This window comes from Bacteroides intestinalis DSM 17393 (assembly GCF_000172175.1).
GTDB classification, from domain to species: domain Bacteria; phylum Bacteroidota; class Bacteroidia; order Bacteroidales; family Bacteroidaceae; genus Bacteroides; species Bacteroides intestinalis.
Map to the genome: position 1 here is coordinate 461,371 of NZ_ABJL02000007.1, position 57,671 is coordinate 519,041.

General features: G+C 41.8%; 31 protein-coding genes and 1 pseudogene (1 of these 32 running past the window's edge). 29 read left to right on the forward strand and 3 right to left on the reverse strand.

The window, feature by feature from the left end; translation table 11 throughout:
* From BACINT_RS05775 to BACINT_RS05880, 22 genes and pseudogenes are all read left to right on the forward strand, one after another.
* Positions 1-851 carry the final stretch of a glutaminase domain-containing protein gene (locus BACINT_RS05775; protein ID WP_007661306.1) on the forward strand. 1,627 nt of this gene lie to the left of the window's left edge, so 851 of the gene's 2,478 nt are visible here — the last part of the coding sequence; the start codon falls outside the window, past its left edge; its stop codon occupies positions 849-851.
* A 325-nt stretch (positions 852-1,176) separates the two neighbouring features.
* Positions 1,177-4,425, forward strand: a complete 3,249-nt coding sequence (locus BACINT_RS05780; protein ID WP_007661307.1) for a SusC/RagA family TonB-linked outer membrane protein — start codon at positions 1,177-1,179, stop codon at positions 4,423-4,425.
* A gap of 22 nt (positions 4,426-4,447) precedes the next feature.
* Positions 4,448-6,499, forward strand: coding sequence for a RagB/SusD family nutrient uptake outer membrane protein (locus tag BACINT_RS05785; RefSeq protein ID WP_007661311.1), 2,052 nt, complete (start codon positions 4,448-4,450; stop codon positions 6,497-6,499).
* Between the two features lie 121 nt (positions 6,500-6,620).
* Positions 6,621-7,624: pseudogene (locus tag BACINT_RS05790) on the forward strand (family 43 glycosylhydrolase).
* A gap of 22 nt (positions 7,625-7,646) precedes the next feature.
* Entirely contained in the window at positions 7,647-9,677 is a 2,031-nt protein-coding gene (locus BACINT_RS05795) for a hypothetical protein (protein ID WP_007661316.1), read from the forward strand.
* Between the two features lie 22 nt (positions 9,678-9,699).
* Positions 9,700-10,836 carry an aldose epimerase family protein gene (locus tag BACINT_RS05800; protein ID WP_007661318.1) on the forward strand — a complete coding sequence of 379 codons (1,137 nt, stop codon included), beginning with the start codon at positions 9,700-9,702 and terminating at the stop codon, positions 10,834-10,836.
* 47 nt (positions 10,837-10,883) lie between these two features.
* The gene (locus tag BACINT_RS05805) at positions 10,884-11,999 is read left to right on the forward strand and encodes a glycoside hydrolase family 88/105 protein (protein ID WP_044154798.1); all 1,116 of its coding nucleotides are present in this window, start codon (positions 10,884-10,886) and stop codon (positions 11,997-11,999) included.
* Between the two features lie 181 nt (positions 12,000-12,180).
* The gene (locus tag BACINT_RS05810; RefSeq protein WP_007661322.1) at positions 12,181-13,731 is read left to right on the forward strand and encodes a sulfatase family protein; all 1,551 of its coding nucleotides are present in this window, start codon (positions 12,181-12,183) and stop codon (positions 13,729-13,731) included.
* A 450-nt stretch (positions 13,732-14,181) separates the two neighbouring features.
* Positions 14,182-18,207, forward strand: a complete 4,026-nt coding sequence (locus BACINT_RS05815) for a hybrid sensor histidine kinase/response regulator transcription factor (RefSeq protein WP_007661323.1) — start codon at positions 14,182-14,184, stop codon at positions 18,205-18,207.
* Positions 18,208-18,399: 192 nt separating this feature from the next.
* The gene (locus BACINT_RS05820; RefSeq protein WP_007661325.1) at positions 18,400-19,503 is read left to right on the forward strand and encodes a glycoside hydrolase family 88/105 protein; all 1,104 of its coding nucleotides are present in this window, start codon (positions 18,400-18,402) and stop codon (positions 19,501-19,503) included.
* 50 nt (positions 19,504-19,553) lie between these two features.
* Entirely contained in the window at positions 19,554-22,274 is a 2,721-nt protein-coding gene (locus BACINT_RS05825) for a glycoside hydrolase family 2 protein (protein WP_007661326.1), read from the forward strand.
* Between the two features lie 9 nt (positions 22,275-22,283).
* Positions 22,284-24,146 (forward strand): FAD-dependent oxidoreductase, encoded by a 1,863-nt coding sequence (locus BACINT_RS05830; RefSeq protein WP_007661327.1) that lies wholly within the window; start codon positions 22,284-22,286, stop codon positions 24,144-24,146.
* 36 nt (positions 24,147-24,182) lie between these two features.
* Entirely contained in the window at positions 24,183-25,331 is a 1,149-nt protein-coding gene (locus BACINT_RS05835) for a glycoside hydrolase family 130 protein (RefSeq protein WP_007661330.1), read from the forward strand.
* 62 nt (positions 25,332-25,393) lie between these two features.
* Positions 25,394-26,500, forward strand: a complete 1,107-nt coding sequence (locus BACINT_RS05840) for a glycoside hydrolase family 88/105 protein (RefSeq protein ID WP_007661334.1) — start codon at positions 25,394-25,396, stop codon at positions 26,498-26,500.
* 20 nt (positions 26,501-26,520) lie between these two features.
* Complete coding sequence (locus tag BACINT_RS05845; RefSeq protein ID WP_007661336.1) at positions 26,521-29,478, forward strand: glycosyl hydrolase 115 family protein; 2,958 nt, start codon at positions 26,521-26,523, stop codon at positions 29,476-29,478.
* 372 nt (positions 29,479-29,850) lie between these two features.
* Complete coding sequence (locus BACINT_RS05850) at positions 29,851-32,397, forward strand: glycoside hydrolase family 31 protein (protein WP_007661337.1); 2,547 nt, start codon at positions 29,851-29,853, stop codon at positions 32,395-32,397.
* Between the two features lie 11 nt (positions 32,398-32,408).
* Positions 32,409-35,144, forward strand: coding sequence for an MGH1-like glycoside hydrolase domain-containing protein (locus BACINT_RS05855; RefSeq protein WP_007661338.1), 2,736 nt, complete (start codon positions 32,409-32,411; stop codon positions 35,142-35,144).
* A 334-nt stretch (positions 35,145-35,478) separates the two neighbouring features.
* A complete protein-coding gene (locus BACINT_RS05860; RefSeq protein ID WP_007661339.1) occupies positions 35,479-38,601 on the forward strand; it encodes a SusC/RagA family TonB-linked outer membrane protein in 3,123 nt (1,040 codons plus the stop codon).
* Positions 38,602-38,635: 34 nt separating this feature from the next.
* Positions 38,636-40,459 (forward strand): RagB/SusD family nutrient uptake outer membrane protein, encoded by a 1,824-nt coding sequence (locus BACINT_RS05865; protein WP_007661340.1) that lies wholly within the window; start codon positions 38,636-38,638, stop codon positions 40,457-40,459.
* A gap of 2 nt (positions 40,460-40,461) precedes the next feature.
* Positions 40,462-41,493 carry a family 43 glycosylhydrolase gene (locus BACINT_RS05870; RefSeq protein WP_007661341.1) on the forward strand — a complete coding sequence of 344 codons (1,032 nt, stop codon included), beginning with the start codon at positions 40,462-40,464 and terminating at the stop codon, positions 41,491-41,493.
* Between the two features lie 64 nt (positions 41,494-41,557).
* Positions 41,558-42,484, forward strand: a complete 927-nt coding sequence (locus tag BACINT_RS05875) for a family 43 glycosylhydrolase (RefSeq protein WP_310591115.1) — start codon at positions 41,558-41,560, stop codon at positions 42,482-42,484.
* 22 nt (positions 42,485-42,506) lie between these two features.
* Positions 42,507-44,528: a hypothetical protein gene (locus BACINT_RS05880; RefSeq protein ID WP_007661343.1), complete on the forward strand. Its 2,022-nt coding sequence runs from the start codon at positions 42,507-42,509 to the stop codon at positions 44,526-44,528.
* Positions 44,529-44,638: 110 nt separating this feature from the next.
* On the opposite strand, the gene ybeY is transcribed toward BACINT_RS05880, so the two are convergent.
* Together ybeY and BACINT_RS05890 are read right to left on the reverse strand one after the other, a co-directional pair.
* Positions 44,639-45,049 carry an rRNA maturation RNase YbeY gene (gene ybeY, locus BACINT_RS05885; RefSeq protein ID WP_007661345.1) on the reverse strand — a complete coding sequence of 137 codons (411 nt, stop codon included), beginning with the start codon at positions 45,047-45,049 and terminating at the stop codon, positions 44,639-44,641.
* Between the two features lie 26 nt (positions 45,050-45,075).
* Positions 45,076-46,308, reverse strand: coding sequence for a nucleoside recognition domain-containing protein (locus BACINT_RS05890; RefSeq protein ID WP_007661349.1), 1,233 nt, complete (start codon positions 46,306-46,308; stop codon positions 45,076-45,078).
* Between the two features lie 202 nt (positions 46,309-46,510).
* Here BACINT_RS05890 and BACINT_RS05895 point away from each other — a divergent pair, with 202 nt between their 5' ends.
* The 3 genes from BACINT_RS05895 to BACINT_RS05905 all read left to right on the forward strand — a co-directional run bounded on the left by BACINT_RS05895 (position 46,511) and on the right by BACINT_RS05905 (position 51,484).
* Positions 46,511-48,469 (forward strand): sialate O-acetylesterase, encoded by a 1,959-nt coding sequence (locus tag BACINT_RS05895; RefSeq protein ID WP_007661350.1) that lies wholly within the window; start codon positions 46,511-46,513, stop codon positions 48,467-48,469.
* Positions 48,470-48,739: 270 nt separating this feature from the next.
* Positions 48,740-50,734 carry a tetratricopeptide repeat-containing sensor histidine kinase gene (locus BACINT_RS05900; protein WP_007661355.1) on the forward strand — a complete coding sequence of 665 codons (1,995 nt, stop codon included), beginning with the start codon at positions 48,740-48,742 and terminating at the stop codon, positions 50,732-50,734.
* Between the two features lie 48 nt (positions 50,735-50,782).
* Positions 50,783-51,484 carry a DNA alkylation repair protein gene (locus tag BACINT_RS05905; RefSeq protein WP_007661356.1) on the forward strand — a complete coding sequence of 234 codons (702 nt, stop codon included), beginning with the start codon at positions 50,783-50,785 and terminating at the stop codon, positions 51,482-51,484.
* Here BACINT_RS05905 and BACINT_RS05910 read toward each other — a convergent pair.
* Positions 51,471-52,106, reverse strand: coding sequence for a DUF6266 family protein (locus tag BACINT_RS05910; RefSeq protein ID WP_007661357.1), 636 nt, complete (start codon positions 52,104-52,106; stop codon positions 51,471-51,473). The genes BACINT_RS05905 and BACINT_RS05910 overlap by 14 nt on opposite strands.
* A gap of 777 nt (positions 52,107-52,883) precedes the next feature.
* On the opposite strand from BACINT_RS05910, the gene BACINT_RS05915 reads away from it, so the two are divergent.
* The 4 genes from BACINT_RS05915 to BACINT_RS05930 all read left to right on the forward strand — a co-directional run bounded on the left by BACINT_RS05915 (position 52,884) and on the right by BACINT_RS05930 (position 57,660).
* The gene (locus BACINT_RS05915; protein ID WP_007661358.1) at positions 52,884-54,686 is read left to right on the forward strand and encodes an Ig-like domain-containing protein; all 1,803 of its coding nucleotides are present in this window, start codon (positions 52,884-52,886) and stop codon (positions 54,684-54,686) included.
* A gap of 142 nt (positions 54,687-54,828) precedes the next feature.
* Positions 54,829-56,430, forward strand: coding sequence for a radical SAM peptide maturase, CXXX-repeat target family (locus BACINT_RS05920; protein ID WP_007661359.1), 1,602 nt, complete (start codon positions 54,829-54,831; stop codon positions 56,428-56,430).
* Positions 56,424-57,365, forward strand: coding sequence for a CXXX repeat peptide maturase (locus tag BACINT_RS05925; protein WP_007661360.1), 942 nt, complete (start codon positions 56,424-56,426; stop codon positions 57,363-57,365). Before BACINT_RS05920 ends, BACINT_RS05925 begins: the two co-directional genes overlap by 7 nt.
* A 19-nt stretch (positions 57,366-57,384) precedes the next feature.
* The gene (locus BACINT_RS05930) at positions 57,385-57,660 is read left to right on the forward strand and encodes a CXXX repeat peptide modification system protein (RefSeq protein ID WP_044154899.1); all 276 of its coding nucleotides are present in this window, start codon (positions 57,385-57,387) and stop codon (positions 57,658-57,660) included.
* The last annotated feature ends 11 nt before the right edge of the window (positions 57,661-57,671 follow it).

Here is a 57,671-nt window from a genome sequence, read left to right on the forward strand (position 1 = left end):
AAGGGTTGCTTAATCATATTTTCTACTACAGTGAAAGTGGTAAGTGGACTAAACCGTTTGCTGCCCATGATGTCGGTACTTATCCACTGGCTAACGGACAGACATACGGTGGTGATATGCCTCTGGAAGAGAGCGGTAATATGTTGCTGGTGACTGCTGCCATTGCTGCCATAGAGGGAAATGCGGACTATGCAAACCGTCACTGGGCTACATTGACCACTTGGACTGATTATCTGGTGGAATATGGTCAAGACCCGGGAAACCAACTCTGTACAGATGATTTTGCAGGACACTTTGCTCACAATGCGAATCTTTCTATAAAAGCTATATTGGGTATTGCTGCTTATGGTTATTTGGCCAATATGCTGGGAAAGACTGAAGTCGCTGAGAAATATACAGATAAAGCAAAAGAAATGGCTACCCAATGGGTAGAGATGGCCGATGATGGCGACCACTACCGTTTGACATTTGATAAGGCAGGCACTTGGAGTCAAAAGTATAATTTGGTATGGGATAAATTGATGAATTGGCAGATATTCCCGGAAAAAGTAGCTGAAACGGAAATTGCATACTATCTGACCAAGCAAAATCGCTATGGTTTGCCACTTGACAGTCGTGAAACATATACCAAGACTGACTGGATTATCTGGACAGCCACTATGGCTAAGGATAAGACTACTTTTGAAAGTTTTGTTGATCCGGTTTATAGCTTTATGAATGAGACTGTTGACCGCATTCCAATGTCTGATTGGGTCTTTACAGATAGTCCGAAACAACGAGGCTTCCAAGCTCGTTCGGTGGTAGGCGGATATTTCATTAAGATGTTTGAAGAGAAACTGCATACTAAATAGTATGCAGTTTTATCAAAAGTTTCGCTATTTAGAAAATAGATATTATAGTCTTGTCGAGAAATGTCTGTAGGGGCATATTTTGGTTTTATAATTGTATTTCTTGAAAAGATCGTTCTATTGTTTTTTCTTATAAAGAGATAATTTTGCTTCGTGAAAACAGAAATTTCGTTTAATGTTAAATCTAATAATAAGCCTATGGTATAAAGAGAGACAATTTTTAATTAATCTAATTTGCTGGCTAAAAATTTGCTTGCAATACACTGTATTAATAAAAAGTACGGAATATTCATCTTCCGTAATATTTCTAATCTAATATCTATAAAACATGTCTAAGAAAATCTTATTTTTATTTTTTTGCGTGTTTGCACTTGCAGCACATTCTCAGAATGTTGTAATAAAAGGTTCTGTAACGGATGTTAATAAGGAACCTTTGTTGGGTGTGAATATTAAGGTAAAGGGAACTACTACAGGTACCATTACCGACATCGATGGTAACTTCTCGATAAATGGGCCAAAGGGTGCTACACTTGTAATTTCTTATATTGGTATGGTGACCCAAGAAGTGGAATATAAAGGACAACCTTTGAATGTTGTATTGAAAGACGATTCCCAGGCTCTGGAGGAAGTGGTAGTTGTAGGTTATGGTTCGATGCGTAAGAAAGACCTTACGGGGTCTGTAGTACAAGTACGTCCGGACAAGATAGCTAATGATAATCCCAAGACAGTACAAGATGTCTTACGTGGTACACCAGGTTTGACGGTAGGATACGGTGAAAGTGATGCCGGTGCTAAAGGTGGTGGCTCAATGAAGATCCGTGGTCAGCGTTCAGTTTATACCGATGGTGGGCACAATGACCCGTTGCTTATTCTTGATGGAATGTTCTTTTATGGTGAGCTTTCTGAAATTAATCCGGATGACATAGCACAGATTGACGTGTTGAAGGATGCTTCTGCTGCTGCTGTTTATGGTGCACGTGCTGCGAATGGTGTTATCATTATTTCTACTAAAAAGGGTAAGCAGGGTAAACCGACAATCAATTTTACAGCTAGCATCGGATTGACTCAAAAAGCTGCTTATCGCGACAGGTGGCAGAGCCCGGAAGCATATCTGCAACATTATGTAGACTGGAAGGAAAAAAATACGTATGGTGTAAATGCTGAAACCGGTGAATATGCCGCTTACTCAAGACCGGGTAATGAATATACTTCAAAACCGGGTTACTTCCGCAATCCTAATAACCTTGACGATGTGTCTTTGGAAGCATGGAGAGGTTATACTACCAATGATGAAGGGGAATCAGACCTGAGTATTTGGGCAAGACGTTTGGGATTTAGACCTAATACAGCTTTGATGGATAATCTTTTGTCCGGTAAGGTTATGGACTGGCAGGACAAAGCATTCCGTCTGGGATTCAACCAAGATTATAATGCTAGTATCAGTGGTGCAGGTGAGAAGATTGACTATTATATGTCATTAGGTTACTTGCGTAATGAAGGTGCTTTTGTAGATGATACTTATCGTGCTATTCGTGGTAATTTCAAATTGAATGCAAAAGTGACTGATTGGTTTGAAATAGGTGCTAACATCAATTTCCAGGATCGTTCAGATGGTGAAATCGGTATGGATAAAGGTGGTTTCATGGAAAACAGTCCTTATGCAGTATTTAAGGATGATGAGGGTAATTATGTACAAGACCCTTTGATGTTCCAGTATGACCGTAATAATCTGACAAACTGGTATTACGAAAAACAGTTTTTGGAATTACAGAAAGGATATACCACATTCAATACGATTTTTAATGCGAAATTGAAATTACCGTTTGGTATTACTTATACATTCAATGCTGCTCCGCGTCTCCAGTATTTCCATGATCGTTACTTCATGTCTGCTGAACGGCCGAATTCTAAACCAACTGACCGTGGAGTGAATCGTGAACAAGCTAAACGTTTCGACTGGTCTTTGAATAATACCATTACTTGGGATCATACTTTTGCTGATAAACATCATGTTATTTTGACACTGGCACAAGAAGCTGAAGAACGTCAGTATTGGTCAGACCGTATTGAAGCCCGTAACATTTTGCCATCTGATGTACTTGGATTCCACAATACACAAAATGGTGATAAGTCGGCAAGTTCGTTTAGAAGTGATGACTCACATCAGACTGCTGATGGTTTAATGGGGCGTGTGTTCTATTCTTATGATGATCGTTATATGGCTACTTTCACTATGCGTCGCGATGGTTATTCGGCTTTCGGTTCTTCTAATCCTTACGCTTACTTCCCCTCCGGTGGTTTGGCATGGACTTTCTCTAATGAAAAGTTTTTCCAGCCGTACACTCACATCATGAGTACAGGTAAATTGCGTGTATCTTTCGGTAAGAATGGTAACCGTTCGCTGGCTAATCCTTATGAAGCCCTTGCTAACCTCTATCCGGGTGGTGGAAAGATGCAGGGCTATATTACATCTTCTGGCGATTTATACTTGATGCGTTACTTAATGGCTCAACGTATGGAGAATCCGGGTTTACAGTGGGAGAAGACACAGTCTTGGAATTTTGCTTTAGATTTTGGTTTCTTGAATGATCGCATAACCGGTACATTGGAATACTACCGTATGAGTACCAAAGATATGATTATGGGACAGCGCTTGCCTAACTTTACAGGTTTTGAAAGTATCACGACCAATTTGGGACAAGTTGATAACAATGGTTTGGAAATTGCTTTGAACACGTTGAATATTGATAATAAGAATTTCCAATGGAGCACAACATTCAGCCTCTCATACAATAAGAACCGTATTAAACATCTATATGGTGATTATGAAGATATATTGGATGCTTCAGGCAATGTGATTGGTAAAAAAGAAGCTGATTACGTGGGTAATGGTTGGTTTATTGACAGACCTATCAGTGCCATTTGGGACTATAAAGTGACCGGTATTTGGCAGAAAGATGAAGTAGAGGAAGCAAAGAAATATGGTCAGGTTCCGGGTGATCCAAAAGTATGGAACAATCCGGCTAACGATGAATATGATGCTGATGGAAATCTGAAGAAGGTTATTTATAATAATGATGATAAAGTATTCCAAGGACAAACGGCAGCTCCCGTAACTTGGGCATTACGTAATGACTTTACTTTGTGGAAAGATTTGACATTATCCATCAACATTTATTCTCGTATGGGTCATAAGAGTTTGGAAAGTATGTATCTGAACAATGACGATGATGGTGGTGGTATGACTTACCGTTTAGTGAATAAACCAGCAAAAGAGTATTGGACAGTAGATAATCCAAGCAATAAATATGCGCGTATTGAAGCACAAGGTCCTGAAGGCGCTAGAGGAGCCCGCAGACTTTATAACCGTTCTTTTGTCCGTTTAGAAAATATTTCAATAGGTTATACATTGCCCAGACAATGGACAAAAAGAGTAGATATTGAACGTGCTAAGGTATATGCCACAGTTCGGAATGCTGCTGTATGGGGCTCTAAGGACTGGGAATATTATGGTGACCCGGAAACAGGCAATTATGCTTCTCGTATTTGGACACTGGGACTTAACTTAACATTCTAAATCTTTTAACTCAAGAATAAATATGAAAAACTATATTCAAAAATTTATTTGCAAGGGATTTATCCTGATGGCCGGAGCTTCAATGGTGCTGACCGGTTGTAAAGAAAGCTTTCTGGAACCTGATCCGCAAACCATGTTCAAACCTAGTGAAGTGTTTACTACAGAAGATGGTATTAGGTCTGTATTGGCTATCTGCGATCGTCAATTGAAGAGAAACTATGTGAGTGAAGATTCTCGTGAAATGATGGCGTTGGCTACAGAATACACCTTCTCTGATTTGATGGTACCTGCTGCGACTGATAAATCAGGATTCCTTGATAATGTAGATAATATGTTACGTTCGAATAGCGATCAGAGTACAGAAAAAAACTTAGGTCGTACAAACAGCATCTATTTCTTTTGGCGACAAGGATATGAAGGTGTTCGAAATGCCAATACAATACTTTCATTTATAGATGGTGTCCCTATGGATGAGACGTTAAAGAAAGAATATATTGGTCGTGCCTATTTCCATCGTGCTTATCGATATTATGCATTGGTATTCCAGTATGGGCATGTGCCTTTACTTACTAAATTGACATCATCTCCTAAATTGAGTTACCATTCTACTCACAGGGATGCAATTCTGGAGAAGATGGCGCTTGATATGGAGTTTGCCGTTCAGTGGGTACCTGAACAAAAGGATATGCAATATATTGGTATGGTGAATAAGGGAGCTTGCCGTATGTTACTGTCTAAATTATATCTGGCTCTTGGCAGATATGAGGATGCTAAGAAGCAGTTAGATATTCTGATTGACCAGTCCGGTTATTCATTGATGACAAATAACTTCGGTACCTTCTTTGAAGGTGGTGAACCTACTTCTTGGCCTATTACACGCAACGTGATTTGGGATTTGCACCGTCCGGAGAACAAACTGATTAGCGCTAACAAGGAAGTTATTATGGGTATGCCTAATCGTGGAGCGGCGGCTGAATCGTTTATTCCGATGCTGAGTATGCGTATCATGTATCCTTTCTTCTTTGATGGTAGAATCAAGATGCCCGATGGTAAACAGGCGTTGTACAACCTTGACCGTACTAACAGCAAATACCGTGTGGAATATGACTATATGCGTGGGCTAGGACGTGGTATTGCAACTTTCCGTACCAGTACTTTCTATCAGGATGGATTGTGGGCTGTAAATGGCAAGATGGACGAAACGGACTTGCGCCATAGTTCAGAAACCGGAAACTGGATGCACATGGAAAATTTGCGTTGTAACAATGTAGACTCCGAATTCTATGGACAGAACATTATGCTTCATTCCGATAGAGATTTTTGGGGTGTAAAAGACGGAGAACCTGTGCTGATTACCGCAAAGGGACAATTGTTGTGTTCCGATACAATTCGACGCTGGTTTGATGTGCCTCATTACATTTTCTGTCTGGATGATGTGGTCAACCAAAATTTGATTAAAAATAATGGTCTTGAAGGAGCTACTGAGGGCAGTGTTGCCGACTGGTATCTCTATCGTTTGGCAGAAGCCTATTTACTTCGTGCTGAAGCTAAATTCTACATTAATCCGAGTGATCCGACTATCAAAGATGACCTGAATATCATCAGAAAACGTGCACAATGTTCTGAACTCTATACTGGCAATGTGACTATCGGTGATATCATGGACGAACGTGCACGTGAACTTTTCTATGAAGAGTGGCGTAATGTAGAGTTGACTCGTGTATCTCTCTGTCTGGCTCGCAGTGGAAGACCTGATGAATGGGGCAATACCTATAATGTGGAAACTTTTGACAAACAAACCGGTACAGATCTGGATGGCGGTAGCTATTGGTATCAACGTTGTGTACGCAAAGGTATGTACAACAAGGGCGTAACGATTCGTGTTGATGCCACTAAGACAGACATTAACTTCATTATGGGTAAACATAATATTTATTGGCCGATTCCTTATAATGCTATCGAGGCTAATAAAAATGCCAAGCTGTGGCAGAATGTAGGTTATACAGAATACGACCCTGCTACTCCTATATGGAATACTTGGGAAGAAGCCGTAGCTGATGAAGATAAAATTTAATCAATCACTTTCGCTATAGTGCGGAAAGAATATTGGAGGTATATAGATCGGCAAAGTCAGAATGGTGAATCGCTGTGAGAAATATACCTCCATTTTCTTTTTATCATAAATATTTGTTCTGATGAAAAAGTTCTTTATAATATCGGCATTATGTTGCCTGACGGCATGTTCTTCATCATCGTCAAAAGCGGAAGATGATCCGGTAGATCAACCGAAGAATGTATATTATAATCCGGTTATAAACTATAGTTTGCCTGATCCTTCTGTTATCAAAGGAGAGGATGGCTATTTTTACTTATATGCTACCGAAAATATTCGTAATCTGCCTATTCATCGTTCCAAAAATTTAGTAGATTGGGAATATGTAGGTACGGCTTTTACAAATGATACTCGCCCGGACTTTGAACCAAAAGGAGGATTATGGGCGCCTGATATTAATAAAATAGGCGATAAATACGTGCTTTATTACTCCATGTCCGTTTGGGGAGGCGAGTGGACCTGTGGCATCGGATGTGCTACTGCCGATAAGCCCGAAGGCCCTTTTAAGGATCATGGAAAAATGTTTCGTAGCAATGAAATCAATGTGCAGAATTCTATTGATCCTTTCTATATAGAGGAAGGAGGACAAAAATATCTGTTTTGGGGCAGTTTCCGGGGCATTTATGCTATCGAACTATCAGATGATGGACTTTCCCTTAAAGAAGGTGCTACACCCCAAAAAGTGGCAGGAACTGCCTATGAAGGCACTTATATTCATAAGAAGGATGGTTATTACTACTTTTTTGCTTCAATAGGTACTTGCTGTGAAGGATTGAACAGCACATATACAACAGTAGTAGGACGTTCAGAAAATCTTTTCGGCCCTTATGTTGATAAAAAGGGCGGGAATATGCTCGACAATAAACATGAAATCCTGATTCATAAGAATAGTGCTTTTGTAGGCACCGGCCATAATTCTGAGATTGTGACGGATAATGCCGGTAATGATTGGTTTTTCTATCATGCGGTAAGCGTAAAAAATCCCGAGGACGTATGTTGCTGATGGATAAGATTGAGTGGAAAGATGGATGGCCATCTGTAAAGGGTACTTCTCCATCAATAGAGGCAGAAAAACCTGTATTCTAACAACTATAAAACAAATGCGATTATGAGACTAAAGAGATTGTTTTTTGGAGTAATGCTTTTAGCGGGCATTACAAATGTAGGGGCTATGGAGCATTCTCTGGGAGATGTTTCGACCTCTATTTCTTTAAAAGTTCCGGGTAATGACGCCCAACACTATTCACTGACACTTCAGAAGCAGCAGGACGGTGTGTATACCTGCCAGTCTTCCGAGCAGTTACCATTGGTTATTACCCGTCAGGTAGTTGATAAAGATGGCAAGCAGCGTATTAACGTTGTCATCATGGCCTTGGATACTGTTTATTTCAATTATGGCGAGCAAATAAACACCGGATACCGTCATTCCGATTGCCAGTTCTACATGCCCGGCTTCTGGTACCGCCAGAATCTTCGTTCTCCCGAAAAGGCGCCTTCTTTCCATACCTCGGATAGCTGGCTGGTACGCGAAGACCGTCTGAGTAGTCCTCTGACTGCCGCCTTCAATTCAAGTAAAGGCAAGTCCATGTCAGTCATCCGTATTGACAAGTTTGACAAGGAGGCTTTGGCTACTCACAAAGAAGGCGAGGTCATAGTCTCCGGTGAGACTTCCATCGGCTATACCGGCTTCGAGAACATAGGTGGCATGACTGTCCTTTCCTATGGTTTCCCTTATAAGGAAGCTCCCAAGACTTATATCCGTAAACTGACTCTTGCCCCTTCGGTTGAGGCTTTCCAGCTGCTTCGCAAGGGTGATAGCATAACTCTGACCTGGGAACTGTCCGAGACTGATGCTTCCGACTTCTCTGAGTGCGTACAACGTACCTGGGAGTACTGCTATGACACGAACCGTCCCCAACCGGTCAATACCCCTTATACGGTGGACCGTATGAAAGATGTACTGAGCAACTTCTTTGTAGAGAGTTATGTGAATACTACTCCTACCCATTACTATTCGGGCGTTGAGCTGAAGACAGCCACTTGTGCCAGTACTGATGTTGCCGAAGTCGGCTTTGTGGGCCGTACATTGCTAAATGCCTTCAATGCATTGGAATACGGTTTCCAACAGAACCGTCCTGAACTTGTGAACAGTGCTAACAGTATCTTTGATACTTATCTTTCAAACGGTTTCTCTCCTGCCGGTTTTTTCAATGAGGTTGTCCATTATAACCGTGACTTTAAAGAGTCTAATCTCAGTATCCGCCGCCAATCGGAAGGTGTGTATGCCATTCTTAATTATCTGGCTTACGAGAAGCAATACAAGCGTAAACATCCCGAATGGGAGAACCGTCTGAAGGTAATTCTGGACAGTTTCCTCCGTCTTCAGAATGCCGACGGTAGCTTCCCCCGCAAGTTCAAGGATGATTTCTCTATCGTAGACGGTACCGGTGGCAGTACTCCTTCGGCTACTTTGCCTCTGGTAATGGCCTACAAGTATTTCAAGGACAAACGTTACCTGGAGAGTGCCAAGCGTACTGTAAATTATCTGGAGAATGAGCTTATCTCTAAATCCGATTATTTCTCTTCCACTTTGGATGCTAATTGTGAGGATAAGGAAGCTTCCCTTTATGCTGCTACTGCCACTTATTACCTTGCTCTGGTTACTAAAGGTGCGGAGCGTGCTCATTATGCCGAACTTTGCAGGAAGGCCGCTTATTTCGCCTTATCCTGGTATTACACCTGGGATGTTCCCTTTGCCGAGGGTCAGATGTTGGGTGATATCGGTTTGAAGACTCGTGGCTGGGGTAATGTGTCTGTTGAGAATAACCATATTGATGTGTTTATTTTCGAGTTTGCTGATGTGTTACATTGGCTTTCCAAGGAGTTCAATGAGGCTCGTTTCTCAGACTTTGCTGAGGTTATTTCCACTTCCATGCGTCAATTGCTTCCCTATGAGGGTCATATGTGTGGTGTTTCCAAAGTAGGTTATTACCCTGAGGTTGTCCAACACACGAACTGGGATTACGGTCGTAATGGTAAGGGATATTACAATGATATCTTTGCTCCGGGCTGGACGGTTGCTTCGCTGTGGGAACTATTTTCACCAGGACGTGCAGAACAATTTTTCTCTAAAAAATAAAGCATAAACATTATAAGCGAGTATGAATAAAATTATGATTATTTTAGCAGGATATGTGCTATTAGCATCAGCCTGTACAAGTAAGCAGGTCACTGAAAAGACTGCTTCAGGGTTGAATCCGGCTGATTTCCGTATGGAAGTGGATGGTAAACAGACAGACCTGTTTGTACTAAAGAATAAAAATGGTATGGAAGTTTGTATTACAAACTTTGGTGGACGTATTGTATCAGTAATGGTACCGGATAAAGATGGAGTTATGCGTGATGTTGTATTAGGACTCGATTCTATTCAAGACTACGTGAAACTTCCTACGAATTTTGGTGCTACCATCGGACGTTATGGTAATCGCATTAACCAGGGTAAGATTACCATAGACGGTGTAGAATATCAATTGCCACGGAATAACTATGGCCACTGCCTACATGGTGGTTCTAAAGGCTTTGACTTCCGGGTTTTCAATGCACATCAGCTGAGTGATCAGGTTTTGGAATTGAGCTATTTATCAAAAGATGGGGAAGAGGGATTTCCGGGTAATTTGACCTGTAAGGTCACTTTCTCACTGACAGATGATAATGCCATCGATATTCGTTATAGTGCCGAAACGGATCGTACTACGGTTGTTAATCTGACTAATCATTCATATTTCAACCTGGATGGTGATCCTTCCAAAGACAACTCGGATTATCTACTGACCATTAATGCTGATGCATATACTCCTGTGGACAGTACTTTTATGACTACCGGTGAGATTGCTCCTGTAGAAAATACAGACATGGATTTCCGTCAACCTACGGCCATCGGAGCACGCATTAATAATGATTTTATTCAATTGAAGTATGGTAAAGGTTACGATCATAACTGGGTACTCAATACAAAAGGGGATATTTCTCAGAAATGTGCTACTCTCGAATCTCCTAAAACTGGTATCGTACTTGATGTTTACACGAACGAACCGGGAATTCAGATTTATGCCGGCAACTTCCTTGATGGTACGGTAAAGGGAAAGAAAGGCATCGTATATGGTCATCGTGCTTCCGTTTGTTTGGAAACTCAGAAATATCCCGATACTCCTAATAAACCGGAATGGCCGTCAGCATTATTGAAACCGGGAGAGAAATATGATAGCCATTGCATATATAAATTTTCCGTAAGAAAATGATAAGACAACTGAGCAAATTAATTATTCATTTAAAGACTATAAGAATTATGAAGAGAGATTATCGTTTCATTTATCTATTTGTTGTGGCTGTATTTGTAATGACAAGTACCATCACCGCACAAGATTATTTCAGTAATTTCCCTGTAAGAGCAAATCCAAAAATCGTAGGGAAAAAGGTAAGTAGCCGCCTGATGGAGACCAAACACCAACTTTATGGAGATAGAGGTATACATTATGCTGAAGTCTGCACCTGGTATGGAGCGCTCCGGTTCGCTGAAATGACGAATGACAAGGAACTTACCAAGAAACTGAGAGAGCGTTTTGAGCTGTTGTTCCATCTGGAGAAAGACTTGCTTCCTCCTCCGATTCATGTAGACCAGAATATGTTCGGTTGTCTGCCTCTGAAACTGTATCGCATGACGAAGGACGAGCGCTATAAAGAACTGGGATTACCGTATGCCGATACGCAGTGGATTCTTCCTGAGAAGGCAAACGATGAAGAACGTAAATGGCATAAGAAAGGATATTCCTGGCAGACCCGCCTTTGGATTGATGATATGTATATGATTACCATTGTGCAAGCCGAAGCCTATCACGTAACGGGAGATAAAAAATACATCAACCGCGCTGCCAAGGAAATGGTGCTTTATCTGGATGAGATTCAGCGTGAGAACGGTCTCTTTTATCATGCGCCCGATGTGCCCTTCTATTGGGGACGTGGCGATGGCTGGATGGCTGTTGGTATGACGGAATTGCTTTTCAACCTTCCTGAAAACGATCCTAACCGTCAACGCATCCTCAAAGGATATCGCTTGATGATGGAGAACCTGAAGAAATATGTGAATGAAGATGGACTCTGGAACCAGTTGATTGACGAAAAGGACTGCTGGACGGAAACTTCCGGTTCGGCAATGTTTACGTATGCCATGATTTTGGGGGTGAAGAACGGATGGCTGGACAAGGATGAATATGGACCGATTGCCCGTCGTGCATGGTTGGGACTTTGCAACTATCTTGATGATAACAATGACTTGATGGAAGTTTGCATCGGTACAGGCAAGAAGAACAGCCACCAGTATTATCTGGATCGTCCCCGCATTACAGGTGATTATCATGGGCAAGCTCCCATTATTTGGTGTGCTTATGCGTTGCTGAGCGAATAAAATATTCTATTCTTCATAGTTGGCTGAAAAAGCCACTTTAATTTATATACTTCATAATCTCTTTATTGGGATTATGAAGTATATGTGTTATTTTAATAAAAGACTTATTTTCGCATACGTTTAAAGTGATGTGAAAGAGGAAATTATTCGTTTGTGGAACTTATACTTAAAATAGATAGTTATGGATTTAAGAAAGTATCTCTTTTCAGGAGTTATTCTCCAGGGGGTAGGCTTGTCCTTGTACGCTCAGACAGGTAAGCCCAATATTGTGGTGATAATGACAGATCAGCAGCGCGCGGATTTGTGTGGGCGTGAAGGTTTTCCGATGGAAATCACTCCGTACGTCGATGAATTGGCGCACCAAAATGCCTGGTTTGATAAAGCGTATACGGTTATGCCTGCCAGCAGTCCAGCACGTTGTTCTATGTTTACAGGCCGTTTTCCCAGTGCTACTCATGTGCGTACGAATCACAATGTACGTGATGTACACTATGCAAAAGATTTGGTAACTGTTTTGAAGGAGAACCATTATAAGACTGCTTTAGTGGGTAAGAATCATGGCTATTTGAGTTCGAAAGATATGGATTTCTGGTCTGAATATTCTCACTGGGGAAAGAATAAGCCGGTGACGGAGGGAGAACGTGCCGTTTCCGAATTCTTTAAAGAGTCTGTCGGACAGTGTCTGGAACCTTCGCCTATACCTGTCAAGGACCAACAGCCCGCAAGAATAGTGGATGAAGCTATAGAATGGATCGACAGCCAGAAGGATAATCCGTTCTTTGTCTGGGTTTCATTTCCCGAACCACATAATCCCTATCAAGTCTGTGAACCTTATTACTCGATGTTTGCACCGGATAAGCTTCCGCCAGTGAAGACTTCACGTCAGGATGCATTGAGGAAAGGGGAGAAGTACCAGATACTGGCAGAACTGGAAGATGCTTCTTGTCCTGATCTAGAGAAAGATATACCTCGATTAAGGGGAAATTATATGGGAATGATTCGCCTTATAGATGATCAGATAAAGCGACTGATTGAGGACTTGAAAGAAAAAGGACTTTTTGAGAAAACAATCATTGTAGTTCTGTCTGACCATGGTGATTATTGCGGTGAATACGGCTTAATTCGCAAAGGAGCAGGCTTGTCCGAGTCCCTGACCCGTATACCAATGGTTTGGGCCGGTTATCAGATAAAGAAACAGGCTAAAGCGATAGATGCGCATGTTTCATTGGCAGATCTTTTCCCTACTTTTTGTACGGTGATAGGTGATTCTATACCTGTAGGTGTGCAGGGACGGAGTTTGTGGCCGATGCTGACAGGTAAGAAATACCCGAAAGAGGAGTTTTCAAGTATAGTTGTGCAGTTGGGCTTCGGTGGTGAGGATGTGCCTTTGGATGATAAACTGACTTTTGAGCAGGAAGGTGCGCTGGGACATGATAAAGTGGCTCGTTTTGACGAACTGAATACCTGGACTCAGAGCGGAACTTCCCGAATGGTGCGTATGGGCGACTGGAAACTGGTCATGAACAGTTATGGAAGGGGAGAACTGTATAATCTGAAGAAAGACCCGTATGAAATTAATAACCTGTTTGGAAACTCAAAGTTTGTAAATAAGCAGAATGAGTTGTTGACAAAACTGGTGGCTTGGGAATTGCGTTTGCAGGATCCATTGCCACTGCCCCGACATCGTTATCATTTCAAACGGAATCCTTATAATTATCATTTTTCCGAGTGATTCATGACTGCACGGTTATGAATTAAGCCGACTATTTTCTTCTATTATAGCAATAACTCTTACAGGCATCTTTTATTTCACCGCCTGCCTATTGGGATATAGCTTACTAGGCACTTTTTATTCGTTCTACTATAGTATACTTTACGTTTTACTATAGTGGTTCGTAAGGAATGCTATAGTTATCCTTGCGAACCACTATAGTGGAACGAATAAAAAATAGGCAATGAAGAGGGTCTTATTGGGCAATGAAAGAAGTTCAAACAGCATTGTGGCAGAGAACCTACTTCGATGAAATGGGCTATTTTCATCGAAGTCTTTTCATAAACGACGGTTTCCTACATTTTTTAAAGTATTAAAGAGACGAATTTTTTATTTATTGAAGTATTTCTGCTATCGTTTGTCATCAGATTGAGCTATATTTGACGTGCGAATCTATCAAAAAACACAAAAATGAGGAAGAGAATAATAGCCCTTATTAGTTTTCTTTGCTATATCGTTTGTTGGACACAAGCAGCAGACGAACATTACTATTTCAAAAATCTTAGCATTAAGGATGGATTATCCCAAACTACAGTCAATGCGATCATGCAGGATAAAAAGGGATTTATGTGGTTCGGTACTAAGGGGGGACTGAGTAGATATGACGGTATGTCGTTCCGGAACTTCAAGCGTGATATGAACGACAATCATAGTTTGGGGAACAATTTCGTAACTTGTCTTTATGAAGATAATAAAGGGAATATCTGGGTTGGTACGGATGCCGGAGTGTATATTTATTATCCTGCCCGCGAGATCTTTGTTCCTTTTAACTTGCAAAGTAAGGAAAACACCCAAATCGACCGGACTGTTTCTGCAATTTCGGGAGATAAGGAAGGACGGGTTTGGATAGCTGTTGAAACACAAGGGCTATTTTGCTATGAGCCGCAAAAAGAACAGCTTCACAACTATACATTAAACAGCTTCTCAGCCAATGTTCAGAGTGTAACTTCTGATAATAGCGGGACTATTTGGGTTGGATTCTATGGCAGTGGCTTGTTCTATTCTAAAGATAATTTAAAAACACTTCATCCTTATCTTTCCCCGAAGGATGGTGAAGAAATTTTTAAAGATGATGTCATCATGAAGATTGTGCCGGGAGCCTATAATTGTATCTATATCAGTTCCATAAGAAAAGGGGTTCAGGAATTGAACCTTACTTCCGGTAATTTACGGAGTTTACTGTTGATGGATGAAACCGGTGAAATGGTATATAGCCGGGATTTGCTCGTCAACTCGGATAATGAATTGTGGATTGGTACAGAATCGGGAGTCTATATTTATAATCTTCGCACAGATAAGTATGTGCACTTGTATAGTTCTAAAGATGATCCTTATTCTTTGTCTGATAATGCTGTTTATTCGCTATGTGAGGATAGGGAAGGTGGTATCTGGGTAGGCTCATATTTTGGAGGAGTAGACTATTATCCAAAGTCTTACACCTATTTTGAGAAGTATTATCCGAAAGATGGGGATAATAATTTGCATGGTAAGCGGGTACGTGAGTTCTGCGAGGACAATAAAGGGATATTATGGATTGGTACTGAGGATGGCGGTTTGAATCGTTTTGATCCGAAGACAAAAACATTTTCTTTCTTTGCACCCAGTTTCGGATTTACCAATATTCATGGCTTATGTATGGTCGGTGATAAGTTGTGGGTTGGCACATTTTCTAAAGGATTGAAAATCGTAGATACCAATACCGGGAATATCTTGAAAACTTATCAGAAAAACGATTCTCCCCGTTCATTGATAGACAATAGTATCTTTGCTATTTGCAGAACAACAACAGGAGATATTTATCTGGGAACTATGTTCGGACTGTTGAGGTATAATGAACAGACAGATGATTTTGACAGAATAGAGGAGTTGGCCGGTAGGTTTGTATATGATATAAAAGAGGATTCGGGTGGTAATTTATGGTTGGCGACCTATGTGAACGGTGCTTATTGCTACAATGTTAGTGAAAAGAAATGGAAAAACTATGTACATAATGAAAGTAATAAAGAGAGTCTTCCTTATGACAAAGTTTTGAGTATTTTTGAAGATTCACATCGGCAAATCTGGTTGACTACACAAGGGGGAGGATTCTGCTTGTTCCATCCCGAAACGGAGACCTTTACCAGCTATAATTCATCCAATGGCCTGCCCAATGATGTGGTTTATCAAATTGTAGAGGATGCAGAAGGACTATTCTGGCTGACAACGAATAGCGGGTTAGTACGCTTTAATCCCGAAACAAAACAGGTAAAGGGTTATACAACGGCCAATGGCTTGCTTGGTGATCAATTTAACTACCGTTCCAGTTATAAGGATGAAACGGGCGCTATTTATCTGGGTAGTATTGATGGTTTTGTAGTATTTAATCCTAAAACATTTACTGAGAATAAAAGTTTGCCACCGGTAGTGATTACAGATTTCATGCTGTTCAATAAAGAAGTCCGTGCAGATGAAGAAAATACTCCTCTTGAAAAGAGCATTACTTTCTCGGATAGTATCACTCTTCAGGCTAATCAAAACTCATTTTCTTTTCGTATTGCAGCTCTTGGATATCAGGTGCCGAAAATGAATAAGCTGATGTATAGATTGGATGGTTTTGATAAAGACTGGATCACTGTGGGCGAAAGCCCTATTGTCACTTATTCCAATTTGTGGCATGGTGATTATGTGTTCCGCGTGAAAGCGTCTAATAGTGATGGTATTTGGGGGCCTGAAGAACATTTGCTATATATTCATATTCTTCCTCCTTTTTATCTTTCGTTCTGGGCATATTGCATTTATATATTGTTGTTTATTGTCGGTTCTGTATATGCCTTTTGGTATTTCAGGCAGCGTAGCAGCAGGCTGCATCGCCGTCAGCTCGAGAAGTTTGAGCAGGAAAAAGAACGCGAGATCTATAATGCTAAAATAGATTTCTTTACCAATGTGGCACATGAAATCCGGACTCCACTGACGTTGATTAAAGGGCCTTTGGAGAATATTCTTTTGAAAAAGCATTTGGATCCGGAGACTCACGAGGATCTGAACATTATGCAACATAATACGGAAAGATTACTGAATCTTACAAATCAGCTCCTGGATTTCAGGAAGGTAGAAAGTCAGGGCTATAGTTTGAATTTTACTAAATGTGATATTACCAATATCCTGGAAGAAACTTATATGCGTTTTAGTTCTCTTTCACGTCAGAAAGGCCTTGACTTTAATCTGGAGTTGCCCGAAGAGAATTTCTGCGCTCATGTGAATCGTGAAGCATTTACGAAGATTATCAGTAATCTTTTGAATAATGGGATGAAGTATGCCGATAGCTATATGCATATTAAGTTGGAAGTAGATGTAGAGACACAGGCATTTTATGTGGTGACAAAGAATGACGGAGTCATTATTCCCGATGAAATGAAAGAGGAGATTTTTCAGCCTTTTGTTCGTTTCAGTCAGAAGGAGGAAGGAAAGCTTGCTACAGGTGCGGGTATTGGCTTAGCTCTTTCCCGTTCTCTGGCAGAGCTCCATCGTGGAACCTTGGTTATGGCTCCGGGTGAAGATGCCAATGTCTTTGTCCTGACACTTCCTATCATTCAGGATACGGTGATTACTTTAGACTCTGATATGGAGAATATGGATGCAGAGTTACAAACAGAAGCATCCGGTGAGCAATATTCGGATGATAAATCGGAGGGAAAACAATCAAAAGAAAGCAAGCATACGGTTTTGGTTGTAGAAGATAACCCGGAAATGCTCGCTTTCATCGAACGTCAGTTGTCATCTCAATATGCTGTAGTTACGGCAACTAATGGTAGAGAGGCATTGGAAGCATTGGATCGTAATTTTGTGAATTTGGTGGTGAGTGATGTTGTCATGCCGTTAATGGATGGTTTTGAATTGTGCAAGACAATAAAGTCAAATGTGGGTTATAGTCATATTCCTGTTATACTCTTGACGGCTAAGACTAATATTCAGTCTAAGATTGAGGGTATGGAATTAGGGGCGGACTCGTATATTGAGAAACCTTTTTCACCGGAATATCTTTTGGCTGTGGTTTCTAATCTGATAAACAATCGGGAGAAGCTTCGCCGGGATTTTGCCAAATCTCCTTTTGTTGCAGTCAATACAATGGCACTGACCAAGGCTGATGAAGAATTCATCAAGAAACTGAATGAGATTATTCTTTCTAACTTGTCGAATCAGGAATTTAGTATGGACGATATGGCAGAAAGTCTGAATATGAGCCGTTCCAGCTTCTACCGTAAAATGAAAGGGGTATTGGATTTGAGTCCGAACGAATATTTGCGTATAGAACGTTTGAAACGTGCTGCCCAGTTATTAAAAGAAGGTGAAAGTCGTATTAATGAAATCTGCTATATGGTAGGGTTTAGTTCTTCTTCGTATTTCTCTAAATGTTTCCTGAAACAATTTGGAGTACTTCCGAAAGATTTTGCCGGATAAGGGGGAGATAGTACTTTTATTGGGAATAAAATTGTGACTTTTATGCGATTTTGAGATGTTTTTTCTATTTATTGGAATGCTTCTTCTCTATTGAGAAGATGCTGCGTGCTATCTTTGTAACCATCTCGTAAGAGATATACCATGATAACAATTATGTATTTCTTAATGTCTAATAAATAAAGAATTAACCTTATGTGTAAGAAGTCGTTATTATTACTGTTTTTGCTTCCTTTTCAGCTGGTGTTTGCCCAGACAAGTTTGTTGACTGATTTTCCTGAAGGATATACTCCCAAAGAAGTAGGTAAACGTCTGGCATATCATTTTGTAGATGGAAAGCACATGCTTCATATCGGAAAATGGATTAGCTATCCGGAGACTTTTACCTGGAATGGTGGATTGAAATTTGCCGCACTCACCAATGATCAAGAGCTTGTGAAGCTTTTGCAGAACAGATTTGAACTTCTGTTTACAACGGAAAAAGCTCTGTTGCCTATCAAGAATCATGTGGATGTGAATATGTTTGGCAGTTTACCTCTGGAACTGTATAAGATAACAAAAGATCAACGTTATTTGGATTTGGGCCTTCCTTATGCCGATACTCAATGGCAACTTCCTGAAAATGCAAAACCCAAAGAAAAAGAATGGGATCAGAAAGGATATTCCTGGCAAACTCGTTTGTGGATTGACGATATGTATATGATTACGATTGTACAGACTCAGGCTTATAGAGTTACCGGTGATCGTAAATATATAGACCGTGCTGCCAGAGAAATGGTGATGTATCTGGATGAATTGCAGTGTCCGAATGGTCTTTTCTATCATGCACCGGATGTTCCTTTCTATTGGGGTAGAGGTAATGGCTGGATGGCTGCCGGTATGGCAGAGCTGTTGAGTAGTTTGCCCGAAGATAGTGAATACCGTCCACGCATCCTGCATGGCTATCGCACTATGATGAAAAGCCTGAAAAAGTATCAGTCTTCCAATGGCTTGTGGCATCAGTTGTTGGATCATCCTGATTGCTGGATTGAAACCTCAGGGTCTGCCATGTTCACTTTCGCTTTCATTAAGGGTGTGAAGAATGGCTGGCTGGATGCTAAAGAATATGCACCTGCTGCCCGCAAGGCATGGATGGCTATGGTGAAGTACATAGATGAGAACAACAATGTAAAATCAGTTTGCGAGGGCACCAACAAAAAGAACGATAAGCAATACTACTATGATCGTAAACAAAATGTAGGCGATTATCATGGACAAGCTCCTTACCTTTGGTGTGCTGTTGCGCTTTTAGAAGAATAATTTCTGTTATTTTAGTAATCTTATATCGAAACCTTATTTATACTTATAAAATGAATATAAGCAGTTGGGCCAAAGCCCTTACCTTTGTTTTACTGTTGTTTTCCTATTCGACAGTAGTAACCGGACAAACGCAAGTGAATGATGTCAGAGGCTCTGAACGCATCTGGCTTGACTCGGATATTACCCATAATGGGGGCTATCAGTGGAAAATGATGAAGGCGGGAGACGTAACAGATCCCGGAGAGAAAGTATCTTTGTCTGATTATCCGACAACAAATTGGTTGCCTGCCATTGTGCCCGGTACGGTTCTGAATTCATTGGTGTACAACCAAAAATATCCTGAGCCTTATTATGGTATCAATAATAAAATCGAATCTAAATTAATACCGGATATTTCTGAAACCGGACGTGATTTCTATACCTATTGGTTCAGGACTGAATTTACAGTTCCTAAATCATTTGAAGGCAAGCATGTCTGGTTACAACTGGATGGCATTAACTATCGTGCTGAGGTGTGGGTGAATGGAAACCTGCTAAGCACGATTAAGGGCATGTTTTTGCAGGATTATATTGATGTGACCAGCTTTGTAAAAATAGACAAGAGCAATGCGTTGGCTATAAAAGTATATCCGGTGGATGTTCCGGGCAGTGCTAAACCAAAATCCTGGGGAGCAGTAGGCGAATTCCATAATGGTGGAAACGGAAACATTGGATTGAATACTACCATGCTGATGACTGTGGGTTGGGACTTCACTTTTATGGATGGCATTCGCGACCGTAATACAGGAATCTGGAAGAATATTTCTCTCTATTCTACCGGTAAAGTGGCATTGCGTCATCCTTTCGTGAAATCGGAATTACGCAAACCCGGTTACGACCAGGCACGCGAATTTGTATCGGTGGAAGTTGTGAATCCGACAACAGGTTTTAACCCTATTAATTGCACGGTGAAGGGTGAGATTCTTGGTGAAAATATAACTTTCGAGAAAAAAGTTAAAGTTATGCGTGGAGAAGATAAAGTTTTGTCTTTTTCTCCGGAAGAGTTCCCGCAATTAGTTATTAATTCCCCCCGTTTATGGTGGCCTGTGAATAAAGGGCCTCAGAACCTGTATGAGCTGAAAATGACTGTATCCATCGATGGGGTGGTGTGTGATTCGGTAAAAACGAAGTTTGGTATTCGTGAAATTACTTCTGATACGAATACACCTGATAAATCACGTGTCTTCTATGTAAATGGTAAACGTCTTTTTATCCGTGGAACAAACTGGATACCGGAGGCTATGTTGAGAACTTCCGATGAACGTACTTATGCTGAATTGAGATATAGCCTCCAGTCAGGAGTCAACCTTTTACGTATGTGGGGAGGGGGAATTGCTGAATCTGACTATTTCTTCCAGTTGTGTGACGAGATGGGATTATTGGTATGGCAGGAATTCTGGATGACAGGTGATACACGCCATCCGCACGATAAGGGCAACTATCTGAATAATGTGGAGTCTACCGTGAAGCGTATTCGTAATCATCCTTCTTTGGCTTATTATGTGGCTTCCAATGAGAGTACTGAGGTTACCGGTACCCCTGAATTATTGAATAAACTGGATGGTACGCGAGGTTATCAGATGCAGTCCGAATGTGCCGGAGTACATGACGGAAGTCCTTACAAGCAAGTGAATCCGATGCAGCACTATGAGAATACGGCATCTCCGCGTGGAAGCCGTGTCGATGGTTTCAATCCTGAATATGGTGCTCCTACACTTCCCACAGTGGAAATCCTTCGTGAGATGATGGATGAGAAAGACCTTTGGCCTATCAATAAGGAAGTGTGGGATTATCTGGATGGGAATGGTTTTCACCTGATGACTACCATGTATACTGATTTGGTAAATAACTATGGAAAGTCATCTTCCATTGATGAGTTTGCCCAAAAAGGACAACTGCTGGGTGCTATGAATTCTAAGAGTATCTGGGAAGTATGGAATTATAATAAATTGGATTACGGCGATCGTTTCTGTTCCGGACTTTTGTTCTGGTACCATAACTGTTCCATGCGTCAGGTTTCTTCCCGTATGTGGGATTGGTCTTTGGAACCCACAGCTTCGTTGTATCATACAGCTAATTCACTGGAACCGCTGCATGCTCAGTTTGACTATCTGAAAAATACAGTGTCCGTGGTGAACGATTACTATCGTGCCTTTACTGGTTATAAGGTGATAGCTCAGGTATATGATATAAATAGCAAGAAGGTTTTTGAAAAGTCTGCTTCTGTCGATTTGCCGGAAGATGGAGTTGCTAACGATGTGCTGACGATTCGTTTTCCTGAAAACATCTCTCAGGTTCACTTCATCAAATTAGTGTTGAAAGATGAAAAAGGCAAAGATGTTTCTTCCAACTTCTATTGGAGATCCAATGATAAGTATGAAGGCAGCAAGACCTTGACCGGGCCTACATCATCAGGCTTTGAGGATCTGAGTAAGTTGAAAGCAGCCAAAGTGAAGCTTTCCTACAAAACACGTCAGGCAGATGGACGCTATTTTGTGGACATTGTGATGAAGAATACGTCCAATGGTATTGCTTTTTTCAATCAGTTGCAATTTCTCAATTCCAAGATGAGCCCGATACGCCCGTCATTCTATTCAGATAACTTCTTCTCTTTGATTCCGGGTGAAAAGAAAACAGTCACCATTGAAACAGGGGAAGAGAAGTTGGCTGATGGGGCAGTCCTAGTGTTGAAAGGCTGGAATATAGATACTCAGAAGTATAAACTCAAATAAGATAATAGCGTGAAGGGATTCCATATCCTTATAGCTTTATTGCTACTCAGTTTGGGAGTGTCTGCTCAAAACCATTTTGATATTGTGGTGGTGGGCGGTAACCCCGGTGGCATTATGACGGCTATTGCAGCAGCCCGACAGGGCAAGACTTCAGTTATTCTGGAACGTACCCGGCATATTGGAGGACTTCCTGCCAACGGGCTGGGAGCAACGGATATTGCCACCCGGGAAGCGACTACCGGTCTGTTCCTGGAATTTACTTCCAGGATTAAGCGATATTATGCAGATCGTTATGGAGAAAACTCTCAACAGTTGAAGGACTGCAGTGATGGCTTCCATTTTGAACCGTCTGTTGCGACAACCATTTATCAGGATATGCTGAATGAGCATAAAGATAAGATTACTGTGCTCTTAATGCGGCAATTTGATGCTGAAAATCAGAATATCTCTATCAAGAACGGGCGTATTGAAAGTATCTGCATCTTGAATCGTGAGAATGGGAAGAAAGAGATTTATCAGGGTGATATGTTTGTAGATGCTACTTATGAAGGGGATTTGGGAGCAGCTGCCGGTGTGCCTTTTCGTATAGGAAGGGAAAGTAAAGCTGAATTTGGAGAACCCGGAGCCGGACGAGCTTATGAATATTGGAAAAGTCTGCCTGCCAGTGGTAGCACTGGGGAAGCGGACAATGCAGTTCAGGCATATAATTATCGGCTTTGTCTGACAAATGATCCTAAAATTCGAGTTCTTTTTCCGAAACCGACATCTTACAATAGGGATGAATATGTGCCATTAATTGAAGACGTATGGACCGGAAAGAATACTCAACGAGTTATGCTGAAAGTGACGGACGAGATGATGGAAGAAAATCGCCGTCATATTGCTGCAGGCAATCCAACCAAGCTACCCGGAGACAGTTGGGGAATCAGAAAGTTGAGCAGTATTGTGAAATTACCCAATCAAAAGACAGATGGCAATAACCAGCATGCTGCATTTATTTCTACCGATTTGCCTGAGGAGAATTGGCCGTGGCCCACTTCATCCTGGGAGTGGAGAGATAAGTTTGCCAAACGTTTAAAAGATTATACATTGGGGCTATTCTGGTTTGCTCAGAATGATCCGGAATTACCGGAACATTTCCGTAAAGCAATGTTGGAATGGGGATTGGCTAAAGATGAATATCAAGATAATGAATATTTTCCCCGGCAGGTTTATGTACGCGAAGGAAGACGCTTTGATGGAGTTTATTTCTTCACTGCTAAGGATGCTTTGCCCACAGCATCGGGTGAGCGCCCACCTTTGCATGCTAATAGTGTGACAGCCAGTCATTATGCACTCGATTCACATGCTGCCAGGAAAAGGGAAGCTGGGAGAGCACACTTGGATGGATTTATTAGCTATCCTACAGCTGTCTATACGGTACCATTGGGGGTTATTCTACCCCGAAATGTAGAAAATTTGCTGTTACCTGTACCTGTATCCGGCTCGCATATCGGTTTCTCCACATTGCGTATGGAGCCTTGCTGGATGGCGTTGGGACAGGCGGCAGGTATTGCTGCTTCGTTGGCAATTGACTGCAAAGTGCCTGTACAGGATGTAGATATGTCCAGATTACAAGATTTGTTGGTGGACCAGAAAGCAACGTTGATCTACTTTCGTGATTTACGACCGGAAGATCCTAACTTCCGCTTGGCGCAATATATGGGGCTGAGAGGATATCTGCCCGAATGGAATGCTAATTTGCACGGAGCGATTGATGAAGGAACGCTACAGGAATGGAGTGCATTATGTGGGTTTAAGCCCAAAGCTACTCTCGGAAAGACATCCAGACTGGAAGTTCTGACCATGATTTATAAGCGTATTTGTCAGTAAAACGATAACTTTAACCATGTAAAACAAAGAAATAAAATGAAATTAAAACTAATAATGGGTCTGATAGGAGTTCTGTCGTTTAGTAGTTTTTCTACTCTGCCTTCTTCAGATGATACCGACAAGAAACCACAAGAGAGTTGGGTGATTGGCCCGTTCTTACGTCCTGAGGGAGTTAACCCTGTATTGGTACCACAACCCGCCTCTTTCCATTGCCCGATGCGAAAAGAACAGGTGAAGTGGGAGGAGAGTGATGTCTTCAATCCAGCTGCCACCGTGAAAGACGGAAAGATTGTTGTGCTTTACCGTGCCGAAGATAATTCAGCACAAGGTATAGGTAAAAGAACTTCCCGTATAGGTTATGCCGAGAGTGCGGATGGAGTGACTATGAAGAGACTGGACAGTCCGGTACTTTTTCCCGGTGGAGATGAATTTGAAAGCATCGAATGTCCGGGTGGTTGTGAAGACCCGCGGGTAGCAATGACCGAAGACGGACTGTATGTAATGCTTTATACAGCATGGAACCGGAAGACTCCCCGTCTTGCTGTGGCTACTTCCAAGGATCTGAAAAACTGGACTAAGCATGGCCTTGCTTTTGAGAAGGCATATGACGGTCGTTTTGCCAGAATAGCAACGAAGTCAGCTTCTATTCTTACGAAGGTGAAAGGTGGAAAACTGGTTATCGATAAAGTGGATGGCAAGTACTTCATGTATTGGGGAGAATATGCCGTACACGCAGCTACTTCCGATAACCTGACGGACTGGTATCCTGTACTGGATGAGAACAATGAATTATTGAAGATAGCCAAGCCGCGTAACGGATACTTTGATAGCCAGATGACTGAATGTGGTCCTCCTGCCATCCGTACCAAACAAGGCATTGTATTGATGTATAATGGCAAGAATGACAAGAAGAGAGGGGATGTCAACTATCCGGCAGGCGCTTACTGTGCAGGTCAACTTCTGCTCGATTCCAAAGATCCTTATAAAGTATTGGGCCGCTTGGACAAACCTTTCTTCATGCCTGAAGCTCCTTTTGAGAAGAGCGGACAGTATAAAGACGGAACCGTTTTTATCGAAGGATTGGCCTATTATAAGAAGAAGCTATATCTTTATTACGGCTGTGCAGACTCTAAAGTGGCAGTGGCTATATGTGATGATATAAAGCGGCTATTGAAAGTGAAGTAGTGGTATCGGATACCTCAAAGAGTGTGAATTATTATAGTTTTAACAGATAGAACCAAATTGTTATGTACAAGAAAGCATTTACATTATTATTATTATTATTTTCTTTTCAGTTATTAATTGCTCAGAAGAGTCTGCTGAAGAATTTTCCCGAAGGGTATACCCCCGATGAAATCGGTAGACGCATTTCCTATCGTTTTGTAACCGAGAAACATGCATTACATGCCGGAAAATGGATTGGTTATCCCGAAACCTTCTATTGGAACGGTTCTCTTAAATATGCGGCAGCAGCTAAAGATAAAGCACTTATCAAGCTTTTGCAAGCCCGGTTTGAGCATTTGTTTACTACTGAAAAGGCACTGTTGCCTATCAAGAATCATGTCGATTTAAACATGTTCGGCAGCTTGCCTTTGGAACTTTATTGGGTGACGAAGGATGAACGCTATAAAGAAGTGGGATTGCCTTATGCTGATACTCAATGGGAAGTTCCCGAAGATGCTAAACCTGAAGAGAAAGCGTGGGCGGAGAAGGGTTATTCATGGCAAACACGCCTTTGGATTGACGATATGTATATGATTACTATTGTGCAGACGCATGCCTACAAAGTGACCAATGACAGCAAATATATAGATCGTGCAGCTAAAGAAATGGTGATGTATCTGGATGAATTACAACGTCCCAATGGTCTCTTCTATCATGCACCGGATGTACCCTTCTACTGGGGACGTGGAAACGGATGGATGGCAGCAGGTATGACAGAGTTGCTTCGTTACTTACCTAAGAATCACAAAGACCGTCCCCGCATCATGGAAGGTTATCTGACTATGATGAAGAGTCTGAAGGAATATCAGAATCCGGAAGGACTGTGGAACCAATTGCTGGATGATCCTGAATGCTGGACTGAAACATCAGGCTCTGCTATGTTTACTTTTGCTTTTATTACGGGTGTAAAGAACGGTTGGCTGGATGCCAAAGAGTATGCGCCCGCAGCTCGCAAGGCATGGATGGCTTTAGTGAATTATCTGACCGAGAAGAATCAGGTAAGAGAGATTTGTGTAGGTACCAATAAGAAGAATGACAAACAATACTATTATGATCGTCCGCGTCGTACCGGTGATTTTCATGCACAAGGCCCTTACCTTTGGTGTGTAGTTGCCCTGATGGAGAAATAATTCATAATTATCGATAAAGCATGAGAATTTTTAAATCTATTTTATTAGGAGGCATGTTGCTGCTGAGTTCCTCGGCAGCACTGGCTCAGGTTTCGCTATCACAGAATAGTAGCGGATCTAATGTGTTTAGTCTCGTTGGCAAGAAGGATAAAGCCTGCGTGTACTATGACGCAAAAGACTTTGAAGTTGTAAAGACTACGGCAGGACTATTTGCAAATGATGTGAAAGAGGTGAGTGGACAGCTTTTGGGCGTTGCTACTACCAAAGAAGCGCCTCAAAAGAACTGTATTATCATCGGTACCTTGGGTTATAATGAGTGGATCGACCAGATGATTGCAAAGAAGAAACTGGATGTAGAACCTTTGAAGAATCGTTGGGAAAGCTATCTGGTACAGCTTGTGCGCAATCCGCTTCCGGGTGTGGACAAAGCGTTGGTAATTGTAGGTAGCGACCGCAGAGGTACTGCTTACGGGTTGCTTTCTGTATCAAGAACTATCGGTGTGTCTCCTTGGTACTGGTGGGCGGATGCTCCTATCATAAAGAAGGATCAGTTACACCTGAGAGTAGACAAGTATATTTCTAAAGAACCTACAGTGAAGTACAGAGGTATCTTCATCAATGATGAAGACTGGGGACTTTACCGTTGGTCAAGAGATAACTTCGAGAAAGAATTGGGCAATTTCGGTCCTCGGACTTATGCCAAAGTTTGTGAGCTTTTGCTTCGGCTTCAGGCCAACTATTTGTGTCCGGCTATGCACGATGCATCTATGGCATTCCACCGGATTCCGGAGAACAGGGTGGTTGCAGACCGCTTTGCTATCCTTATGGGAGCTTCCCACTGCGAACCGTTATTATTTAATACGGCAAGTGAATGGAAACGCGATAAGATGGGCGAATGGGATTACATCAATAATAAAAAAGGTGTAGACAGCGTGCTCAATGTCCGTGTGAAGGAATGCGCTCCTTTTGAAAATGTATATACGCTGGCATTGCGCGGACTGCATGACAGAGCCATGAATGCAAGCAATGATATGGGTGATAGAAAGGATATGCTTCAGGAAGCTCTGATGGCGCAAAGGCAGATGTTGATCGATGCAATCGGTAAACCGGGAGAAGAAATTCCCCAGGCATTTACTCCTTATAAGGAGGTACTGGACGTATATGATGAAGGTTTGGAACTACCGGATGATGTAACTATCATTTGGCCGGATGATAATTACGGTTATATGAAACGTTTGAGTAGCCCGAAAGAACAGAAACGTTCGGGTCGTTCGGGTGTATATTATCACTCTTCTTATCTTGGCAAGCCTCACGATCACCTTTGGATGAATACGGTTTCTCCTACATTGATGTATGAAGAACTTCGTAAAGCCTATGATGCAACAGCCGACCGCATCTGGTTACTGAATGCCGGTGACATTAAGTCATGTGAATTCGCAGTGGATTACTTCCTGACAATGGCTTTCGATATTGATGCTTTCAACTTTGAAAGAGCAGCCAATTATCGTACAGAATGGTTGTGTGGAATGTTGGGCGACCAATACCGCAATGAGTATCAGGATGTAGTCAATTCTTTCTATAAGCTGGCTTTTGCACGTAAACCCGAATTTATGGGATGGGGTTACCAGTGGACGACTGATAAACATGGTAGAGAACGGAATACGGATACGGACTTCTCACTGACCAACTATCGTGAAGTGGACAACCGTTTGAGCGAATACCGCCGTATTGGAGGTATCGTAGAGAATATTCTGAATAATATGTCCGATGAGAAACAGAAAGCATGTTTCTATCAGTCATTATATTATCCGGTAAAGGGATGCGAACTGTTGAACAGAATGGTACTGGACGGACAAAGAAACCGTTGGTATGCTATTCAGCAAAGAGCATCGGCTAAGGATTTGAAGAAATCAGCAAAAGCTTGTTATGACAGTCTGGAAGTTATAACCAAAGGATATAACTCACTGCTCGACGGTAAATGGAATCATGTGATGACCATGAAGCAAGGATTTGCGGCTGCTTATTTTGAACTTCCGAAGTTGAGAGATGTTGAACTGGCTCCTGCAGCCTCTCTGGGTGTAATGGCCGAGGGTGAGGCAGTATTGAAAGGTCTGCAAAGCTTCCATTCATTGCCATGTTTCAATACTTACCTGCGCCAATCTTACTATATAGATGTATTCAATAAAGGTGCTACTCCGTTGAAATGGAAAACATCTGTAACAAACGATTGGATTTTGGTAAGCAAGAAGTCCGGAGAGACAGCTACCGAAGAGCGTATTGAAGTTTCCATTGACTGGGCAAAGGTTCCGGCTGGTGAAAGAATCCTTGGTACATTGGATATTATGTCCGACCGTGGTGAGAAAGAAACTGTTTATATCTCCGTCTTTAATCCTACATCTCCTTCATTGGCCGAAATGGACACTCTGTTTGTAGAGAACAATGGGTATGTTGCGATGGATGCGGCAAGTTTCCACCGTAAGGTAGAGAATGATGATATTAAGATGATTGTGATTCCGAACTTGGGATTTGAGAATACAGCTGTTCAGTTGGGTAATCCTATGGCAAAGGCACAGCGTACGGCGGGACGTAATACACCGCGTCTGGAATATGATTTCTATACTTTTGAACAGGGATCGGTAGATGTTTACACCTATGTACTTCCTACTTTCCCCATAAGCAAGGATAGAGGATATGCCGGACATGAAGCAACTAATGTTGAGACTAAATATGGCGTATGTATCGATGAGGGTCCCGTTATGAATCCGTCTACTTCTTCCTTTGAATATGCTCAGATCTGGTATGAGAGCGTATTGAAGAATTGCAGAATCAATAAGACCACCCTTCATATAGACAAGCCGGGCAAGCATACAGTGAAAATCATCTGTGGAGATGCCGGAACCGTTTTGCAGAAGGTTGTATTGGACTTTGGTGGTATGAAGCGTTCTTATATGGGACCGCGACCTACCAGAAAGGAATAAAAGAGGGATAAGGTGGTAGAGTGATAGATCACTCTACCACCTTATCACATTTTGTTCATAACCCGATAAAAATGAATCAATCTATGTTTTTGTGTGTAATTTTTATTTCTTGTCTTGTTACCTTTTCCACCACCATTCCCCCCTCTCAGATACCTTCTGGATGGGGGCACAATGAGTCAGGGACTGAAAGGCATTCAGTCAGTGAGTGAAAGGCATTCAGTCCCTGACTGAATCAGATTCATTCAACGAGTCGGAAGAGTAGCTGCAGGAAAGGAAGAAACTTACGAACTTTTTGTAAGTATAGTTGCTAACTGATGAAATATACGATGAATCATTATTTAACCCCTGATTCGCATAAATATCAATATTACTATGATGAAAAAGTTAATACTTGCCTTTTGTATGTTACAAGGTATCTTGTTATCGTTGGGAGCTCAGGATATGCATCAGAACATAGCATATGCTGACAACCATGTGCGCTTTACGGTTATCTCAGATGGAACACTCCGTTTAGAGTATGCTCCGGCTGGCAAATTTGTAGATAACAAATCTTTTGTTGCGGTGAACCGCCTCTATCCGGATGTAGACTACAAGCTGAAGTCAAAAGGGGCGTGGATTGAAATAACGACTTCTAAGATGAGGATGCGTTATAAAAAAGACAGTGGTCAGTTTACCGGAGACAATCTAGTGATTGAAGCGGTGAAAGGGGCATTTCCATTCACTTGGAAGCCCGGAGTGCAGCAAAAAGGAAATCTGAAAGGTACTTACCGCACTCTGGACGGAATGGATGGTGAGACGCAAACTCAAACTTGGGTAGCTGATACCAAGAAAGGGGAACAACTGAAGTTGGAAGACGGTTTGCTGGCTACCGACGGTTGGTCTTTTATTGATGATTCACAAGGACTTCTGTTCGATAACGATCCGGATTGGGAGTGGGCGAAAGAACGTCCCGCCAACGGAGGGCAGGACTGGTATTTCATGGCTTACGGGCATGATTACAAGCAAGCTCTGAAAGACTACACTCTCTTTGCAGGTAAGATGCCGTTGCCTCCCCGCTATGCGTTTGGCTATTGGTGGTTGCGCTATTGGTTGTATTCTGATAAAGAGTTCCGTAACCTGATTGATAATTTTAATACTTATCAGATTCCTTTGGATGTGTTGGTGGTAGATATGGACTGGCATTATACCGAGAAGGGTAAAGGAGGCTGGACCGGTTGGACTTGGAACAGGGATTTATTTCCGAATCCCCAAGGTTTCTTGAAATATCTGAAACAGAATGACCTGAAAATTACTCTCAATCTGCATCCGGCAGACGGAGTGGCTGCATACGAAGAAAACTATACGGAGATGGCGAAAGACATGGGGGTCGATCCTGAGACAAAGAAGACGATTCCCTGGGTTAATTCCGATAAAAAGTTCATCCGGAGTATGTTTAAGAATATACTGGGTCCGATGGAGAAAGATGGAGTAGACTTCTGGTGGCTGGACTGGCAGCAGGGAATGTTTGACCCGAAGATGAAGAATCTGAGTAATACGTGGTGGATCAATTACGCATTCTTTAGTGATATGGAAAAGCGCCGGGAGACTCGCCCGATGTTATATCACCGTTGGGGAGGATTAGGAAACCATCGTTATCAGGTAGGCTTTTCCGGTGATGCGGTGATCTCTTGGAAATCATTGGATTTTCAGCCTTATTTCAATTCTACTGCCTCTAATGTGCTGTATGGCTATTGGAGCCATGATTTAGGAGGACATATCGGTAGTCAGATAGATCCCGAAATGTATACCCGTTGGTTACAATTCGGAGCATTAAGCCCGATTATGCGTACGCACTCTCAGAAAGGGGCTAAATTGAATAAAGAACCTTGGGTGTTCAACAAGGAATATTGTGACATCATTCGTGAAACGATTCGCCAACGCTATGTGATGGCTCCTTATATTTATACGATGGCCCGCAAGGGGTATGATGACGGAATTTCACTCTGCCGCCCCATGTATTATGATTATCCAGAAAATAAGGAAGCCTATGAGTTCCGAAATGAATATATGTTCGGAGATGATGTGCTGGTTATGCCGGTCACTGCTCCGGTAGAGAATGACTATGCACAGGTGCGTGTATGGTTGCCGGAAGGAGAATGGTATGAATGGCATACAGGTGCTTTGCTGAAAGGGAATCAGATTGTGGAACGCTCTTTTGCCGTTGATGAATATCCGATTTATATAAAGGCAGGTGCCATATTGCCCATGTATCTGGATAATGTGATGAATCTGAATGGCAATGACGAAGAGATGGCAGTAACGGTTTTCCCTGGTGGAGGCGATACTGCCGAGTTCAAGTTGTACGAAGATAATGGTAATGATAAGAATTATGCATCCGAATATGCTGTGACTAAGTTGAGTTCTGTCCGCAATGGTAATGAACAAACGCTTGTGATAGGTAAACGTGAGGGTGCTTATAAGGACATGCCTCTTGTCCGCCCGTTTAAAGTGAAGGTGCTTTCTTCTCTTATTCCCCAGTCTGTTACGGTGAATGGACATCCGGCTAAATACCAGTACTCAGGTGAAGATTTTGCCCTTTTGATCGATGTTCCTGCTCAGGCTTGCGATCAGGAAAAGGTGGTTAAAATCGTTTATCCGTCTGAAAAGGTCGATCTGAATGGACTTCTTGGAGCATCCCGAAGAATAGCGAAGAGTATGGAACAACTGAAATATCGTAATTCATACATTGTCTTTAAAGAAGAGTTTGGTAAAATGGGAAGTTTGAGTGAAGCAGTGACCTATGCTCCCTCCGAAATGCCCGCTTTGATCGCTGATTTCTGGAAAAGTTATAATGAACTGCCTGCAGTGTTGGAACGACAAGGAATGAAAAGTGATCTTGCAACATGGTTTTTGCAATCTGTTTGTTGGAGCAAGCGATAAATAATAGATAGATGAAACGATATTTGATGATATTTTTGGCCGCTTTCATGGCTTTTCACTATATGGGGGCTTCTTTGCCCTCCCAGGTGGACAGCCATGATATAGCGTCTTTACATGCATGGGGACCTTATTCCAAACGCTATGCAGGCATCTCGCACATACCTGATATGAGTAAAGGAATACGTTTTGATTTCTCCGTGATGCCCGGATATTATCGGAATCGCCAGTTGGTGCCGCATGTCCTGTTTGAATCGTCTTACTATCCATGGGAGATAAATCCGGAGGTGAATCGCATCACTTACAGGTATGAATTGGAATGGAAAGACAAGGTTTATACGGATGTCACTTATTACGTGTTGGATGATAACCGTACGCTGGTCGGAATACATTGTGTCAACAATACAGGGATGCCTCAGAATCTGGTTCTGAACCAGATGGCTTATATAGACTATCCTGAGACGTATCCGCAGGTAACTGCTACAGGAGCATCGCGGCTGCAATGGTATAATGCCATTGATTATATGGAGAATGAACCTGTTCGGAAATCGCCTCAATACAGACTGGTATATGATGGGTGGCGGCGGAATGAAGAACGTAGCGCTTTGTCTCTTGATGGTTCGATTCTGGGGAGAGGCTTCGGTAGGAGCGAAGGTGACCGCCTGAGTTATCAAGTGAATATCCTTCCGGATCAGGAAAACGGAGCCATAGGCATCCGATTTAAGGTAAAGAAGGGAGAGAACGCTGTACTACAGCTGAAAGGACTGGTAGAACAATCTGTTACTCTGAAAGGTACGGGAGAATTTTCTTTCGTATCAGTTCCTTATCAGAATAAGAAGGCGGGAGAATACAAACTGGAACTTATTTCGGGCAGTACCGTTGAAATCGGTCTGGATGGATTCTTTATAGGCAGTGCGGATGATATCAGCAATGTAAAAGTAGTCCGTACGCCGATACCTTTTACTCCTGCAATGGAAGTAGGTAAAAGCAAGAAAGACTTTATCCTGAAGTACAAAGACTGTGAAAACTATTATGGGGTGGCTTGGAACCATCAGCATTCGGAAGTTCGGGAAATACTGAACGGTGAATTGGAATCTTTCTTCCGGAGAAAGGTGCACGATCATGTCTCGTCAAGGCTGGTTGGAGATAGGAAGTGGCACTATACGAATGCTTTTTTGCGTCCTGTCGTGCTGGAACCAGATTCTGAACAGACCATTTACATGTTGGTATGCACAGGAGATAAGGAACAGGTACAACAAGAATTGCAGAGTTTCCATTCAACTCCGGATAAACTGATTGCGCAGGTTAAATCTACGGAAGGTGCAAAGTCTAAGGATAAAGTGTTACCGGGCGGAGAGAAGTATCTTCTGGGAAATCGTTTATTGCAAGCCTCGCTTTTATCGAATATCGTATATCCGGTTTATACGCAGAAAGAGTACATCAGGCATTTCACACCGGGCAAGAACTGGAATAGTCTTTATACTTGGGATTCCGGATTCATTGCACTGGGACTGATTGATGTGGATCCGGCTAAGGCTTTCGAATGCATCAAGGCCTATACAACTCCGGTAGGGAGTGAATCGGCTTTTATTCATCATGGCACTCCATTGCCTATCCAGATGTATGCTTACGCTGATTTGTGGAACAATAGCCTGTCACGTGAGACCTTGGAATTCTTATATCCCCGACTGAAACAGTTCTTTAACTTTATGGTTGGAAACGATCCTTACTCTACTACCCGGATGAAAGGTTCCGGTCTGCTTCGCACCTGGGATTATTTCTATAATTCCGGTGGATGGGACGATTATCCGCCTCAGCATGCACGTGGGGGGAATAAACTGGTGACTCCTGTAGTTACTTCAGCTTATTATCTGCGGGCTGCGAAAATACTGCGCCTGGCGGCAAAAGAGTTGGGACTGAAAAAGGATATGAAAGAATATGAGCAGGTAATCGGACGACTGTCGAATGCTTTGCAAACCTACTCTTGGGACGAAGAAAGCGGATATTTTGGGTATGTGCTCCATGATTCCTTGGAGAATGCGAAAGAAATCTTACGGTATAAGGACCGGTCGAACTTTAACAAGGGGTTGGATGGAGTGACTCCTTTGACAGCAGGTATCTGTTCTCCGGATCAGGTAAATAGGTTGGTGGGACATCTGTTTTCTCCCGATGAGTTATGGACAAAAGTAGGAATTTCAACGGTAGACCAGTCTGCGTCTTATTATAAAGTAGATGGGTATTGGAATGGTGCCGTATGGTTTCCCCATCAGTGGGTAATGTGGAAAACTCTTTTAGATTTAGGTAAGGGAGAAGAAGCCTACCGGGTGGCGCATACAGCCCTGGATAATTGGGAAAAGGAATGTGCAGCAAGCTATTTTACGTTTGAGCATTTCATTATCTCTTCGGGAAGAGGAGCGGGGTGGCACCAGTTTTCCGGACTTTCATCACCTATTTTGAATTGGTTTGCTGCCTATTATAAGCCGGGTAAAGTTTCTACCGGCTTTGAGGTCTGGATTACGAAGAGCGAATTCAATAGTACTTGTTCTGGATATAAGGCTGATATCTCTTTTGACGATTCGACAAAGGCTCATGAGCGTTGTATGATTGTCTGCATGGATGCAGGATATAAGTATGAAGTATTGTTCAATGGTAAGTCTGTTAAATCCAGATCTGACCATCCCGGAATGTTAGAAATCACATTACCGGCTACTAATAAAACCGGTGAACTTATAATTCGGGCTCTTAATTAGAGTTATTCATAAGAGCATTATTTTCTTTCATATTCAATATTAACCTCTGTGAGGTATAAGATGCCCATTTCGCACACGGTGAAATGGGCATCTTGTGTTATCAGATTAAAACAGATCGATACATTTCATTACAAATGAAACTTTGCAAAATAAGATATTTGTCTCATTACTGATAATTTTGTATCTGCCGCAGTTTTATAGCCTTCTGACTGCGAAAATGAGACGTTTTTTCTCTTTTTAGGGATAAGTTTATTGCTGGTTATTTAATTGAATCTCTACTTTTGTCTTGCTTTAAAGCCAAGAAAGTCTTTACAATTTTTTAAAATTTAATATTATGAAGCAGAAGATTTCAAAATTCTTTTCTGATGCGAGGATTAGGATGCTACTATTATTCCTGATCTCTACAGTTTATATTCAAGCTCAGTCGGGCAGAATCGTTACGGGTGTCGTTAAAGATGCCACGGGCGAAACAGTTATTGGAGTAAACGTAACTGTAAAGGGTAATGCTGCTTTGGGTACTATTACCGATTTGGACGGTAAGTATTCATTGAGTGTTCCTGCGCAAAAATCTACTTTAGTGTTTTCATTCATTGGTTATCAAACCCAGGAAAAAACAATTGATGCTAACACCAAAACTTTGAATGTTACGTTGGTTGAAGATTCTAAGTTGCTGGATGAAGTTGTTGTAGTTGGTTACGGTACAATGAAAAGAAAAGACGTAACAGGTGCTGTAGCACACGTTGGAGATGAAGTGACCAAGAACAGAGCTGCAACAAATGCTCTTGATTTCCTGGTAGGTACTGTACCCGGTGTGCATATAACACCTTCTACTGAAGCAGGTGGTGGTGCTTCCGGACTTCTGATTCGTGGTAAACAATCATTGAAGGCAAGTACTTCTCCTTTGATTGTTCTGGATGGTGTAGTATTCTATGGTAACATTGGAGATATTAACCCGAATGACATTGAAAGTATGGATATCCTGAAGGATGCCAGTTCTACTGCTATCTATGGTTCTAAAGGGTCGGCAGGTGTTATTCTTATTAATACTAAGAGAGGTACTTCTGAAAAGCCTATTATTAATGTAAGTACCAAAATCGGTGTGGCGCAAGCAACCTTTATGCCTGAAATGCCTACTGCCGAACAATACATGCAGAGACGTTCTGATTATTATAAGACAATCGACTACTTCAAACCGGGAGACCAACAAAAAGGTTTAGGCTACTATGATAATCCCGACCATCTGCCTGAAGGAGTTTCCCGCGATCAATGGGCTGCTTATGATCCCTCTTTCTCCGGTGATTACATTGAAACCTGGATGCAACGTTTGGAATTCAATCCCATTGAGGTTACCAATTACAAAGCCGGTAAATTCGTTGACTGGATGGACCTTGTTTACCAGAATGGTTTGAGACAAGATTACAGTGCGTCTGTTTCCGGAAAGACAGCGAGAACCAACTATTATGTCTCATTAGGATATACCAATAATGACGGTATTGTTGTAGGCGATCAGTTCCGTGCTTCAAGATCACGTGTGAATTTGGATACTGAGATTACAAAATGGCTGAATATCGGTTTGAATGCGCAATTCGTTCATAAAGGTTCGGATGATATTAAGGCGGATACAGGTGCAGCCAAGGCAGCCAGTCCTTTTGGTGATGTTTATGAAGCTGACGGAAGCATCAAAGTTAGACCTTGGGATGACAACCGCGTTGCCAATCCGTTGCTGAATCGTTCAGTAGATGATAAATATTATAGAACACAAACCTTCAACTCAAGCGTGTATGGTAAGTTGACTCTTCCGTTCGGATTCACTTGGCAGACTACTTTCAACGTACGTTATGGTTGGAGAAAGGATTATTATTTTGATTCTGATATCAAACCGGGTGTGGTAGCCGGTGGCAAAGCAAAACGTGTGGACTACTCTGACTACGAGTGGAGCATTGATAATATGCTGAAGTGGAACCGCACTTTTGCTAAAATACATAACTTTGATTTTACCTTTGTGTATACTGCTGAAAAATATCAGAACTGGCAAAGTACGGGAAACAATGAAGGTTTCCAACCGAATGGTGCATTGAGTTATCATGGCATTCAGGCCGGTATTACTCCTACTGTCAGCGCAAACGATGAAATGCAGACTGGTAATGGTTTATTATGGCGTTTGAACTACTCTTTGATGGACCGTTATTTGCTGACCGGTTCTGTACGTCGTGATGGTTTCTCTGCTTTTGGACAGAACAATCCTTTCGGTGTATTCTCTACAGTTGCTGCCGGATGGCGTATGTCAGAAGAAAAGTTCTTGAAGGATGTGAAATGGATTAATAACCTGAAGCTGCGTCTCTCTTGGGGACAGACCGGTAACCGTGACATCGGTCGTTATGCCGCTTTCTCAAGATTGACTATTACCAATGTTATTCAGAATGGTGTAAACTATAAAGGTGTATATCCTTCAAGTTTGGCCAACAGAGATTTGAAATGGGAAACGACTACCGGTTTTAACCTCGGTGTCGACTTCGGGTTGTTCAACAACCGGTTAAGCGGTTCTGTGGAACTTTATAAGAATAAAACGAACGATTTGTTGATGGACCGTGCCATGCCCGAAATCTCCGGATACGGTAAGATTGCCTCCAATCTGGGAGAACTTGCCAATCAGGGTGCTGAGTTGACTTTGTCAAGTGTAAACGTGAATACCCGGAATGTACGTTGGGGTACTACCTTCACTTATTCTACTAACAAGAATGAAATCAAACATCTGTATGGTGATATGATTGACGTGCTGGATGCAGAAGGTAACGTTATCGGCCAGCGTGAGGATGATGATGTACAGAACGGCTGGTATATCGGACATGCTATTGATGAGATCTATGATTATAAGTGGATTGGCGTATGGCAACTGGGTGAAGAACTGGAAGCTGCAAAATATGGTAAACAACCGGGTGACCCGAGATTGCTGGATGTCAATAATGATGGTAAGATTAATGACGATGATAAACTTTGGTTGGGTACAAAGACTCCGAAACATCGTATGACATTGAGCAGTGACCTGAATCTGTTCAAATGTATCAACTTCTCTTTCGTACTGCGTGGAGAATTCGGCTGGATGGATATTGATAATCTGCCAAGAAACGAAACTAATCGCTTCTACAATACTTCAAACTCTGTTTGGACTGAATATTGGACGCCCTGGAATCCAAATTCAAAATACGCCCGTTTAGGTGCGAACATTGATAGCCCGGGTGTGAATATTTACGAAAAGAGAAACTACGTAAGAATGCAGAATATGGCATTGTCTTATACATTCCCGAAGAAGCTGATTAACAAGTTCATGATTGATAACCTGAGATTCAGTATCAATGTGGATAACGCTTTCGTTATCTCTAAGTGGAGAACTTCCGATCCTTTGACTAAGGCTATCACTCCACGTATCTGGACATTCGGTGTAGACATTACCTTATAATCTGATAGAACGATAATTAAATAAAGATATTCAAATGAAAACAAAGAAATATATACTAAAAGGTCTGGCAACCTGCCTGATAGCTGCCGGTCTTTCTGCTTGTGTTGATCTTGAACCGAAAGCGATGTCCTTTCTGACGCCGGAGAACACTTTTGTGGATAAAGCTGGTTTAGAAACCATGCTTCGCCTTTGTCGTAAACAAATGAACTTTGAATGGTTCGGAGATGCTTTCAATTCTGGAAACTGTGAAACCTATTCTGTGTATGAATATGCTTGGTCTGACCTGGCTGTAATGGGTGGCCCTGAGACGAAGGAAATCCATAATATGGTGACTCAGCTGACTCCTACTACCAATATGTATCTGCACTTGCGTTATTGGGTTTTCGGCTGGAATGGTATCAAGTATGCTAATACAGTCATTACCCGTGCCCCGGAAGCTGATGGTATGGCTTCGGAAGAAGACAGAAATGCTTGTCTTGCCGAAGGGTATTTTCACCGTGCTTACTGGTATTATCTGCTGACTAACCAATTTGGAGATATACCTTGGATCGGAGAAGAAATTACCGGTGCAAAGCTGGACTTTAATACTGTTTCCCGTAAAACGATCTTGGCTAATATCAAGAAAGATATGGAATATGCCATACAATGGTTACCTAAAGATGTGATCCGCGGTGCTGTGAGTAGAGCAGCAGGTGAACATCTACTGGCTAAGATATGTCTGGCTACGGGTGACTTCCAACAGGCAGTAGACGCAACAACCCGTTGTATTAACGATTATGGATTGCACTTGATGACCGAACGTTTCGGTATTAATGCGGATGATAAGAGCAAAGATGTTTATAATGACTTGTTCCAGGAAGAAAATATCAGTATTGTTGAGAACAAGGAAGGTATCATGATCGGTCAGGAAATTTATGGTTTGGATGGATGTTCTTCTCCAAGTGGCTCAAAGCGTAAACGTAATTTCGTGCCGCAGTGGCATGCCGGAAGCAAAGTGAAGACACCGGACGGAAAGAATGGGACAACGGACGCTTCGGGTATCTACGATGGGTACGAACAATTGGAAGAGCTGGGTAGAGGTCTTGCCAAGATACGTCCTACCAACTATGCACAATATGAGTTGTGGAAAGATTGTGGTGACGATATGCGTCATAACTCCAATAACTGGTTCGATAAATCACGTATCAAATATAATTTGCCGGCTTCAAAAGGGGGTAGTAGCAAATACTTCGGCCAACCGGTGGATCCTGCTTACTGTACGGATACCATGCGTTGTTACTTCTCTTTCCCGATTGTGAAGGTTCTGATTGACAAAGATGATCCAAATGCAGGAGGTAAAGTTCCTGTAGGTGGTTTCACAGACCAGTATATTTTCCGCCTTGCCGAGACTTACCTGAACAGAGCTGAAGCTTACTGGTGGTTGGGTAAGAATGATCTGGCTACTGAGGATGTGAATACAATCCGTCGTCGTGTGAATGCACCGGAACTTTCATCTGTTACATTGGAAGATATTCTGGATGAAAGAGCCAGGGAATTGTTCTTGGAAGACCATCGTAAGTCCGAGTTGACTCGTATTGCTTTCCTGAAAGCAGAAAAGGGTATAGATGGATATTCTCTTGATAACTTCTCTGAAAAGAACTGGTATTATGACCGTATCATGGAAAAGAATAATTTCTTTGCAACGGAATACTATTATTCAACCAATGCCTTTATCATGAAACCATATCATGTGTTGTGGCCTGTTCCGCGTAATGCTATAGAATCCAACACTCAAGGTCGTATCAATCAGAACTACGGTTACGATGGTTATGAAGATAATATTCCTGTAGAAGAACTTGAAAAAAGATATAATAATTGATTATGAGAAGTAAATATATATTGTTTGCCTTGGCTCTGACAGGAGCCTTGGCATCCTGTTCGGATGATGATAATAATAAAAAGCCGGTTTATAACAACCCTTATTCAAACCCGCTGACTAACTACAGTGCGGCTGATCCGACAGTTTGGAAAGAAAACGATCATTCGTTCTATGTATATGCTACCAACACATCTGTAATCCGCAAATCAACAGATTTGATCCATTGGACAGATGGTGGTAAAATGTTTGAGAAGAAACCTTCGTTTGTTACTGAATCTGGTGCGGCAGTATGGGCTCCGGACATTGAGAAGATTGGTGATAAATACATTCTGTATTATGCTATGTCTGCTATGGGTAAACCTGCATCTGCTGGCATTGGAATTGCTTCTGCAGATTCTCCCGAAGGTCCCTTCTCATTGGATATATCTGTTGATGGAAAGGGTAAGTTATTTACTTCAAATGAGATTAATGTAAGAAACTCTATCGATCCTTGCTTTTTTGAGGACAATGGACAAAAATGGCTGGTTTGGGGCAGTTTTAATGGTCTTTATGCAGTAAAATTGAATGCTGACGGAACAAGAGTATATCCCGACCTTGCAACTGCAAAGAAAGAAAGAGTACAGGTTGCGGGTACTGCTTTTGAAGCACCTTACATACATAAGCGTGGTGATTATTACTATATGTTTGCATCTGTAGGTTCGTGCTGTAACTCTATGTTGAGTACGTATACTACTGTTGTCGGACGTTCTACTTCCTTCTTAGGCCCGTACGTGAATAAGAATGGAGAATCAATGCTTGATAATAAATATGAGGTTCTTATCAGAGCTAATGATCGCTTTGTAGGTCCTGGCCATAATTCGGAGATTGTGACGGATAGCGAAGGTAATGAGTGGATGTTGTATCACAGTTATGACAGACACACTCCAAGCAAAGGACGTTATCTGATGATCGACCGGATTGTTTGGGAGAATGATTGGCCGGTAATTGCTGGTAATAGTCCATCTACCGAAGCAGAAGCACCGGTTTGTAAATAGTAATAGTGAATATATGCAGAAAATATTGTTAATAGGAGCTTTTCTCGCCATAAGCTGTTTGCTTATGGCGAAAAAGCCCGTCAAGAGCTATCAGAATCCGGTTATAAACTATAGTTTGCCTGATCCTTCTATTATCAAAGGAGAGGATGGTTACTATTACCTGTATGCCACCGAAGATATTCGAAACTTGCCTATTCATCGTTCGAAAGACTTAGTGGAGTGGGAATATGTGGGTACTGCTTTTACTAAAAGCACTCGTCCGGACTTTGAACCCAAAGGAGGATTATGGGCTCCTGATATCAATAAAATAGGAGATAAATATGTACTTTATTATTCCATGTCCGTTTGGGGAGGCGAGTGGACCTGTGGCATCGGATGTGCTACTGCCGATAAGCCTGAAGGTCCTTTTAAGGATCATGGGAAAATGTTCCGTAGCAATGAAATCAATGTACAGAATTCCATAGATCCTTTCTATATAGAGGATGGAGGAAAGAAATATCTCTTCTGGGGTAGTTTCCGTGGAATTTATGGTATTGAATTGTCGGATGATGGACTTTCTATAAAGAAAGGTGCTAAACTCCGTCAGGTAGCGGGGACAGCCTATGAAGGAACATATATTCATAAAAAAGATGGCTATTATTATTTCTTTGCATCCATAGGTACTTGTTGCGAAGGATTGAAGAGCACTTATACTACAGTTGTAGGCCGTTCGAAGAAGCTTTTTGGACCTTATGTTGATAAGAGTGGTAAGAAGATGCTGGATAACCACCATGAAGTACTGATTCATAAGAATGATGCTTTTGTAGGTACCGGGCATAATTCAGAGATTGTAACGGATAAAGCAGGTAATGACTGGATGTTCTATCATGCGGTGAGTACTAAAAATCCCGAAGGACGTATGTTGCTGATGGATAAGGTGAATTGGAAAGACGGATGGCCATCAGTGACCGGCAATTCTCCGTCGATAGAAGCTGAAAGACCTGAAATGTAGAATAGTAAAATGAAGATTGAATATGAGGTTAAAAAGATTGTTTTTAGGGATAATGCTTTCTGCGGGCATTGCAAATATAGGAGCAGCAAATTATACTCCTGAGAATGTTTCCATTTCTTTAAAAGTTCCGGGCAATGACGCCCGGCACTATTCACTGACTCTCCAGAAGCAGCAGGACGGTGTGTATACCTGCCAGTCTTCCGAGCAGTTACCATTGGTTATTACCCGTCAGGTAGTTGATAAAGATGGCAAGCAGCGTATTAACGTTGTCATCACGGCCTTGGATACTGTTTATTTCAATTATGGCGAGCAAATAAACACCGGATACCGTCATTCCGATTGCCAGTTCTATATGCCCGGTTTCTGGTACCGCCAGAATCTTCGTTCTCCCGAAAAGGCCCCTTCTTTCCATACCTCTGATAGCTGGCTGGTACGCGAAGACCGTCTGAGTAGTCCTCTGACTGCCGCCTTCAATTCAAGTAAAGGCAAGTCCATGTCAGTCATCCGTATTGACAAGTTTGACAAGGAGGCTTTGGCTACTCACAAAGAAGGCGAGGTCATTGTCTCCGGTGAGACTTCCATCGGCTATACCGGTTTCGAGAACATAGGTGGCATGACTGTCCTTTCCTATGGTTTCCCTTATAAGGAAGCTCCCAAGACTTATATCCGTAAACTGACTCTTGCCCCTTCCGTTGAGGCTTTCCAGCTGCTTCGCAAGGGTGATAGCATTACCCTGACCTGGGAACTGTCTGAGATTGCTGCTGCCGACTTCTCCGAGTGCGTGCAACGTACCTGGGAGTATTGCTATGACACGAACCGTCCCCAACCGGTCAATACCCCCTATACAGTGGATCGTATGAAAGATGTTCTGAGCAACTTCTTTGTAGAGAGTTATGTGAATACTACTCCTACCCATTACTATTCGGGCGTTGAGCTGAAGACAGCCACCTGTGCCAGTACTGATGTTGCTGAAGTCGGTTTTGTGGGCCGTACATTGCTAAATGCTTTCAATGCATTGGAATACGGTTTCCAGCAGAACCGTCCTGAACTTGTGAACAGTGCTAACAGTATCTTTGATACTTATCTTTCAAACGGTTTCTCTCCTGCGGGCTTTTTCAATGAGGTTGTCCATTATAACCGTGATTTTAAAGAGCCTAAGCTCAGTATCCGCCGCCAATCGGAGGGCGTGTATGCCATTTTGAATTATCTGGCTTACGAGAAGCAATACAAGCGTAAACATCCCGAATGGGAGAAACGTCTGAAGGTAATTCTGGACAGTTTCCTCCGTCTTCAGAATACTGACGGTAGCTTCCCCCGTAAGTTCAAGGATGATTTCTCTATCGTAGACGGTACCGGTGGCAGTACTCCTTCGGCTACTTTGCCTCTGGTAATGGCCTACAAGTATTTCAAGGACAAGCGTTACCTGGAGAGTGCCAAACGTACAGTTAATTATCTGGAGAATGAGCTTATCTCTAAATCCGATTATTTCTCTTCCACTTTGGATGCTAATTGTGAGGATAAGGAAGCTTCCCTTTATGCTGCTACTGCCACTTATTACCTTGCTCTGGTTACTAAAGGTGCGGAGCGTGCGCACTATGCCGAACTTTGCAGGAAGGCTGCTTATTTCGCCTTGTCCTGGTATTACACCTGGGATGTTCCCTTTGCCGAGGGTCAGATGTTGGGTGATATCGGTTTGAAGACTCGTGGCTGGGGTAATGTGTCTGTTGAGAATAACCATATTGATGTGTTTATTTTCGAGTTTGCTGATGTGTTACATTGGCTTTCCAAGGAGTTCAATGAGGCTCGTTTCTCAGACTTTGCTGAGGTTATTTCCACTTCCATGCGTCAATTGCTTCCCTATGAGGGTCATATGTGTGGTGTTTCCAAAGTAGGTTATTACCCTGAGGTTGTCCAACACACGAACTGGGATTACGGTCGTAATGGTAAGGGATATTACAATGATATCTTTGCTCCGGGCTGGACGGTTGCTTCGCTGTGGGAGCTATTTTCACCAGGACGTGCAGAGAAGTTCTTATTGAAATAGAATTTTGATTCAATATAAAAAACATCTCCGTTTAATCAGATAATGTGTTCTGAATAAACGGAGATGTTTTTTATGTTATATCCTGATACAGGAATGCTGTCTTGATCTTTTTATCGCATAGCCAGAGCCCTGTTTTCTGCTTCTTCCATTATTTCACGTTCTCCAGGACCTTTATCGTTAATCCCGCATAGGTGCAATATGCCATGAATAATAACGCGGTGCAGTTCTGTTTCGTAATCGCTGCCGAACTGCTCCGCATTTGTGCGTACCGTATCAAGGCTAATAAATAAATCTCCACTAAGGCGATTGCCTTCACAATAGTCGAAAGTGATAATATCGGTGTAATAGTCATGTTGCAGATAATGACGGTTTACCTCAAGTATCTTTTCATCGGAACAGAAAATATAGGCGATTTCACCGACTCTTTTTTCATAAGTTGCGGCAACGGCCTTAATCCATTCCGTTGTCTTGCTTTTTTTGATGGCGGGCATTTCTACACCGTCTGTCTGATAAGAAACCATATCAATTAAGAATTAAGAATTAAAAATCAAAAGAAGAATATGTAACTGATGATGATGGCGGCAAGGATACCTGCCAAGTCCGCTATTAGTCCGCAGGTGACAGCATTGCGTGTTTTGGTGATACCCACACTACCGAAATAAACTGCCAAAATATAAAACGTAGTGTCTGAGGCACCACGGGCTACACAACTCATACGTCCTACAAAAGAGTCCGCACCATATTCTTTCATAGTATCGATCATTAATCCGTTGGCTCCACTACCACTCAGCGATTTCATCAGAGCAGTTGGTAAAGCACCTACAAAGCTGGTATCTACGCCGAACAATCCCACTACATAGCCGATGCCGCTTACTAACATATCCATTGCACCGGAAGTTCGGAATACGGCAATACCCACCAGAAATGCTACCAAATAGGGAATGATGCGAACGGCAGTGGCAAATCCTTCTTTGGCGCCTTCCACAAAAGCGTCATATACATTTATTTTCTTCCATAATCCCCATACAATGAAGAGTAGGATGATACTGAACAGAATAATATTGGCAATCAATGTGGAGTATGTACCGATTTCTTCCCGACCGAGTCGCATAAACAGGTAAATCAATCCGGCAAAGAAAAGGCTGATACAACCAATGAGGATAAGAATAGGCTTATTGATAAGGTTAATGCGTTGTGCGATACTGACCGCAATTACTCCTACAAGAGTGGAGATAGCAGATGTTATCAATATTGGGATAAATATATCAGTAGGTTGTGTAGCACCCATTTGTGCGCGATACATCATAATACTGATTGGGATTAGTATCAATCCGGAAGTATTGAGCACCAGGAACATAACCATCGGATTAGTCGCCGTATCCTTCCGGGGGTTCAGTTCTTGAAGTTCTTTCATAGCTTTCAATCCCATCGGGGTCGCAGCATTATCGAGCCCCAGCATATTGGCTGACAGGTTCATAAAGATAGAACCCATAGCAGGATGTCCTTTTGGTATTTCGGGGAAGAGGCGGCAGAAAACAGGGCTTAACCAGCGGGATAATGCATTAATCATACCGCTTTGTTCGCCAATCTTCATAATACCCAGCCAGAGTGAAAGAATACCAGTCAGTCCCAAAGATATTTCGAAAGCCGTTTTTGAGGAAGTAAATGTAGAGTTGACAAGCTCTGTAAAAATTTCAGTGTTGCCCATAAACAGAAGCTTGATGAGTGCCACAATGAAAGCAATTACAAAGAATGCTACCCAAATGTAATTTAAAACCATAAAATAATGCGTTGATTTTCGTGCAAAAGTAGGAATATCTTTCCATTCAGCATGATAAATGGAAAGATTATTGCATTTATTAGGGCAATAACGCTATTTCAAATATGAAATTCTGGTTATCTTTGCTTTCTGACATTGAAGCGGTTGTATACTATAAAACGGCTGTTTACAATGCCTCTGTTTAAATCAATAATTAAATAATATGAGAAACAAATGTATTTTATTTGCAGCTTTACTGATGTTATCCGGTGCGATCTCTGCCAAGGTTGTATTGCCACCGATGTTCTCGGATAATATGGTGCTGCAGCAGCAGGCAGATGCTCCTATATGGGGTGAAGCTAAGCCGATGAAAACGGTGAAAGTAACAACTTCCTGGGATGGAAAGACGTATGAGACACAGGCTGACAAAGAGGGTAAATGGAAACTTTCTGTCCGCACCCCCGAAGCGGGTGGACCCTATGAACTTACGCTGACCGACGGACAGAAACTAGTATTAAAAAATGTAATGATTGGTGAAGTCTGGATATGTTCCGGACAATCTAATATGGAAATGCCTCTGGAAGGTTGGGGAAAGATTATGAACTATAAGAAAGAGGTTTCTGCAGCTGATCACCCCAATATCCGTTTATTACATGTAGAACATGTGACGAGTACCCAACCGGAGTCCGATATCAAAGTCCGTGATAATGGCTGGCAAGTATGTTCGCCGCAAACTATTCCTAATTTCTCGGCTACTGCCTATTTCTTTGGTCGTGAAATCTCTGAAAAGCAGAATGTGCCTGTGGGACTGATTCATACTTCCTGGGGAGGAACAAATGTAGAATCCTGGATAAGTGGGAAAGTGCTGCAAGAGATGCCGGACTTTAGCAATGTAGTAGAGGAAGTTCGTGCCATGCCTGATAAAACTGCGATGAAAGCGGAATATCTGAAAACTCTGGAAGCTTGGAATAATCGTGTGGATGAAGGTTTTGCTGCCGGGAAACCGGTACGGGCAGAAGTTTCTTTGGATGATAGTAACTGGGCAAAAATGAAATTTCCCGGTATGGTGGAGGAGCAGGGGCTTAATGGCTTTGACGGACTAATCTGGCTCCGCCGGACCGTTGATATTCCTGCATCCTGGGCAGGTAAAAAGGTTCAATTGATATTAGGAACTATCGATGATAATGATATAACGTATTGGAATGGTCAGGAAGTAGGACGCACTACTGGTTATACTATTCAGCGTAATTATACCGTTCCCGGTAAATTAGTCAAAGCCGGACAACTGAGTCTTGCCATTCGTATTGTAGATACAGGCGGTGGTTGCGGCATGCCGAACGATCTTTATCTTCGTTCTGCCAATGGAGAGCAAATTAGCCTTGCAGGAGAGTGGAAATATCAAGTGGCGGCTGATGCCCGTAAAGAGGGAATGCCTCCCAAAGACATGTCCGAGAATCCTAATCTGCCGACATCTTTGTATAATGCGATGATCCACCCATTAGTGCCTTACGGTATTCGTGGAGCTATCTGGTATCAGGGAGAAAACAACGCTTCACGTGCTTACCAATACCGTGAACTTTTCCCGTTAGTCATTGAGAACTGGCGTAAAGATTGGGGCAAGGATTTTCCGTTCTACTTTGTACAGTTAGCCAATTTTAAACCTGTATCTCCGGAACCGGTTGATTCTGATTGGGCGGAACTTCGCGAAGCACAAACCCGTACATTGTCTGTGGCAAATACAGGTATGGCGGTAATCATAGATAAAGGCGAAGCAAATGATATTCACCCCAAGGATAAACAGGCAGTTGGTCATCGTTTGGCATTGATAGCCCGTGCCAAGACCTATGGAGAGCAAATACCTTATTCAGGCCCTATGTACCACTCCTATGAGGTAGATGGAGATAAGATCATCCTTTCTTTCGACCATACTGAAGGTGGTTTAAAGAGTGGTGACGGAAAAGCATTACAAGGTTTTTCTATTGCCGGACGTGATCATAAATTCCACTGGGCAAAAGCAGAAATACAAGGCGATAAGATTGTGGTAAGTTCTCCGGAGGTATTATATCCCGTTGCTGTTCGCTATGGATGGGCCGATAATCCGGTTTGTAATTTATATAATGGTGCTGGCCTTCCGGCTTCACCTTTCCGTACAGATGATTGGAAAGGAGTTACGCAGAAATAATTTATTCGTTTAGTATAATAAAGACTCCGTTTATTGTCAATTGTAAATTATTGATAATAAGCGGAGTTTCTTTTAATACAGCTTGTTTATAGATATTATGAAAGTGAATCATAATCCACTAACTTGCTTTTTATGTATAAAAAATGTTTATTATATACAATGAAAGGATAAAAATAGTCAATTCCTATACTTTGCAGGATAAGGTGATATTTTATTTCATGTATAAGATATATCTTTATCATCCTATAATATACAACAGACAAATAGATTATGATGAAAAAAACGATTCTTGCCTGTGTTTTTCTGCAATTGGTTTTAGGAACTGTCTTTGCCCAAACGGTGGATTCTACCCATATCAAAAATATGCATGCTTACTATAAAAAGCATTTTAGTGATCCGACTGATCCCATAGTGCTGACGGCATCGGATACACTGCTGGATATGGCAATCAGATGCAATGATACAGTAATGTCTAAAATAGCTTTGGGAGCTAAGTTAGACTATTATTATTATGGTCAAGGTGAGAATCGTACAGATAGTGTCATAGCTGGAGTCAATCGTTTAAAGAGATTTGCCCGGAGTGTTGGGAACGCTGAACTTTATTATTGGGCATGGGCTGCCAGACTGGTTAATTATTATATCATACAGGGGGAATATAATATTGCTCTTCTTGAAGCGGAAAAGATGTTGCAGGAGGCAAAAAAGGAGGGAAAGCAAGAAAGTATTGCTGAGTGTTATTATGCATTAGCCAATGTCTATGCGGCGAAAGGTTTAATGAAAAAATCTCAGGAATTCATGCTTAAGGAGATAGATATTTTTGAGAATACCGATGTCGTAAGATATAATATATCCTGTCAGTACAGTGATGCCGCAAAAATATACATTGATCTGGGTGAGGAAGAAAAAGCTCCCGAATTACTTAAAAAAGCACTTAAGGCAGTCAAGTCTCCCTATCATGCAGTGACGGCAAATTTGGTTTATGTATCACTTTATCTTGCGCAGGGTGATACGGTGGCTGCCCGTCAGGCATTAGAGAAATGTAGGCAAATGTATGCGGATGAGCCTTCTCTGAAACGCCATATACACTATTTGTATGATGTGGAAATTGATTATGACTGGAAAGTCGGCAATTACCAGAAAGCTCTTAACGTACTGGATGAGCGGGAAACTGAGTTAAAGAGGAAAAATAATTTAGCCACTTTGATGCAGCTGAGAAAAACGAAGGCGGATATTCTTTGGGATATGAACCGTAAAGAAGAGGCTGCCGGATTATACCGTGACTTTCTCTTGGAACAGAAGAAGGAGAAAGAAAGGAACGAAGAAGTTGCTACCGGTGAATTTGCTACTATGCTGAATCTGCAACAACTTACTGCTGAAAAGGGACGGTTGGAAAAGATTTCTCAAGAGAAGCAACTTCAAAATACCCGTATCATTCTTTTCTCTGTTATCGGAATTTTGTGTGTCGTTATTGTCTTCTTGTGGCAACAGAGAAAACTCAATGCCAAATTAGAAAAATCAAGGGATAAGTTGGATGAAAAGAATCGTATATTGATTGAAGCCAAAGAAGAATTGCGCAAGGCCAAGGAAGTTGCAGAACAGAGTAATTGGCTGAAAACAATGTTTATTCAGAATATGTCCCATGAAATTCGTACTCCCCTGAACTCCATTGTCGGATTCTCCGGAGTATTAGTCGATATGCTTGACGATAAAGAAGACATCGGGCAATATGTGGCATTGATAGAAAGTAATAGTAAGTTGTTGTTAAAGTTGGTAGGTGATATTCTTGACATTTCTATTCTTGATAGTGAGGTTGAAATTAAGCACAATGCAGTTGATGTCAATGCTTGTTGCCAAGCCTCAATAGATGCGGCAGGGACTTTATTTTCTCCGGATACAAAACTTATTTTTAAACCGGCTTGCGATGAACTGATCATAAATAGTAATTATAACTATATAGTACAGGTGCTTGATAACCTGTTGAGTAATGCATCGAAATTTACTCATGAAGGTTCTGTTACATTGGCTTATGAAGTAAAAAAAGAGACGAATCAACTGATTTTTACGGTTACGGATACCGGAATAGGTATTCCCATTGACGAGCAAGAACATGTATTTGAACGTTTCGTTAAGCTGGATAACTTTAGCCAGGGAGCGGGACTGGGCTTATCTATCTGTCGTATTGTTGCAGAAAGGTTGGGAGGTTTTCTGATTATAGATAGAGAATATACCCAAGGTACCCGCTTTATTTTCTGTGTGTCAATGTGAAGAATAAAATGAAAAACGGTATTTTTGTGCTCTACTAAATTAAAGAAAATGCAGACAGCAAAGGAAATCCAGCAAGAACTGGAGCAATACATTGATCCTGTGAAGCGGGAATACCTTCCTAATTTCTTCAAAACCGGAAAGGGACAATACGGAGAAGGCGATAAATTTCTGGGTATCGTAGTTCCTAACACTCGTATTGTGGCGAAGCGTCATAAGGATGCACCGTTCGAGGTAATGGTAGAATTGCTGCAAAGTGAATGGCATGAATGCCGCCTGTGTGCCTTGCTGATGTTGGTGGAACGCTTTAAAAAGTGCGATGAAAAGGACAAAAAAGAAATATTCAACTTTTATCTGACACAGACTGCCCGCATCAATAACTGGGATTTGGTTGACCTTTCCGCTCCGGGCATTGTGGGCGAATATCTGAAAGATAAGCCTCGTGATGTCCTCTATCGTTTGGCCGATAGCGATTTACTTTGGGATCAGCGCATAGCAGTGGTTTCCACCTATACACTAATTAAAAACGACGATTTCATCGATATTATTGCTCTTTCTGAACACTTTTTGCATACTCGTCATGACCTGATGCGAAAGGCTGTAGGCTGGATGTTGCGGGAAATGGGGAAGCGGGACAAGGACTTATTGGTGCAGTTCCTTGAAAAGCATTGTAAACTGATGCCCCGCACGATGTTGCGCTATGCGATAGAAAAATTTCCGGAAGAAGAACGAAAACAATTTATGCAACGGTAATAGGCTGACATATACTGTTGGCCACACTTTTATCGTTTGTGCTGCAAAAGCCCAGGTAGGCAATCAAAGTATCGTTTTTCCAGTCTTTAGGAAGCTCTAGTTCGGCGTTGCCATCCGAGCGCATAGCTGCTGATGTATCATAAACAGCTAAGGCCTTCTCTTGGTTGTACACTAATAGCATGGCTGCATCTGTACTCATTGCATTCCCTTGTCCGCTATTATCTTTCCAGGTAAAGAGGGCTTTGCTGCCTTCGGTGCTTACTGTTGTATCGGATGCTTGTGTCAGGCTTCCGTGTGACACCAACACTTTGTTATAGTCAATTTCTAATCCCTGCTCACTGTCTGCGAGGGCATTTTTCATCACATAGGACATGGCAGCGTTGAAAGCAGTCTGTCTTTCTGCGAATTCCCGGTATCCGATGCGTAGAAAGGGAGTAATTGTTCTGAGGAAGTTGAGTGCCACCTGAAATTTGCTCCGTTGTCCCTGTTGCTTTTCGGTGCGTGGGTTGGTCATGTTGGCAGGACGGGTACGCATATAAGGTATCCCTTTCCATGTACATCCTACCAGATTTCCTACTTTTCCTGTGAATTCGCCGAAAACTCCTTTTTTAATTTTTCCCATGATGGTTTAATTTTTAGTTATTTATATTTTGTTGTTTGTGAAGGGAGAGAGAAGTCTGGATGTGGCTTTTCTTATTCTTCATGCATTGCTCTTGAAGGGGTGCTGCATCGCAAAGGTATGAATAAACTTTTTCTTTTTCTTTTGATTTGTGGAGTTTGTTTTCAAGAATTCATGAATATACGGAGAGAATGTATGTGATGCGGTGTTTCGGCATAAATATTACCGGTATCAGACAGGGTTACGTCTTACCTTCTCCCTATATAATAAGAAGGAGTAGGTAGGGAGTAGGTAAGGAGTAAGTAGGGAGTAGGTACGGCCCGGATATTTCTTTTTTATGGTTATCCGGATGGCTATGAGGACCTAAACGGATACTATACGGTAAAAAAATGGCATTAAAAACATCCTGAATAATTTGGCATGTACACTGAAACCTCTTAACTTTGTCACAATCTCAGCTAGCCGGTGGGTTAGGGGGAGGTTTTTATTATTGTAATAGAAAGACGTTTACGAACGTTATCTTCTAGTCTCAAATCTCGCAAATTTGAAATCTATAAGAAGATACGGCAACGGGAACGTCCACTTGAGGTGTTTTGTCCAAACATTGCGCTTGGCGTGGTGTTCTGTATATTCATCTTGGCGTGGGCTAGCTGCGTTGCTTATCCTTATAGATGGGCATGCGAGAGCCTGAGACTGGGATAAGTGAAAGTACAGACTCCCACGTCTTTTTTTGTGTATTGCTGAATCAGGGGAAGTCTATAGGCTTAATCTATATGGATTATGCTGAAGAGAGAAAAATTAACCGGTAAATCAAAGTTCATTTGGGTAATATTGGGCTTCTTACTTATGCTGCCGTTGGCTGGTAGCTGTAGTAAAGAGGATAGTAAAGAGAATGTTGTGATTCCGGACATTGCACTGAACAAGAGTGAGTTAACATTAGAGAAAGGCAAAACTGAAAGGTTGATAGCTTCTTTTACTCCGGCTGAGACACCTGATAAAGGACATGTGTGGAACAGTAGCATCCCCAGTGTTGCAACGGTGGATGAGACTGGAATGGTAACAGCGGTAATACCCGGGGAGGCTGTTATTACCGTAACGGCACTTACCGGCAAGAAAACAGCGACTTGTAAAGTAACGGTAGTGGACAAGGTTGTCAGGGTGACGGGAGTGTCGATTAAACCTACAGAGTCTACTATGGTGGTGGGGGATGACTTGATACTTGAAGCTGTTGTGACACCGGAGAATGCGACAAACAAAGCTGTAACATGGAGTTCGGGAGATAGTAAAATAGCATCGGTGGATGCTACCGGTAAGGTGACCGCTATAGCCGAGGGAAAAGTTACTATTGAAGCGACTACGAATGATGGTGATAAAACGGCCTCCTGTCAGATTACAATCGTTAATAGAGGAGTGGAAATTTCTAAACCGGAAGTGTCGGATATAACTTCTGTTTCGGCTCTTGTGGAGGGAGCAATCAAGGCTTCGGGCGTTAAAGTTACGGAAGCCGGTATTTGTTACTCTACTTCCCAATCTCCCACTGTCAATGACAAGAAGGTTGTTTTGTCCGGCGAGGATATTTCTTACACCTTAACCAAGCTGGAAGCAAATACTACTTATTATGTCCGCATATATGCTGTTGTGGATGGTGCGGCTAAGTATGGCGACCAGGCTATGTTTACTACGGCAGTGACCGTGGAAATTTCAGTACCTCAAATTTCTTCTATTTCTTCATCTTCGGCACAGATCTCAGGAACAATTACGACGTATGGTTTGCAAATGGATGAGGTTGGTATTTGTTATTCCACTTCATCAATGCCGACGGTTGATGCCACTAAAGTTGCTCTTTCGGGGAATGAGATCGTATACACACTGAATGAACTGACTCCCGAAACAGCTTATTATGTCCGTATATATGCTAAATTGGACGGGGAATATTATTATGGAGATCAAGGGATGTTCACCACATCAGGGATTATTAAAACACATTTTGAACCTACAGATATATATGAAGATAAGGCGGTACTTACATCTGTTGCTCCAAGTGGGGTAAAGAAAGTGGATATATGTTACGGAACGTCACCTAACCCTAAGATTACGGATAATGTTACTACGGCAAGTGTAGGTAGTGATGGAAAGTTGAGATTATCTCTAACAGGGTTGAGTAAGGGTACTACTTATTATCTAAGGGCTTACAGCCGCGTAGGTTCGAAGATTGAATATTATGATGATGAAGTGTCTGTACAGACTGTTGGAGGAGAGAATTTTTATGTCAAAGTGAATATAACACATCTTGATGGTTACCTGAATCTTTGGGTAGTATGTGCTATAAATGTAGGTGAAACATACTTGGTGGAGGCAGATGGAGATAAAAGTGCTGTTTTTAAAAAGGATGTTGATTATGTGAAATCACTTTATATCAAAAATGGGACTTCTACTTTTAACTATCGGCAGGAACCTAATAGTATAAGCAGTGGTCTCTATTTTATGTCTCAGGTTAATCTTGTGTTTACGAATATAGACAGTGGTGTACGCTATTATTATACGATTCCGTATAGAGTGGTACACATCTCTGATTATGTATAGTTTTTGTTATTGTAAATTGTAATAAGTTAGATTAATATGGATATATCACGTAGAGACTTTTTTAAAGTAGCTATCAGGAAAACAATTCCATTCTTAGGATTAATAGTTTTTGCACCAGTATTGTTGGAGGCTTGTAGTAAAGATGATGATCCTCAAGGTTGCAATAATAGTTGTATGGGAACTGCGCAAAGTGGTTGTGGCTCAACCTGTAGTAATAGTTGTGTTGGAACATCGGAAGGTGGTTGTGGGGATAGTTGTAAAAGTGGCTGTAAAGAAGGCTGTTCTAGTGGCTGTGATAATACAGCCAAATCGTCCTGTTCTGATTGCAGTACTTCTTGTAGCAATGGTTGTAAGGATTCTGCTAAGTCATCCGGTTGCTCGGGCTGTGGTAATAGTTGTAATCTGGCTTGCGCACAAACCTGTACGACAACTTGCCGTGGTGCATGTGTTTCAACCTGTTTGGGACAGTGCAAGGGTACTTGTATGTTTGGATGTCAAACGGGATGCCGGGGTGGGTGCCGGAGTTACAATCGATACTAATGTTGAAGTATGTATTCGTTATCTTTTAAAAATGAAAGGAATCAAGAAGAAAGAAGTAGATTGGAAGTCCGGAATGGCAAAGAATATCACTTTTATTGTCACGAAAGACTGCCAACTCGCTTGTAAATATTGCTACCTCGTAGGTAAAAACTCGAAAGAGCGGATGCCTTGGGAGGTAGCCAAACAAGCTATTGACTATGTATTAGAACGTGAAGAGGATTTTCCCGAAGAGTCTGTGGTATGGGATTTCATAGGCGGAGAGCCTTTTCTGGAAATAGACCTGATAGATAAGATTTGTGATTATATCAAGGTTGAACAATTCCAAAGAGATCATCATTGGTTTGGCGCTTATCGCTTCAGCTTTTCTACAAATGGCATCAATTACCATGAAGAAAAGGTACAGCAATTTATCTTAAAAAATAAGGAACATCTCAGTATTGGCATTACAATTGATGGTACGGAGATGAAGCACGACCTGAACCGTGTGTATAAAGCAAGCGGACGGGGATCTTATAAAGATGTAGTGCGTAACATTCCTTTATGGTTGTCGCAGTTTCCTGATGCAAGTACGAAAGTGACCATCAGTAGTGCCGATATTCCTTATATCAAGGAAAGTGTTCTTCATCTTTATGCTTTGGGCATTCATGAAGTGAACATTAACTGTGTGTTTGAAGATGTATGGAAAGCAGGAGATGACAGGCTGTTTGAAGAACAACTGCTGATGCTGGCGGATGCTATCATTGATAATGGTTATTATCGGGACTATTCTTGTTCTTTTTTTGGTGAGCATTTAGGGAAACCGTTGGATTGTAAGTTGCAGAATCAGAATTGGTGCGGTGCGGGCATGATGCTGGCTGTAGATGCAATGGGAAATTTTTACCCATGTACCCGTTTTGCGCAATACTCCCTTCGTAATAAGAAAGCTTGGATTATTGGTAATATTCATGATGGCATTGATAAGAACAAGTTGCGGCCTTTCTTGACATTGGACCGTTGTACGCAAAGTACACAAGAGTGCATAGATTGTGAAGTGGCAAGTGGATGCGCATGGTGTCAGGGAGAAAACTACGATGCTGCCGATACTTCTACCATTTACCAGCGTTCTACAGCTATCTGTAAAATGCACAAGGCACGGGTAAGGGCTAATAATTATTACTGGAACAGGCTTTTACGTAAAATGGAATCGGAGGGCGAACCATGCTGAAATATTTAATTGTTTTATTGGATGACACCAGTACGCCCTATTGCCATTATGAGAATCCGAAGACGGAATATAAGCTAATCAGTTTGCAGGATTTGCGGGCCGCTATTCTTCTGGCAATGAAAGAGAATCTGATGGTTCAGTTTGTTTATCCTGATTACAAATTACCCCAGAAATATGAGGAAATCATAGAAACGACGGAGCATTGTAAAATTATGCCTGTTGCCTGTTGCGCTGGAGCGGACATTATCATTGGGGATTATTGGGAGAATCCGGAAGGTCGAAAGATGGACAGGGATAAGATCTACGTACTGAGAACGAAGAAAGAGGATTTTTTCAGTCATTATGAGAAAGTGGGAGAGATGTTGATTCATGTCGCTCGCCTGAATATAATACTGACTGATGTGGATACTTTTACAGAGGCTGACTTTGATAAGTATAAGTCTGTGTTGGCTGAACTGGCTTTTCAGTTAAAAGATTTTTATAATGAGGAGACAATCCCCCAATTCAACCTGCTGACTGACCGTATGTTGCTTGATAGTATGAATAACTGTAATGCCGGATGGGAGAATATAACGCTTGCTCCGGATGGGAAATTTTATGTTTGTCCTGCTTTCTACCTGTCAAGTGATGGCTATTCCATTGGTGATTTGGAAAATGGGCTTGATATCAGGAATTCTCAGTTATATCGTATGAGCCATGCACCGTTATGCAGGCATTGTGATGCATACCAATGCAAGCGTTGTATTTGGCTGAATAGAAAAATGACTTTGGAAGTAAACACCCCTTCACATGAGCAATGCGTGACTGCCCATCTGGAACGTAATGCTTCGCGTGATTTGTTGCAGGAGATACGTAAATCGGGGCGTTTTTTACAAGGCAGGGAAATAATGGAAATAGATTATTTGGATCCGTTTGATGTGAGAAAGAAATATTAAAGTGTAATGAGATATGATTATGAAAAAATTGATAGGAGCAGTGACAGAAGAAGAGAAGCTTGAGATTCAGGTTCTCTTTGAACGCCGGAATGGGTTGAATGAGTTGGCCAGAATCGTAACAGGTAGTAATGAAATGTTATATGAAAAACTGGTGAAAGATTTGGGAGAGACGGGAAGGAAATTTCAGGATTGGTGGGATCGTATGTCAGATCAATATCAATGGGAACAGTGTGAGAAAGGTAATTGGGAGATTAATTTTAGCACGAATGAGATTTATTTGGTTTACGAAGAATGATTGGTTTGAGT

What these genes read in the sequence shown, in the direction of transcription:
- BACINT_RS05875 (WP_310591115.1), top strand. Translation starts at nt 41,558, where the DNA reads ATGGCGAAAAAGCCCGTCAAGAGCTATCAGAATCCGGTTATAAACTAT.
- BACINT_RS05810 (WP_007661322.1), top strand. Translation starts at nt 12,181, where the DNA reads ATGGATTTAAGAAAGTATCTCTTTTCAGGAGTTATTCTCCAGGGGGTA.
- BACINT_RS05860 (WP_007661339.1), top strand. Translation starts at nt 35,479, where the DNA reads ATGAAGCAGAAGATTTCAAAATTCTTTTCTGATGCGAGGATTAGGATG.
- BACINT_RS05820 (WP_007661325.1), top strand. Translation starts at nt 18,400, where the DNA reads ATGTGTAAGAAGTCGTTATTATTACTGTTTTTGCTTCCTTTTCAGCTG.
- BACINT_RS05815 (WP_007661323.1), top strand. Translation starts at nt 14,182, where the DNA reads ATGAGGAAGAGAATAATAGCCCTTATTAGTTTTCTTTGCTATATCGTT.
- BACINT_RS05835 (WP_007661330.1), top strand. Translation starts at nt 24,183, where the DNA reads ATGAAATTAAAACTAATAATGGGTCTGATAGGAGTTCTGTCGTTTAGT.
- BACINT_RS05890 (WP_007661349.1), bottom strand. Translation starts at nt 46,308, where the DNA reads ATGGTTTTAAATTACATTTGGGTAGCATTCTTTGTAATTGCTTTCATT.
- BACINT_RS05840 (WP_007661334.1), top strand. Translation starts at nt 25,394, where the DNA reads ATGTACAAGAAAGCATTTACATTATTATTATTATTATTTTCTTTTCAG.
- BACINT_RS05800 (WP_007661318.1), top strand. Translation starts at nt 9,700, where the DNA reads ATGAATAAAATTATGATTATTTTAGCAGGATATGTGCTATTAGCATCA.
- BACINT_RS05795 (WP_007661316.1), top strand. Translation starts at nt 7,647, where the DNA reads ATGAGACTAAAGAGATTGTTTTTTGGAGTAATGCTTTTAGCGGGCATT.
- BACINT_RS05825 (WP_007661326.1), top strand. Translation starts at nt 19,554, where the DNA reads ATGAATATAAGCAGTTGGGCCAAAGCCCTTACCTTTGTTTTACTGTTG.
- BACINT_RS05880 (WP_007661343.1), top strand. Translation starts at nt 42,507, where the DNA reads ATGAGGTTAAAAAGATTGTTTTTAGGGATAATGCTTTCTGCGGGCATT.
- BACINT_RS05925 (WP_007661360.1), top strand. Translation starts at nt 56,424, where the DNA reads ATGCTGAAATATTTAATTGTTTTATTGGATGACACCAGTACGCCCTAT.
- BACINT_RS05895 (WP_007661350.1), top strand. Translation starts at nt 46,511, where the DNA reads ATGAGAAACAAATGTATTTTATTTGCAGCTTTACTGATGTTATCCGGT.
- BACINT_RS05930 (WP_044154899.1), top strand. Translation starts at nt 57,385, where the DNA reads ATGAAAAAATTGATAGGAGCAGTGACAGAAGAAGAGAAGCTTGAGATT.
- BACINT_RS05905 (WP_007661356.1), top strand. Translation starts at nt 50,783, where the DNA reads ATGCAGACAGCAAAGGAAATCCAGCAAGAACTGGAGCAATACATTGAT.
- BACINT_RS05845 (WP_007661336.1), top strand. Translation starts at nt 26,521, where the DNA reads ATGAGAATTTTTAAATCTATTTTATTAGGAGGCATGTTGCTGCTGAGT.
- BACINT_RS05855 (WP_007661338.1), top strand. Translation starts at nt 32,409, where the DNA reads ATGAAACGATATTTGATGATATTTTTGGCCGCTTTCATGGCTTTTCAC.
- BACINT_RS05910 (WP_007661357.1), bottom strand. Translation starts at nt 52,106, where the DNA reads ATGGGAAAAATTAAAAAAGGAGTTTTCGGCGAATTCACAGGAAAAGTA.
- BACINT_RS05900 (WP_007661355.1), top strand. Translation starts at nt 48,740, where the DNA reads ATGATGAAAAAAACGATTCTTGCCTGTGTTTTTCTGCAATTGGTTTTA.
- BACINT_RS05785 (WP_007661311.1), top strand. Translation starts at nt 4,448, where the DNA reads ATGAAAAACTATATTCAAAAATTTATTTGCAAGGGATTTATCCTGATG.
- BACINT_RS05915 (WP_007661358.1), top strand. Translation starts at nt 52,884, where the DNA reads ATGCTGAAGAGAGAAAAATTAACCGGTAAATCAAAGTTCATTTGGGTA.
- BACINT_RS05805 (WP_044154798.1), top strand. Translation starts at nt 10,884, where the DNA reads ATGAAGAGAGATTATCGTTTCATTTATCTATTTGTTGTGGCTGTATTT.
- BACINT_RS05850 (WP_007661337.1), top strand. Translation starts at nt 29,851, where the DNA reads ATGATGAAAAAGTTAATACTTGCCTTTTGTATGTTACAAGGTATCTTG.
- BACINT_RS05780 (WP_007661307.1), top strand. Translation starts at nt 1,177, where the DNA reads ATGTCTAAGAAAATCTTATTTTTATTTTTTTGCGTGTTTGCACTTGCA.
- BACINT_RS05920 (WP_007661359.1), top strand. Translation starts at nt 54,829, where the DNA reads ATGATGATCCTCAAGGTTGCAATAATAGTTGTATGGGAACTGCGCAAA.
- ybeY (WP_007661345.1), bottom strand. Translation starts at nt 45,049, where the DNA reads ATGGTTTCTTATCAGACAGACGGTGTAGAAATGCCCGCCATCAAAAAA.
- BACINT_RS05865 (WP_007661340.1), top strand. Translation starts at nt 38,636, where the DNA reads ATGAAAACAAAGAAATATATACTAAAAGGTCTGGCAACCTGCCTGATA.
- BACINT_RS05870 (WP_007661341.1), top strand. Translation starts at nt 40,462, where the DNA reads ATGAGAAGTAAATATATATTGTTTGCCTTGGCTCTGACAGGAGCCTTG.